This window comes from Catenulispora yoronensis, assembly GCF_039531695.1.
GTDB lineage: Bacteria > Actinomycetota > Actinomycetes > Streptomycetales > Catenulisporaceae > Catenulispora > Catenulispora yoronensis.
In genome coordinates this window covers 57672-114876 of the sequence record NZ_BAAAQN010000037.1, presented here as the reverse complement: position 1 = coordinate 114876, position 57205 = coordinate 57672, and the positions used below count along the sequence as shown (strand labels likewise).

Here is a 57205-nt window from a genome sequence, read left to right as displayed (position 1 = left end):
GGTCGCCGAGCGCGCCGGGTTCGGGACGGCGACCTCGATGCGGCAGCACCTGCGGACCTCGATCGGGGTCTCGCCGCAGGTGTATCGGAAGACCTTCCAGGGAGTGGGAGTCGGAGTGGGAACGGGAGTCGGAGTGGCGACGGGTACCGAAGTAGGGGCTGGAGCTGGAGCAGGAGCGGGAGCGACACGATGAGCGAGCCGGAGTTCGTCCCGGGGCTGGAGCTGTCGCGGCGGTTCTATCAGGAGGCTGTGCGGCCGATCGTCGAGGCGACGGCGCCGGGCGTCGAGCACTCGGCGGCGCGGCTGGGCGGCGGCTCGGAGGTGCTGGGCTTCGACACGGCGCGGTCCGCCGATCACGAGTGGGGGCCGCGGACGCAGCTGTTCCTGTCCCCCGGCGACCTGGCCGCGCACGGCGAGCGGATCTGGGCGGCGCTGGCGGATCAGCTCCCGAAGACGTTCCTGGGCTACCCGACCAACTTCGCGCCGACCGGCGCGGCCGACACGGTCGACGGGACCGACGGCCTCCGGTACATGCGGCTCACCGACGGCCCGGTGCACCACCGGGTCGAGATCGCCGACGTCGACGGCTGGCTGACCGGGCGGCTGGGCTTCACGCCGTCGGCGGGCGTCACCGTCGCGGACTGGCTGGCCACGCCGACGCAGCGGCTGGTGGAGGTCACCGCGGGCGCGGTGTTCCACGACGGGCTCGGGCAGCTGGAGGCCGACCGCGAGCGCCTGGCCTGGTATCCGCGGGACCTGTGGCGGTATGTGCTGGCCTGCCAGTGGCAGCGGATCTCGCAGGAGGAGGCGTTCGTCGGCCGCTGCGGGGAGGTCGGCGACGAGCTCGGGTCGGCGGTCGTGACGGCGCGGCTGGTCAGGGACCTGATGCGGCTGGTGCTGCTGATGGAGCGGCGGTATCCGCCCTACAGCAAGTGGCTCGGTTCGGCGTTCGGCGGGACGGTCGCGGCGGTGACGCTGTCCCCGTATCTGCTCGGGGCGCTGGCCGCCACGGACTGGAAGGGGCGGGAGGCGCAGCTGGTCCCGGCGTACGAGCACGTGGCGGCCATGCACAACGCGCTCGGGCTGGCCGAGCCGCAGGATCCGGCGACGCGTCCGTACTACGAGCGGCCGTTCCGGGTGATCGGGGCCGATCGGTTCGCCCGGGCGCTGTTCGAGAGCGTCTCCGATCCCGGGATCCGGGCGCTGCCGCCGACCGGTGCTGTCGATCAGTTCGCCGACAGCACCGACTTCCTCGGGCGGGCCGAGGTCACGCGCGGCGCCTATCTCTCGACGGTGTCGACCCGCTGAACCCGCTCGGCCGTCTCGATCCGCTCGGCCGTCTCGACCTGCTTGGCCGTCTCGACCTGCTTGGCCGTCTCGATCCGTTCCCCGGCCGCGGCCCCGCGGCCGTGCCAGGACTCCCAGAGCCCGGCGTAGGCGCCGTCGGCGGCCACCAGCTCCTCGTGGCTGCCGAGCTCGGCGATCACCCCGTCCTCGACGACGGCCACCCGGTCGGCGTCGTGGGCGGTGTGCAGGCGGTGGGCGATGGCGATCACGGTGCGGCCCTCCAGCACCGCCGCCAGCGAGCGTTCCAGGTGGCGGGCGGCGCGGGGGTCGATCAGCGAGGTCGCCTCGTCCAGCACCAGGGTGTGCGGGTCGGCCAGGACCAGGCGGGCCAGGGCCAGCTGCTGGGCCTGGGCCGGGGACAGGGTGCGGCCCTCGGCGCCGATCTCCGTGTGCAGCCCTTCGGGCAGGGCTTCGACCCAGGTCAGGGCGTCGACGGCGGCGAGCGCCGCGCCGACCTCGGCGTCGGAGGCCTCCGGGCGGGGCAGGACCACGTTGTCGCGGACGGTGCCGGCGAAGACGTGGTGCTCCTGGTTCACCAGGGCCACCTGGCCGCGCAGTTCGCCCAGCGGCAGCTCCACCAGCGGCACGCCGCCGACCGCAACCGAGCCCTCGGTGGGGCCGTGGATGCCGGCCAGCAGGCGGCCGAGGGTGGACTTGCCGGCGCCGGAGGGGCCGACCATCGCCAGGCGCTCGCCGGCGCGCACCGACAGGTCGACGCCGTGCAGGACCTCGCGGCCGGGGATGTAGGAGTAGCGGACGTCGGCGGCGACCAGGTCCTCGCCGCTGGGCCGGGCGCCGGAGGGCTCGCGGTCGGCCGGGACGCCGGCCACGCCGAGCAGCCGGGCCAGCGAGGCGCCGCCGACCTGGAGCTGGTCGGCCCAGGCCAGCATCTCGTCGATCGGGCCCATGATCTGCTGCATATAGATGGTGGCGGCGGTGACCTGGCCGAGGCTGAACCAGCCGTGGATGTAGCCCAGGCCGCCGAGCAGCAGCGTCAGCGCCACCGGCACGATGTAGCAGGACTCGGCGGTGGGCCAGAACACGCAGCGCAGGTAGAGCGTGTAGCGCTCGGCGGCGTATTGGCGGCGGATGTCCTCGTCGGTGCGGTCGACGCGGCGCTGCTGGAGGCCGAGGGCCTCGATGGTGCGCGCGCCGTCGACGGTCTCGGTGAGGCCGTCGGTCATGTCGGCGTAGCGGGCGCTCTCGGCGAGGTAGCCGGCCGGGGCGCGCTTGAGGTACCAGCGGAACACCACCCAGATCGGGGGCACGATCACCAGCAGCGGCAGCATCGCCCACGGGCTGACCAGGGCCAGCGCCACCAGGGTCAGGGCGGTGGTGACGAGCGCGACCAGGGTGGTCGGGACGCCGAAGCGCGCGGCCTGGCTCAGGGCGTCGACGTCGCGGGAGGACCGGGACAGCAGGTCGCCGCTGCCGGCCCGCTCGACCACCGACAGCGGCAGCTCCAGCACCCGGGCCACGAAGTTCTCGCGCAGCTCGGCCAGCACGCCCTCGCCGAACTTGCCGGCCGCCAGGTTGGCGTAGCGGGTCAGCACGGTCTGGAGCACCAGGAACAGCGCGATCAGGCCGACGACGACGTCGACGTGGCCGGCGGTGGTGCCGTGCTGGACGCCGTCGATCAGCGCGCCGAGCAGCCGGGGGCCGAACAGCCCGGCGACCGCGGCGAGCGCGAACAGGGCGACGGTCAGGCCGAGGTCGCGGCCGCGGTTGCGGGCGACGTGCGCGGCGTACCGGCGCACCTCGGGGTAGGCGGCGACGGGCAGCGCCTGCCGGGCGGGGTTCTCGGGGGGCGGGGCGGGTGCCGCGGCCATGTCAGTCCTCTTCCCTGGTCACGGTGGCCCGGTAGGCGGGCACGGTCGCCAGCAGTTCGCGGTGCCGGCCCTCGGCGACGGCGCGGCCGCCGACGAGGAACACCACGTTCTCGGCGCGGTCGAGCATCAGCGGGCTGGTGGTGAAGACCACGGTGGTGCGGCCGCTGCGGGCCCGGGCCAGCCGGTCGGCGATCCGGGCCTCGGTGTGGGCGTCGACCGCGCTGGTCGGCTCGACCAGGAGCAGCACCTCGGGGTCGGCGAGCAGGGCGCGGGCCAGGCGGAGGCGCTGCTGCTGGCCGCCGGAGAAGGAGCGTCCGCGCTCGGTGATGGCGGAGTCCAGCCCTTCGGGGAGGGCTTCGACGATGTCCTCGGCGGCGGCGGTGTGGAGGGCGGCGGTGGGAGAGAAGACCAGGGGGTCGGATATTGGTGTCGGTTGTCCGGATGGTGTTGGTTGCCCGGGCGGTATCGGTTGTCCGGGCGATCTCTGTGCTCCGATCGGGCAGTGGACGCCGTTCGCGGCGGGAGTCAATTCGTCAGCGAGCCGTCCGGCGAACAGGCGCGCGTCGTTGTCGGCGACCAGGATGCGTCGGCGGAGCCGGGACAGCGGCAAGGCGTCGACCGGAACGCCGTCGAGGGTGACGCCTTCGGCCTGGCGGTAGCGGCCGAGGCGGTCGGCGAGGTCGATGGCCTCGGCGGGGTCGGCGGAGGCGACGGCGGTGAAGGTGCCCGGGGCGAAGGCCACGCCGGTGCGGGTGTCGGCCAGGGCGCCCGTGCCGGCCGCCGGGCCGGTGCGCGATGCGTCGGCGGGCACGGACTCGGTCCCCTGCCGCAACGGGTTCCGCAACGCCAGCACCGTCACCACGCGGGTCGCCGCCACATGGGCCTTGAGGAACCGGCCCCAGGCCTCGGTGATGGTCCGCAGCGGGATCACCAGGAACGCGGCATAACCGTAGAAGGCCACCAGCTGGCCGGCGGTGATGTCCCCGGAGATGGCCAGCCGCGCCGCCAGCCACGTCACCCCGACCACGAACAGGCCGGGCAGCAGCACCTGGGCCGATTCCAGGAGCGACTCGACCCGGGCCACGCGGACCCCGGCCGCGCGCAGCTGCTGGGACTCGGCGCGGTAGCGCTGGGCGAACTCCGGCTCGCCGCCGATCCCGCGCAGCACGCGCAGCCCGGCCACGATGTCGTTGGCGCGGCCGGTCAGGCGGCCCTGGAGGGCCCGGACCTCGCTCTGGCGGCGGTGCATCGGCTTGAGCAGCGGTCCCACCAGGGCGGTGATCAGCGGCACGCCGATCAGCACGGTCAGGCCGATGCGCAGGTCCGCGGCCAGCAGCAGCACGGCCACCACCACGATCGAGACCAGGGCGCCGGTGAAGCGGGCCGAGACGTCCATCGTGCTGCCGATGTTGGAGGTGTCGGCGGTGCCGATCGCGATCACGTCGCCGGTGGCGATCCGGCTGGGCAGGGTGGCGCCGAGCTCGGTGGCCTGCCGCGCGGTCAGCTGCACGGTGCGGTAGCTGGCGGTGAGCCAGTTGGTGACCGCGCAGCGGTGGCGGAGCACCCCGGCCACGCCGGTCACGCAGCCCAGCGCCAGCACCGCGGCCGCCCAGCGCCACAGCTCGCCGGAGTTCTTGGCGGTGACGCCGGCGTCGATGGTCCGGCCGACCGCGGCCGGCATCAGGGCCTGGCTGACCATCCACACCACGCCCCAGAACGCGCCGAGGGTCATCGTCGTCCACTGCTTGCGGACCAGCCAGAACAGGAACCGGGTCGCCGAGCGGGTGTCGGGGGTGCCGGGGTCCGGCTCGGGGAGGTGGCGCATGATCGAACGGTAGACCGGCCCGGCGAGGGGCGGCCACCCGTTTTCTCCGGCTTCGTGACCTGCGCCGACCCCGTCGCCTGTTCGAGGCTTGACTCAGGTCCCCCGGTGCCGCTTGGATGAGCGCACCCCCCTTGCACCACCTGCACGCCCTACCCCATCGGTTCCCGGCCCAGGCCCAGCTCGACGAGCCTCGGACCGGGGTCGCGGAGGGGCTCACACCACGCAAGTACCCTGTCAGCTTCACTGCGAGGGGCCGTTTTGAGGATCACGCGCAGGCTCGGCGTTCTGGTCGCCGTCCCGCTCGCCGCGGTGTCGGGTTTCGGCGCCGTCGCGCTGACCGCGTCGGCCGGCGACACGATGCGGGGTGAGCATCTGTGGTCCCTGATGCACACCTCCAGCGCCGCCGGACGCCTGATCTGCCAGTTGCAGGACGAGCGCACGATGATGGCGCTGCTGCTCACCGGCCCGGACCCGACGCCCACCGCCGAGGTCGAGGCCCAGATCAGCCAGACCGACGCGGCGATCGCCGACTTCCGGGCGCAGGTCGCCGCGCTGTCGCAGACCCCGCAGATGACCCGGGACCTGCTGGCCCGGATCCAGGCCGAGCTCGACGGCCTGGCGCCGCTGCGCACCCAGCTGCGCTCGCAGGCCGCGCCGGCGCTGTCCTCGGTGGTGTTCCAGTACCGGATCGCCATCGCCGACCTGGCGCAGTTCCGGGACTCGGTGGCCAGCGTCGGGGCCGCCCCGCAGCAGATCGCCACCAAGATCCAGGCCGCGAACCTGCTCTACCAGGCCGCCGAGGCCACCGGGCAGGAGGAGTCCGACGTGCTGCGCTCGGCGGTCGGGATCCCGATGACGCCGGCCGCGGTGTCCTCCATCGCCCGGGACCGGCAGCTGTTCGCCGACGCCATGGAGTCCTTCGACACGCAGGCGCCGGCCGAGTGGCGGTCGCGTCCGGACGAGGCGATGACGAACCCGGCGCTGCTCACCGCGCAGCAGTACGAGGACCAGGTGGCGCGGCTGGCCCCGGGCGAGACCCTGCGGATCGACAAGGCCCAGTTCGCCCGGTCGATGAGCGTGCGCCGGGACGCGCTGGACGAGGTCCGCGAGCAGATGGACAGCACCACGCTGAACGCCATCGCCGCGCTGCGCGACCACTCCCGGCGCACCGCCGAGGCCGAGGCCGCGGCGATCGCCGGGACCGCGCTGCTGGTGATCATGATCAGCCTGCGGCTGGGCCGGCCGATGGTCCGGGGGCTGCGGCAGCTGCGCGACGCCGCGCACGCGGTGGCCTTCGAGCGGCTGCCGGCCGCGGTGGAGGAGCTGCGCGCCACCGAGTCGCTGACCGGGCGCAGCCCGGAGGAGTTCGCCGACCAGGCCGGGGACGCGCTGGCGCTGGCGCACCGGCGTCCGCTGCGGCGGGGTTCGGCGAAGGTCCGGCCCGAGGATCCCAAGGACGAGCTGGCGGCGGTGGCCAAGGCGTTCAACTCGGTGCACCGCGAGGCCATCCGCACCGCCGCCGAGCAGGTGCTGCTGCGGGCCGGTGTGGGCGCCACGTTCGTGGCGCTGGCGCGCCGCGGCGAGCGCCTGACCGGCGCGCTGACCTCCGAGCTGGACCGGGCCGAGCGCACCGAGCAGGACCCGGACCGGCTGGCGCGGCTGTTCGTGCTGGACCACCTGGCGGCGCGGATGACGCGGAACAACGAGAGCCTGCTGGTGCTCGGCGGCGAGGGGACGGCGCGGGTCCGGGACCGCGGGGTGCAGCTGCTGGACGTGCTGCGCGCCGCGCTGGGCCGGATCGAGCGGTACACGCGGGTGGACCTGGAGGACGTCGACACCACGATCGTGATCGCGCCGCAGGCCGTGGACCACCTGGTGCACCTGTGCGCGGAGCTGCTGGACAACGCCACGACCTTCTCCGCCCCCGGGAGCCGGGTGACGGTGGAGGCCCGGCGGATGACCGACCGGGTGATCGTCCAGATCGCCGACCGCGGGATCGGGATGACGCCGGCGCGGCGCGCGGAGCTGAACGCCCGGCTGGCCGCGCCGCGGCAGGTGGACAGCGAGACGGTGCGGGCGATGGGGCTGACCGTGGTGGCGCACCTGGCGGCCTGGTACGGCGTCGAGGTGGAGCTGCGGGCCCGGCCGGGTGGCGGGACGGTGGCGGAGGTGGGCCTGCCGCTGGCGATCGTGGCGGCCGGACCGGATTCCGAGGGCGACCCCGCTACGGTCGGCGGGGTGGACGCGGGTGGCACCGGCAGCGTCAAGGACGCCACTCCGCTGTCCGCGCTGGGGCGGACCGGCGCGGCGGACGGCGCCGGGCGGGAGCGGGATCCGGACTGGGAGGCGGGCTGGGACGCCGGCTGGGACGCGGGCGACTGGCCCGAGCTGCCGTTCGGCGAGGACAGCGGTGAGGTGCCGGTGCTGATACCGGCGCGGGCGGTGGAGGTGGTGCGGGCTGGGGAGGTCGGACCGGATGGTCGGGCCGCTGATTTGGACGGTGAGCCTGCCGCCGCGTACACCGAGCTGGCGACGAAGCTGGCGGGGTTCGGGCAGCGGCCGGTGAACGGTGTTGGCGGGATTGGTGCTGGTGCTGGTTCTGGTTCTGGTTCTGATTCCGCTGCGGCTTCTGATTCTTCTTCTGCTGCTGCTCCGGCTTCTGCTTCCGCTCCCGCTTCCGCTTCCGCTTCCGCTTCCGCTCACACTTCTGCTCCCGCTCCCGCTTCTGCTTCCAGTTCCGCTTCCAGTTCCGCTTCCAGTTCCACTTCCGGTTCTGCTGCCACTGCCGCTTCCGCTTCGGCCTCCGATCGGGCCACGACTCCGGCCGGCGGCTACACCGCTGAGCTGGCCGGCGAGCCCGATGCCGCCGATCGGCAGCTGCTCACCCACCGGCGTGCCGCGCCGGCCGTCGCCGCGGGCCTGGTTGCGGATAAGGCCACCAGCTCCGAGTCCACTTCTGCCGCCAGTTCCGGCTCTGCTTCCGCCACCAATTCCGACTCCGCGTCCATCGCCGGCCCGGCCGCCGGCCCGACCGCCGACTCCCCCGCTGATCCGGCCGACGCGCCGACGCCGGTCACGGTGAACGGGCTGCCGGTGCGGATCCCGCAGACCAAGCTTCCGAAGGAGGCCCGGCGCGGCGCCTCGGCGTCGCGCGAGGCCCGGTCCGAGTCCTCCAAGGCTCCCGCCGACCGCGACCCGGAGCGCGTCGCGGCCACCATGGCCGCCTACGCGCGCGGGCTGACCGGCGGCAGGGGCCCGAAACCGTAGCAGTATCGCAACACCCTCCCATTCCCTACCCCCAGGACACCGCCCCATGAGCGAACCCGTATCCGACCAGCAGGGCAGCCTCGACTGGCTGCTCAACGACTTCGCGCAGCGCGTTCCGGGGGTGGTGCACGCCCTGGCGGTCTCCGCCGACGGGATCGTCGTGGCCGCCTCCCCGGACCTGGCCGAGGACCAGGCCGACCAGCTGGCGGCGGTGGCCGCCGGGCTGGTCAGCCTGCTGGCCGGGGCCGCGCGGCTGCTGGAGTCGTCGCCGGTCCGCAGCAACCTGACCGAGCTGGGCGAGGGCTTCCTGTTCTCGATGGCGGTCAGCGACGGCGCCTCGCTGCTGGTCTACGCGCGGCGCGAGTGCGACATCGGCCAGGTGTCGTACTCCATGGCCGAGCTGATCAACCAGGTCGGCCCGACGCTGACACCGGTGGCGCGGTCCCGGATGCTGGCCGACGGCGTGGCCGGGGCGCGCTGATGGGGACGCCCACGGTGGCCGCGAAGATCGTGGTGGCGGGCGGTTTCGGCGTCGGGAAGACGACGCTGGTCGGGGCGGTCTCGGAGATCCAGCCGCTGACCACCGAGGCCGAGATGACGCAGGCCGGGCTGGGGCTGGACGACGTGCATCTGATCCCGGCCAAGCGCAGCACCACGGTGGCGATGGACTTCGGCCGGATCACCATCGCCGAGGACCTGATCCTGTACCTGTTCGGCACTCCGGGCCAGGAGCGGTTCTGGTTCTTCTGGGAGGAGCTCTCGCGCGGCGCGCTGGGCGCGGTGGTGCTGGCCGATGTGCGGCGGCTCGGCGACGCGTTCGCGGTCATCGATTTCTTCGAGGACCGGCGGATACCGCACGTGATCGCGGTGAACCAGTTCGACGGTGCGCAGGCTTATGGGCACGAGGAGCTGCGGCAGGCGCTCGCGCTGGAGGACGACACGCCGCTGATGATCTGCGACGCCCGGCGCCGGGACTCGGCCAAGGGGGTGCTGGTGACGCTGCTGGAGCACGCGATCACCCAGCAGCGGCTGCGCGGCGACGAGCCCGACGGCCAGGTGAACTGATGGCGGGGGGCCGCAGGCGCCGGGCCTTCGCCGCGCTGGCGCTGGCCGCGGCCTCCACCGCGGCGGCGGCGGGCTGCGGCGGCGGATGGAACTCCGGGTCCGGCTCGGAGGCCGGGGCGGGAGCGGGAGCGGGGGCGGCGGCGGGCACGGTGGAGTACGCGCCGGCCGGTGCCAAGCCGCTCGTGGTCGGGCTGCTGCTGAGCGCCTCCGGCCCCTACAGCTCGATCGCGGAGGACGTCAACGACGGCTTCCACCTCTACCTCACCCAGCACGGCGAACGGCTCGGCGGGCGGCCGGCGACGGTGGCCTCCGCCGACGAGGGCACCGCCGCGCGGGACGCCACGATCGGCGTGCAGCACCTGCTGCGCGACGGCGCGCAGGCGATCGTGGGGCCGATCAGCGGAACGAGCTTCGAGGCGGTGGCGCCGATCACCAACTCGGTGCATGTGCCGCTGGTCGGCGTGGTGGCGCGGCCGGACATGAGCGATATCCACTACGTGTGGAACGTCGCCTTCATGTCCACGGACCCCGGCACTGCGATCGCGCCATATATCTACTCGCATATAAAAGGCCCGGTATACGCGATCGGCGGCAACTACCCCGGCGGGTGGGAGCAGATCCGCGGGTTCACCGACTACTTCACCGCCCTCGGCGGGCAGCTGGCCAACGCCTCCGGCCGGGCGGAGTTCACCCAGTCGGAGGACACCACCGACTTCACCAGCTACCTGGCCGCGATCAAGGCCTCCGGGGCGAAGGCGGTGTACTGCTCCTTCACCGGGATGGAGGCGGTGCGGTTCGTGCAGCAGTACGCGATGTCGCCGGTGCGGAACGTGCCGCTGTTCGCCGCCGGGTTCGTCACCGACGGCTCGCTGCTCACCCTGGAGGGGCCGGCCGCCGCGAACATCACCTCGGTGCTGGACTACTCCCCCGATGTCGACACCGCCGAGAACCGCGCGTTCGTGTCCGCCTGGTCGGCCGGGCACGGTGGGCAGCAGCCCAGCGTCTACGCCCTGACTGGCTACGACGCGGCGGCGCTGCTCGACGAGGCGGCCGCGAAGGCCGGGCCCAACGCCGGGGCCGAGGCGATCAACGCCGCGATCGCGGCGCTGGGGCGGATCGACAGCCCGCGCGGAGCGTGGCAGTTCGCGACCGCGACGCATGCACCGATCCAGAAGTGGTATCTGCGACGGGTACAGACCGACGGCACGTCGCTGGCCAATGTGGAGCTCCAGGAGTTGGCGACGCTGCCGGACTGAGGTGCGGCGGAGGGAGACACCATGACGGGGGCTGCGGAAGCAGTGGGGGCGGGGCTGACGGGCGTCGCGCGGATCGCGGTGGTCGGCGGCAGCGTCGCAGGGTGCGCGGGAGCGCTGGCCGCCGCCGAGGCCCAACCGGATGCCGACGTCGTCGTGTTCGAACGCTCTGCGGGAATCCTGCGGGACCGGGGCGCGGGCATCGCGATCCACCGCCACCGGTACGCCGAACTGGCGGCGGCCGGCTTCCTGGACGCTTCCCTGCCGGGACTCCGCGCGGAGAGGCGGTTGTGGTTCGCTCGGGAGGGCGGGAGCCTCTCCGAGAATCGGGGCGAGAATCGGGGCGAGAACTGGGGCGACAATTGGGGCGAGAACTTGGCCGAGGACCTGGCTGGGAACTTGGCCGAGGACTTGGCTGAGGACCACGTCGAGGACCCGCCGATGGGCAAGCTGCTGGGTTCGCACCCGTTCCCGTTCACGAGCCACAGCTGGGGTCAGCTCTACCGCTACCTGCGGGGGCGGCTGCCCGAACGGGTCGACTACCGGCCGGACTCGCCGGTCCTCGCGGTGCGGCCCACCACCACCGGCGCCGACCTGGTGCTGGCCGACGGCGACACGGAGTCTTTCGACCTGGTGCTCGGCGCCGACGGCTACCGCTCAGTGGTCCGCGAGGCGATGTTCCCGGGCGTGGTGCCGCAGTACGCGGGTTACCTGTGCTGGCGCGGCTTGGGCGACATGACCCGCATCGCGGGACTGCCCGAGGAGGCGTTCTTCACCGTCGGACACGCCACCGGCCACCTGGTCGCCTACCCGATCCCGGCCGACAGCGGTGGTACTGCGCTCAACTGGGTTCTGTTCTCCACCGTGCCGCCGGAACTGGGGACCGGACTGGGGACGGGACTGGGGACGGGACTGACGACGGATGTGAGCGCCGCCGCCACCAGCGTGCCGCCGGGCGCGGCATCGGAGGTGCTGCTGGACTACCTGGAGACGGTGGTCAGCCGCCAGCTACCGCCGTTCTGGGCCGACGCGATCCGCACCACCGACCGCGAGGACGTGTTCATCCAGCCCATGTACGACCTCGAAGCCCCCGCCTTCGCCCAGGGGCGTCTGCTACTGCTCGGCGACGCCGGAGCGGTGAGCCGCCCACACGCTGGCGCGGGTGCGCTGAAGGCGGTTCAGGATGCTGCCGTGCTGGCTCAGCTTTGGCCGGAGGCTGCCGACGCGGAGGACTTGGCACGGCGCTACGACGCTGCGCGGCGGCCGGCTGGGCACTCGGTTGTGGCGCTGGCTCGTCGGATTGGGCAGGCGCAGGTGGTGGAGGTGCCGGATTGGGGGGCGTTTGAGGAGGCGGGGTTGTTGGGGTGGCTTGATGAGTTGATGCGGGGGTCTGATGGGACTGTTATGGGTGGGAGGCCTTTGTGAGGGGGCTGGTTTGTGAAGGGGCTGGCTTGTGAGGGGGCTGGTTGTGGGTGGGAAGAAGGAAGGTCAAGGGCTGAAGATCAAAGTCAAGAGCTGTGAAAAGCAAAAGGCAGGCGCCTCCAGCGGGGACCTCTGATCCCTCGGAGAACTGGCGCCAGCTCCATAGGTGGGCCCTGCTAGTCCCTGCGCTGGCGGTTGGTGAGGTGGGGGTTTGTTCCCCTCGCTCACGTCGGCAGCCCTACGGGTACAGCACCGCCGCACAGGTATCAAGTCCATGCCGCTGCGGTAAGAGTCCCAGTGCTGCGGTTGGGCTTGCATGAACTTGACACCTGGTCGGCGGTACTGTAGGCAAAGCCCTGCCGACGTGACCGAGGAGAACAAACCAAAAACCCAGGGAGAGAGCTGACAATCACTGGGTAGGGGGCTGAGCGCCTTGCTGACTACGGCCGCCGGGAAGGTTCAAAGCAAAAGCGGCGGACAGCTGAAGGCCTCCCGCGCCAGCACCCCAAAGACCTGCCGCGCCGGTACCCCAAAAGACCTGCTTCACCGGCGGCCGAAGGCTGGCTTCACCGGCGGCCGAAGTCTTGCTCCACCGGCGGCCGGATGGCTGAAGTGACCGCCCACCGCCCCCGGATCCTTCAGTCCTCTCCCTGGGTTTTGGTTTGTTCTCCTCGGTCACGTCGGCAGGGCTTTGCCTACAGTACCGCCGACCAGGTGTCAAGTTCATGCAAGCCCAACCGCATCGCTAGAACAATAAGGTTCCGGCATGGACTTGATACCTGGGCGGCGGTGCTGTACCCGTAGGGCTGCCGACGTGAGCGAGGGGAACAAACCCCCACCTCACCAACCGCCAGCGCAGGGACTAGCCGGGCCCACCTATGGAGCTGGCGCCAGTTCTCCGAGGGATCAGAGGTCCCCGCCGGAGGCGCCTGCCTTGCCCTAGCTTTTCGCTCTTTAGCTTTTAGCTTTAGCTCCCCCCTTCCTCCTTCCCCCTGACCGAATCACGCCAACCAGTCCCGCTCAGCATCCCCCGCCTTTCCGAGCCGACCTGGTCGCAGCATTCTGATGCCAGGCTCATCGGGCACATCAGTCTTCGGCCGGCGCGTGCCGCCGGCCGCTCGGGAGGGATCGTGATGCCAGCCATCGCCTTCGCGCGCGCCGACTCGGGCCGTCGGCCGCGCCGCTTGAGAATCTTGCTGACGTTGTTCGCGCTGGTCGTGGGCAGCATGTCGGCCTTCCTGCCGGCTCGGGCCGCGCATGCCGCGCTGCCCAATGTGTGGGGCTACGGGTACCTGGACCCGTCCGGGCCGTTGCCCGGGCCGTTGACCAACTCGATCACCAGTGTCTCCAGTGTGGGGACGGTGTCGGGGGGCGGGGGTACCTACCTGGTGACGTTCCCCGGGGTCGGGGCGTCGCAGGGGGTTGTGCACGTCACCGCGCTGGCCAAGACCGGGAATCCGGTGCCGCAGCCGCCGGCGTGGTGTGAGCCGGATGCCTACTTCCAGTCCGGGGCGGACGAGTTGGTGAAGGTGAGCTGTTGGGTGCTCACCGGCGGCGGTGCGGCGTTGTTCCCGACCGGGTTCTCCATCAACTGGTTGTCGGCCACCTACACCGGGCCGCCGACGCCGGATCTCGCGTATGCGCAGAGCGACGGGGCGTCGGGGCTGCTGGCGCAGTTCGACTCCTCGGGGGCGCCGTTGTCGGTCGCCCATCTCGGTATCGGGGTCTGGCAGATCAAGCTGCCGGGGGTCGGGCCGACGGGCACCGGGCTCGGGGGTGATCTGCAGGTCACCGGGCAGGTCACGGCCAGTGGGGCGCCGGCGCGGTGCAAGGTCGGCAAGTGGGTGAACGCTGGGGGTACGCAGCTGCCGACGGTGCTGTGCTTTGCCGGGGCGTCGGGTACGCCGGTGGACACCCGCTGGACCCTGACGTACCAGTACAAGCTGGATCTGCGGGGCCTGAGCCCGTACGGCTGGGGCTACTTCTGGCAGCAGGCCACGGCGCCGCCGCTGACCAACCTGGACAGTGCGACCGGGTGGGGCACGGTGACCAGCGGGGCGGTGGCTCCGGCCGGGATCGGCATCAAGATGCCGGTCATCGGCCCGACGGCCACGCCGTTCTCCGAGGCCAACGTCACGGCGTTCGGTCCCGGGCCGGGGTTCTGCCGGTTCGGCGAGCTCGGCGGCGGGCCGGCGTGGATCAATGCCGGCGGGACGTTGCTGATCCGGTCGGTGGACTGCTTCGACGGGACGGGGGCTCCGCTGCCGACGGACTTCTTCGCGACGTACACGTCGAAGTAGCCGAAGCGGCCGAAGGAACCAAAGCTGCTGAAGCAGCCGTGAACTGACCGAAACACCACCGAATCAACAGCCGAATCAAGCCATCGGGCAAGCCCGTGGGTTCCGGTCCCAAGGCCGGAATCTGCGGGCTCGCCCGTGTTCGGGGTCGAACTCAGGGTCGAACTCGGGGTCGAACTCAGGGGCAGTCGATAACCTGCCCGGCGTAGGACAGGTTCCCCCCGAAGGCGAACAGCAGCACCGGCGCCCCGGCCGGGATCTCCCGCCGTTCGACGAGCTTGGCCAGCGCTATCGGGATCGACGCCGCCGAGGTGTTGCCGGAGTCGACGACGTCCTTGGCCACCACCGCGTTGACCGCACCGAGCTTGGCCGCCAGCGGCTCGATGATCCGCAGGTTGGCCTGGTGGAACACCACCCCGGCCAGCTCCTCCGGCGTCACCCCGGCGCGTTCGCACACCTGCCGGGCCACCGCCGGCAGTGCCGTGGTGGTCCAGCGGAACACCGCCTGGCCCTGCTGGGAGAAGCGGTTCGGACTGCCCTCGATGACCACCGCGCGGCCCTGCTCGGGCACCGAGCCCCACAGTACGGGGCTGATCCCCGGCCGGTCGGCGGCGGTCACCACGGCCGCGCCGGCGCCGTCGCCGACCAGCACGGCGGTGGTGCGGTCGGTCCAGTCGGTGACCGAGCTCATGAAGTCGGCGCCGATCACCAGCGCGGTGGCCGCCTGGCCGCAGCGGATGGCCTGGTCGGCCAGCGCCAGGGCGTGGGTGAAGCCGGAGCACACGACGTTGACGTCGATGGTGGCCGGCGCCGCCATGCCGAGCCGGGCCGCCACCCGCGCGGCGGTGTTCGGGCTGGCCGCGCCGGCGGTGCTGGTGGCGACCAGCACCAGGTCCACCTCCACCGCCGCGATTCCGGCCCCGGCCAGCGCCTTGGCCGCGGCGGCCGCGGCGAACTCGTCGACGGTCTGCCCCGGCTCGGCGATCCGGCGGGTGCGGATTCCGACGCGGGAGGTGATCCATTCATCGCTGGTGTCGACCAGCCGACTCACGTCGGCGTTGGTCAGGACGCGGTCGGGCTGGCTGTGGCCCAGGGCCACGATCCGGGAACCGGGCACGCCGGCCCTCCTTGTCTGCTCGCGGGAGCTGCCTCCCGACGATTGCTCCCTTGCTCCTACGATCCTCGCGTGCTGACGTACGGCGCTGTCGTCACGGAAGCCCCAAAGCCGATCGTGTCGGATCTGGAGGGTTCCTCCATAGGCACCTGTCAGAGTGCTCCATCGACGTTGCGCGGCGGTAAACCGCCACTGGACGCCGGGTCGTGCGCAAGGGAGCCCGCCCGGAGCCCGCCCGATGCCTGCCCAGTGGTTGCCCAGTGGCTGCCCAGTGCCCGCCTACGCGTACGCAGGCGTCATCGCCGCGGCCATCCGCAGGTGCGTCTCCGCCTCCGCGGCCCGGCCCTGGCGCTTCAGCGTCTTGCCGAGCATCACCCGGGCGTAGGAGTCGTCCGGGCAGTCGGCGAGAATCGCCTCCAGCACGGCGCGAGCCCGGCCCAGCTGCGCCGAGCCGAAGTACGCCGACGCCGCCACCCGGCGGACGTTCGGGTCCTCGCCGTGCTCGGCCCGCATCGGCTCCAGCAGCACCAGCGCGCCCAGCGGGTCGCCGAGCCCGACCAGCGCCTCGGCCCAACGCAGCCGCCGCACCTCCTCGGGCAGCAGCCGCACGTCCGCGCACTCGGCGAGGAACTCGGCGATCGTGGCCGGCGACATGGCGAACTCCAGCTGCCGCTCCCCGACCGCGAGCGTCGGCGACACCCCGATCCCCCGCGCCTTGCCGATCAGCAGCAGCTCGCGCAGCCGGGACCGTCCGGCGTCGGAGGCCAGCAGCGCGCCGCCCTCGGGAAAGCCGCCACGCTCGGCGACGGCGGCCAGCTCGGCGGCGTCCCGGATGTCGTGCGAGGCGAACAGCTCCCGCGCGACCCGGTCCTGAAGCTCCGGCCCGCCGTGCTCCTCGGCCAGTACCAGCAGCCGAAGCGCCTCGCGCGGTGCCAGGGGATCGGCGGCGTCGGCGAGCAGCGGACGCCACACCGGCTCGGCCGGGGCGTCCGCCGTCGCCAGCGCGGCGCGCAGCCGCTCGGCGGCGACGTGGGTCCACGGGTTGGCGACATCGGCCCAGATCTCGATCTGCATGCCGGATGTAACACCCCGGAAACGGGGAAGATTCCCCGGCTCGGCGGGACGGCCACTTAAAGCTTCCCGGCTCGGTAGGGCGTGTGCTCAAAGCTTCGCCGGCTGCGTCGCCGAGAACCGCGCCTCCACCGCCGCGTAGACCGTCTGCCGCACCGGCTCCAGGTCCAGCGCCGGCGGCCCGTCGTACGCGGCTCCGCCCGGCGCGGACGCAGCCATCGCGTACACCGCCCGCCCCTGCGGATGCGCCGCGCTCCCGCCCGACATCCCGGTGTCGGCCAGCTCCAGCAGCTCCACCAGGGTCGAGCCGACCGCCTCGGCGTACTCGTGGCCGCGGCGCAGCGCCTCGCTCACGGCCTCGGTGCGGGCCCGCTGGTAGACCTCGGAGTCGCGGCGCAGGCTCCAATAGGGGCCGTCGACCGCGCGGCCCTCGCCGTCGGCGAGCTTGGTCACCATCTCGCCGAGGACCGCGAAGTCCTTCACGACGATCCGGACGCGGACCGAGCCCTGGTACGGCCCGACCTTGTCGGACTTGCGGCTGCGCCACTCCGGGTAGACGCCGAAGCGGCCGGTCTCCAGCTTCTCCAGCGCGTCCCCGTAGTCGGCCTTGACCTGGTCCAGGAGTTCCTTGTTACGGCGGGTCAGCTGCTCCAGGGCGGTGCGGTGGTCACGGTCGCGGGCGGTGACCGTGACCGCGAACTCGCACAGCTCCGGGTCGGCCTCCAGATTGGCCTCCCCGCGGACGCTGACGACGATGGGGGTACCGGCGGGCTTGTCCGCCTGCTGCGTCATACCCGCCAGTCTGCCGCAGCCGCGCCGACCGCGCCCCGCTTAGGAGCGAACCAGGCGGGCGATGGCCTCGTTGGCCTCCTTGACCTTGGCGTCCGCCTCCGGGCCGCCGCTGGCCAGGGCGTCGGCGACGCAGTGCGCCACGTGCTCCTCCAGCAGTCCCAGGGCCACCGACTGCAGAGCCTTCGTCACCGCGGAGATCTGGGTGAGGATGTCTATGCAGTACTTGTCTTCCTCCACCATCCGCTGCAAGCCGCGGACCTGGCCCTCGATCCGGCGCAGCCGCTTGTTGTAGTCGTCCTTGCGGTCGGTGTACCCGTGCATGGCCCGCTTCCCCATCCGTCGTCGTCGGCCTGAAACTGTACCCCCATGGGGTAACCGTCCCGCCCGCGTCCCTGTTCCCGGACTACCTACCCAGAGTAACGGGCTGAACAGCACGGACCCGTAAGATTAACGCCATGAGCCCCTCCGGATCCGGCACCGTCCACCCCATCACCGTCGTCGGCAACCCGGTGCTGCACCACCCGTGCGCCCCGGTCGAGAAGTTCGACGAGGACCTCGCGACCCTCATCGACGACATGTTCGCCTCGATGTACGCCGCCGAGGGCGTGGGCCTTGCCGCCAACCAGATCGGCGTGGCGCTGCGCGTCTTCGTCTACGACTGTCCCGATGACGACGACGTCCGGCACGTCGGCCACGTGGTCAACCCGACGCTCGCCGAGCTGCCCCCGGACCGCCGCCAGCTGGACGACTCCCCCGAGGGCTGCCTGTCCGTGCCCGGACCGCACCACGAGCTGGCCCGGCCCGACTACGCCGTGATCACCGGATTCGACGTCAAGGGCGAGCCCATCACGATCGAGGGCACCGGCTACTTCGCCCGCTGCCTCCAGCACGAGGCCGACCACCTGGACGGCCGCCTGTACATCGACCGGCTGAGCAAGCGGCAGCGCAAGAGCGTGCTGGCCGAGATGGAGCGCATGCAGGCCGAGAAGGCCGCGGAAGTGGGCGCGGCGAGCTGACGGGTCGGCGGGCTGGCCGGCTGACTCACCGGCCGACCGGCCGACCGGCTGGGCTGACCGGCTGACCAGCTGGCTCACCGGCTGACCGACTGACCGACCAGCCGCCTCACCGGCCGACCGGCTGACCGACCGGCCGACCAGCCGCCTCACCACCCGATCAGTTATGAACCGGCCCGCCAGTAGCCGATCCACTCGTCGTCGCCGGCGGATTCGGCACCGTCCCCGTCGTCGGCCCGGACGACGACTTGCTCCCCGACCCCGTGCTGCTCGGCTGGTTCGTCTTCCCGCCGCTGCTCGACTTCGACGAGGTGTCCGGCCCCCCGGTCGGCCGGCCGCCGGTCGCCGTCGGCTGGTAGGTCTGCGTCGAGCCGTCGGTCGGCTTCGGCGGGCTCGGCAGGCCGGTCTGGTTCTGGCTGGGCTGCCCCTGCGTCGTGCTCGGCCCGGTCGGCGTGCTGCCGGTCGGGCTCACCGGGTTCATCGGCTGCGGCTGGTTGTTCTGCGCCGAGAACGAGAACGACTGCGCCGGGGTCCCGGCCACCGCCTTGTTCATATAGGCCGACCACAGCGGCGCGGCCAGCGCCCCGCCGCCGACGGTCTTGCCGCCCAGGCCGTTGATCGCGGTCAGGGTGCCGTCGTCCTTCTCCCCCCACACCGCGACCGCCGTGGACAGCCCCGGGGTGTAGCCGACGAACCACGCCGAGCCCAGCTTCGTCCCGTCGCCGGGCAGGTCCGTGGTGCCGGTCTTGCCGGCCACGTCGCGGCCGTCGGACAGCGCCGCGCCGGCCCCCGAGCCGTCGACCACCACGCCCTGCAGCGCCCGCGTCACCTGGTCGGCGATATCGGGGGTGAACGCCTGCTTGGCCAGGCTCTGGTGCGAGTAGACGGCCTTCCCGCCCTGCTCGACGCTGGTCACGGTGTACGGATCCACCTGCTGCCCGTGCGCGGCGAACGTGGCGTAGGCGGCGGCCATCTGCTCCGGGTTCGTCGACACCACGCCCAGCGGCAGGGCCGGCACGTTCTGGTTCTTGACGTCGACCGGCACCCCGGCGGCCCGGGCGGCGTCGGCGACCTTGGTCATCCCGATCTTCTCGCCGAGCTCGACGAACGCGGTGTTGATCGACTGGTTCAGCGCGTACTGGACCGAGACCGGCCCGTAGCTCTGCCCGCCCTCGTTCGGGATCAGCGTGTTGCCGCCGGGCACCCGGTACGGCGAGTCGCCGTCGAAGGTGTCGCTCACCGACCCGCCGGCCTGCAGGTACGCCGCCAGCGCGAAGGTCTTGAACGACGACCCCGGCGACAGCGTCCCCTGCCAGGCGGCGTTGAACGCCTGCTTGGCGTAGTCGTCGCCGCCGTAGAGCACCCGCACCGCGCCGTCGCCGGGCACCACGGTCGCGACCGAGGCCTGCACGTACTTGTCGACGTCGCGCTTGGCCGGGTCCAGCTGGTCGGTGATCTGGTTCTTCACCGCCGCCGCGGCCGCGTCCTGCATCTTGGCGTCGAACGTGGTCTTGATCGTGTAGCCGCCGGTGACCAGCTGCTCCCGGCTCAGGCCGGTCTTGGTCTGCGCCTCGGCGATCGCCGCCTCGACCAGGTACGGGTACTGCGCGTCCTGGTCGCTGGAAGGCCGCGGCCACAGCGCCAGGGACGGGAACTGGAGCGCGTCGCGGTCGGACTTGCTCAGCTTGCCCATCGTGACCATGCCGTCCAGCACGTAGGCCCAGCGGCCCTTGAGCTTGGCCATGGCCTGCGGGTCCTTCTGCGCCGTCTCGAAGTACGAGGGCGCGTTCACCAGCGAGGCCAGCACCGCGCCCTCGGCGACCGACAGCTGGTCCACGTCCTTGCTGAACCAGGCCCGGGCCGCCATCTGCACGCCGGAGGCCCCACGGCCGAAGTAGACGGTGTTCAGGTACCCCTGGAAGATCTCGCCCTTGGACTGCTTGTCCGAGATCTTCATCGCGATGACGGCTTCCTTGATCTTGCGCGACAAGGACCGCTCGTCGGTCAGGTAGGCGTTCTTCACGTACTGCTGGGTGATCGTGGAGCCGCCCTGGGTGTCCCCGCCGCCGATGTCGTTGAGGACGGCGCGCGCCGTCCCCGTCAGCGAAATGGCGCTCTCGGACCAGTAGTTGCGGTCCTCGGCGGACAGAAACGCGTTCTGTACACCCTCGGGAACCTTCGACAGCGGCACGTCCTGCCGGATCTCCGGCCCGCGCCGCCCCAGCACCACACCGTTGCGGTCGACGACGGTCAGGTGCTGCTGGGTCACCGACTCATTGATCGGCGGGATCGAGATGGAGGCGTAGACCGCCCAGGCGCCGCCGGTCAGCAGCATGATGAAGGCGAGGAAGACCGCGCCGATCAGGCGGTAGGACGGAATCCAGCGCCGGACCCCGGTCTTGCCCCGTCGGGGGTAGTCGATGAAGCGCTTCCCACCCAGGGCCATCTACGTCGACTCCTTCTACCGGACCGTCCGGCCCCCGTGGCCGCCAGGTGGTGTGTTCAGTGTTGTGCAGTGCGGGTTCTGCTGTGCGGTGTTGCGTGGTTCTCGTGCTGTCTTTGTGTTGCGTGTGACGCATGTTTTGCATGGCAACGCGCCAGACCCGGTAAACGTGCCGTCTTCCGAGGACCATTTTTGCGCGTCGTCCATACATCAGACCATCGGCACCTTAAGGAATCCGGAGGAATGGGGCGTGAATCCGCTCCCATCGCTCTTAGTGACACGCCGCGCACACGTCGAGTAGTTGCGAACTCTTCGCAACTGCAAAATAATCGCGTCTGGGACGGCACGGGGATCCGCCCCGCCACCGCACACCGAATCACCGCACCACCGCACCACCGCACCACCGCACCACCGCACCACCGCACCACGGCACACCGAACCACCGCACACCGAACCGAGGGGGGCGCGCAGCGCCATGACAGCCACCACCGCGAGCGCGGCGAGCGCCGCCGGCACCTCCCGCCTGGCCCGCCTGCGCGGCAGCCTGACCCCGCGCGAATGGGGCCGCGTCGGCGGCATGTTCGGCTTCATCACCCTGCTGCACGTCGTCGGCTGGGGCCTGCTGCTGGCGGTCGTGGTCCCGGAACACTACAAGCTGGGCGCCGGGATGTTCGGCGTGGGCACCGGCGTGACCGCCTACACCCTCGGCATGCGGCACGCGTTCGACGCCGACCACATCGCGGCCATCGACAACACCACGCGCAAGCTGATGGCGGACGGCAAGCGGCCGCTGTCGGTCGGGTTCTGGTTCTCGCTGGGCCACTCCACGATCGTGTTCACGCTGACACTGCTGCTGTCGCTGGGGCTGAAGGCCGTCGGCGTGCAGCTCTCCGACGACAACTCGACGCTGCACAGCGTCGGCGGCGTCATCGGCACGACGGTGTCGGGGACCTTCCTGTACCTGATCGCGATCTTCAACCTGGTGATCCTGGTCGGGATCGTCAAGGTGTTCCGGCAAATGCGCCAGGGCGTCTACAGCGAGGCGGAACTGGAGGAGCACCTGGCCAAGCGCGGCTTCATGAACCGGTTCCTGGGCAAGGCCATGGAGTCGGTGAAGGCGCCGTGGCAGATCTACCCGATCGGCGTGCTGTTCGGGCTCGGCTTCGACACGGTGACCGAGATCAGCCTGCTGGTGCTGGCCGGGACGTCGGTGGCGGCGGGGCTGCCCTGGTACGCGATCATGTGCCTGCCGATCCTGTTCGCGGCCGGGATGTCGCTGCTGGACACCATCGACGGGTCGTTCATGAACTTCGCCTACGGCTGGGCGTTCTCCAAGCCGGTGCGCAAGGTCTTCTACAACATCACCATCACCGGGCTGTCGGTGGCGGTGGCGCTGATCATCGGCACCGTGGAGCTGCTCGGGATCCTGTCGGACAAGCTGGGCTGGAGCGGCGGGTTCTGGGACTGGGTCGGCGGCATCGACCTGAACACGATCGGGTTCGCGATCGTCGGGGTGTTCGTCGGGGTGTGGCTGCTGGCGATCGCGGTGTGGAAGTTCGGGCGGATCGAGGAGAAGTGGACGGCGGGGCTGGCCGGGGTGGGGGGCGGGCTCGCGGCGGGCGGGGTCACGGCGGGCGGACTCACGGCGGGCGGCGAACTCCCGGTGGCCCAGGAAGTTACCGACCAGTAGGATCGGGGCATGACCGCTGAGACCACCGCCGCCGAGGCCGAGCCGTTCGACATCGGCGCGTTCCTGACCGCCGCCGTGCCCATGGTGGGCACGCTGGGCCTGGAGTACGTGGAGACGACGACCGAGCGCGCCGTCCTGAAGTTCCGCGACCAGCCCGAGTACCGCAACCACGTCGGCGGCCCGCACGCCGGCGCCATGTTCACCCTGGCCGAGTCGGCCTCCGGCGCGGTCGTGGTGGCGGCCTTCGGCCACCTGGCCGCCGTGGCCACGCCGCTGCCGACGACCGCCACCATCGACTTCAAGAAGGTGGCGCGCGGCGACATCACGGCCACCGCCACCCTGGGGCGCCCGATCCCGGAGATCATCGCCGAGCTCGAAGGCGGCACGCGGCCGGAGTTCCCGGTCCACGTGCGGATCCAGCGGGACAACGACGACGCCGTCACCGGGGAGATGACGATCGTCTGGACGCTGCGGCCCAACAGCTGAGCCGGACGCACCTCTGCCTCTGTAAAGGGGACAAGCCAACCGCCCGCCGCGTGACCCAGCCACGCGACGGGCGGTTTCCCTATTCTCACCCTGGGCCGCGCCGAGGCGGGCCGGTCACCGGTTGACCGGAACGAGCCGGAGCCAAACCCTGTCAGCCGGAAATCGCCGGCCGGACGACTGTGCTGGGGGTCGGAAAGCTCTGGGGGTCAGAGAGCCTGGGCGAGAAAGTGCTGGGGGTCGGAAAGCACTGGGGCCAGAGAGTGCTGGGTCAGAAAGTGCTGGGGGTTGGAAAGTGCTGGCGGTTGGAAAGTGCTGGGGGTCGGAGAGTGCTGGGCCAGAAAGTGCCGGCGGCAGAAAGCGCTGGCGGGCAGAGGGCGCCGGCGCGTCACGCGACCGACAGCACCGATCCCTGCGCCACCGCGCACAGTGTCCGCGCGCCGTCCTCGCTGACCGCGATCAGGTCGCAGCGGCAGACCGCCTGGCGCCGTCCCGCGTACGTGACGCTTGCCTCGGCCTCCAGCGTGGCGCCCGAGGCGGGGCGCAGGTAGCTGATCGTCACCCCGCTGGTGAGCACCTCCGGTCCGAGCTTCGTGCCGGCCGCGAAGGTGATCGCGTTGTCGGCGGCGTAGGCGAGGACCCCGCCGTGCAGGAAGCCGTTCTGCTGCTTCAGGTCGTCCCGGATGTCCAGGGCCAGGAGCGCGCGGCCCGGTTCGAAGGCCATGATGCGGGCGCCCACCAGCATGCTGAACGGCTGGGCGGCGAGGACCTTCCGCGCCGCCGCGAGGTCGAGGGTGATCATGGGCCCTCATTCTCCCGGTCGGATCGGCGCGAACAAAGGGGACCCCTCCCCGCGCCGCTCCTGCTAGCTCTCCCCCGCCTTCAGCTTCCGCCACCCGCCGGCGCGGTTGTTCGCGATGATCTGCGCGAACATCGCCCCCAACGGCTCGGCCGGCAGCTCCTCCCCTTCGTGGACGGCGACGGTGCGCGCCGTCTTGTTGTCGTGGCCGGCGGTGATGATGCCTTCGGGGTCGGGCACGATGGCACCGTCGTACAAGAACACGTTGACGTGGTCCTTGGTCCCCATCAGGGCACAGATGTTGCCCTTGAGCACGAAGTACGGCCGCACCGTCCGCTTGATGGTCTCCTCGACCTCCGGGTCGGCGGCGTGGACCAGGTCCCGGACCTGCCGGCACACCGCCCGCTGCCAGGCCGGCAGGGTGTTGATGTAGTCGTCGACGCGAGGATCCTTGGAGTACGACATAGCCCCATCATCACCCCCGACCCCGGCCTGACGTGGGCATCGACAGGCCGGGCGGTATGGTTTCCCGGATATCCGGGGCCTCTGAGCCCTGATACCGTCGCTCGCCGTGGGGGATGACGACACCGGCATCGAAATGGCCGGCATGCTGGTGGGCGCCGTCTTGATGGCGATCTCACTGCCTTTGGCGTTCATCAGTTTTCACTACGCGCCGCCGGGCGGCTCGGGCGTCGTGGACGGGCACAAGATCCAGGCGTTCACCGAGACCATCAGCACCTGGCGGTTCGCCCACGTCGCGACCTGGTCGCACATCCTGCCGTTCTTCCTGTTCGTCTTCATCCGCCTGGCGGCCATGCTCGCGGAGGCGGACGCCGCACGCATCGGCGGCGGCGTCCTGCACGCGATCCTCCACATCACGTTCCTCGTCGGCTGCGTGCTGTTCATCGGCCTGGCCGTCCAGTTCGGCCACACCACGATGCCGTCGAACGGACAACAGGGACTCCTCCCCGCACTCCACGGGTCGCCGTACAAGGTCAGCACCGGCGAAGTGCAGTCCACCCCGTACCTCACATCGTCCCTGGGACTGGGATGGTGGCTGATGACGGCGGGAATCCTCATCGGCGCCCTGAGCATGTGGCGGACGCTGCTGGTGTCGCTGGGCGCCCTGATCGCCGCGCTGATCGTCTTCGGCATCGTCGACCTGATCTTCCACACCGGGATCGACTCGGGGATCCTCAGGTGGATCGATCGGTTGTAGGGCGTGGGACGCCGGGCGCCGGCGCTCAGCGCTTGCGTTCACCGATTCAAAATCTGAGGCTGAGCGGCGCGGCGCTGAGGTCGTGGGCGTTGCGGAAGACCTCGACGTGTCCGCCTCGAAGGTGGACCCATTCTCGTGGCCGGAGCTGGGTCACTGGCTCGCCCGCCCGGCGGACTTCGACGCAATCATCTGGTGGCGGCTGGACATGTCGTCGGCCGTGTCTGAGCTGATCGTGATGGTCTTCGCGTTCGCCCGCGTGTCGCTCGCGCCCAAACCCAAACCGGTCGGGGGCCTCAGCCGCATTGCTGTTCCGCGTGCCGCCGTTGGGACCGGGCGGCCGTCGCGATCGCCTCCGGCCACGTTTGGATTACCCGGGGAGCAGTCCACGCACCACCACAAGGCGGCTGTCCGCTCGGGGTGAGTTCACCTGTGCCGCGTAGCCTGCCGCCGTATCGAGCGCCTGCCGCGCTTGGTCGAGTTCTCCCGCTCGTGCGTATGCCTCCGCGAGCCACGACCAGTAGAGGGACGACTCCCGGTGAGCATCCTCCGGGTAGCGAGACAGGACGTCCAAGAGCAGCGGTTCGGCGTCAGACGGGCGGCCGAGTTCCACCAAGACCCGCGCTCGCATAGTCGAAATCTCGTCACGGCTCATCCAGTACACCCACTCAGGATCTTCATCCCCCGGGGAGCGGCACTCGAAGACGTCATCCACCTGGTCGAGCGTCCGCATGGCGGTCCCCACCTCCCGCGCCCTCGCAGCCGACCACGCCACACGCTCAAGGAGGAGGGTCTGAACCGTAGGGGTTGCCCCGTCTGCGCCCTTGACCGCGGTGCGAGCCAACAAGAGCGCGTCGCGCACGTCGGCGGGCTTCCCGACGTTGGCCATCTGGTACGCGAGGGAGGATAGAAGATTGGCCCCTAGCGGCCGATCCCCGGCACGCGTGGCCGCGCCGACGCCCGACAAGTAATGCTTCTCCGCCTGGCGGTAGCTCCCCGCGTCTGAGGCCACCCAGCCGGCGAGCTGCGCCAGCTCTCCCACGGAGATGAGTAGTCGGCGGCCGACAGCGTCCGAGTAGGCCGAATCTCGGACGATCTGTTCGGTGTCCAGTAGCTCCTCCTCGACGACGGGGGCGAGGTCTTCGCCGCCCAAGCGGTCGTCCAGGTGCCGGAGTTCGATGACGCGTCCCTCGACCTCGCCCGCGAGCGACGCGCCCACGTTCCGGCCGGAGCGGCTTTCCACAACCTGAGGTGAGTCCGTGACGAGCCACTCGTGTGCGACCCGCAGCGGGTCGGGGAGCGGGTCCATCAAGGTTTCCGTGGGCACGCCCAGCGCTTCCGCATAGGCGGCGACGACGGCGGGCGATGCGGCCCGCTTGCCCGTCTCGACGTTGCTCAAGTGCTGCTTCGAGAAGTGTGCCCGGGGTGCCATGGCGTCCAAAGACACCCCGGCGGCCAGGCGAGCCGCGCGGAGCGCTTCCCCGATCGTCATCTCCATCTGAATACCCTTGAATACCCCTAAGTCGTATCAACGCAGGTGGGACCGGCTTCATCCTGTCATGTATGAGCACTGATCAAGGCACGGGGCTTCGACGTCCGGTGGTGGACCTCGCCGAGGAGCCCCCGTACGGGGCACCCATGGCGACCTTCCTCCTCGACGATGCGCCGAACCTCGGCATGCTCATAACCGGTGACTACCTGGCGGTGATGGGACACCCGCGCGCATATCGCACGGCCTGCACGCCCCCTCAAGACCCCGCCGCCGGACGCCGGAATTCCCGCCAGGGCTCCGGCGGCGGGTGACCGACTCAATCCAACGATCAGGAGGGATCAAGCATGACTGCGATCATCGAACAGGTGTCGGCCGAGATCGGTCAGGGCCTCTTCAGCAAAGGCCTGGCGCTCAAGCTGGTGAAGCGGGTTCACAAGGACTGGCGTCTCCTGGTGCCGCTGACTGACGAACTCGCCGAACAGATCGTGGATCAGACCGCTGTGTTCCTCGCGGCGATCGCCCACGCGGACGGCCCCCTCACCCCGTCCACGCTCGTCGATCAGGGGTGGCACGCCTTCGTGATCCACACCCGCGACTACCGCGAATACTGCATGGCGAAGTACGGGAGCTTCATCGACCACAACCCGACCGACAACCACAGGGCGGCCGAACCCGTGGAGCTCCTGGGCCGTACGACGACCGCGATCGAGGCCGCCGGGTACCACGTCATCCCGGAGCTGTGGAAGCTCCACGCGAGCTGTGACACCGACAGCACCGGGTGCCACTGCCAGGGCTGCGGGGCGGACTGCGACGGCGACGACTTCCATGGGTGAGAGCAACCGGCGTGCCGAGAATCTGGCGGACGTCCTCGCCGCGCACACGGGGCTGCCCCCGACGTGGCGCGACGCGTTCGCCCAGACTCCCCGGGAACTGTTCGTCCCGACACACGCCCACTTCTCGAACAACGTCACGGAAGCGTGGGAGATCGACCGCGACACCGATCCGGAAGCCTGGCTGTCCTCCGTCTATCGGCCGGACGTCGGCGTGGTCACGCAGATGGACGGCAACACTCCCACGTCGTCCTCGTCGATGCCGATGGCAATGGCTGAAACGCTGGGAGCCGTGCGGATCTTCGCCGGACAGAAGGTGTGCGAGATCGGGGCCGGGACGGGCTACAACGCCGCCGTGATCGCTCAGCGCGTCGGCGATCTGAACATGACCACGATCGAGGTAGACCCGGACATTGTCCGGAAGGCGGAGGCGAACCTCGCCAAGGCCGGGCACGACGGCGTGACCGTGATTCACGGGGACGGGCTGAACCTGAACGGCTTAGGTCGCTTTGATCGACTCGTGGCTACGTGCTCCGTGTCGTCCCTGCCCGCTTCGTGGATCGAGGCGTGCCCGCGCGGTCAGATCTTCGCGCCGTGGTTCAACGCGTACGACTCGTCCGCCTCCGCCGTGCTCGACGTGGAAGACGGCGTCGCGATCGGTCGGTTCGTTCCGAACCTGAAGTACATGCCCGCGCGAGCTATGGCCTTCAGCGACAAGCAACCGGGACGCCCGACCGATCCGAAGCTCTCAAGCACGTGGCTTCGGTGCCCTCAGGTCACCGATCGGCGGAAGCTCGGAGCGGCCTTCGCCATCGGCGCGCAGCTACCCGACGTGTTCAAGCTGGGCACGACCGATCGGAGTCTCGGGACCACCACCGTGACTCTCTGGGACGGACAAGGCTCGTGGGCGCGCACCTCTACCCCCGCGTCCATGGAGGTCGCGCAGTACCCCGTCGAGCAGGCCGGACCCCGCGACCTGTGGGACGAGGTCGAACAGGCTTATCGGCGGTGGCGGTCGTGGGGTCGCCCCTCGACCGACCGGTTCGGCCTGACGAGCGACGGCGAGACATTCACGATCTGGCTCGACAACGCAGACCAGCCGATCAGCGATCTGCCCTGACCGGCTGAGCAAGACTCCCGTCCCGGGCTGTGCCTCCCGGGACGGAGTGGGCCGAGTGCCAGGCCTTCAAGGTCTGATCGGCAGCTCGCGAAGGCCCTCACCCGACGGGATGGGGGCCTTGCGCCATCTGACCTGCGGCCGAACGCTATCACCGATTCAAAATCAGGTTCACGTCCCCGAACTCGTGCCACAAGTACCGGTTCGCCAGCGCCGCGTCGTAGCTCGCGCGGATCAGGGCCGGGCCGGTGATCGCGGTCAGCATCAGCAGGTGGGAGGCCTCGGGTTCGTGGAAGCCGGTGATCAGGCCGTCGACGGCGCGGACGCCGCGGTCCGGGGTGATGATCAGGTCGGTCCAGCCTTGGCTGGCGTGGACTGTTCCCTCCTCGTCGGCTGCTGATTCCAGGGCTCGTACGGCGGTCGTGCCGACGGCGATCACTCGGCCGCCGCGGGAGCGGACGAGGTTCACCAGGTCCGCCGTGGCTTCCGGGACCGAGTACCACTCGGCGTAGGGCTTCTCGTGGGCCTCGGGGGAGGCGACGCCGGTGTGGAGGGTGATCGGGGCGATGTGGACGCCCTTGGCGACCAGGCGGGCGACCAGGTCGGCGGAGAAGGGGCGGGCGGCGCTGGGCATTTCGGCGCTGCCGGGGATCGCGGCGAAGACGGTCTGGTAGGCCGCGATCGGCCAGTCGCGGTCGACGTAGTCGTAGCGGATCGCGCGGCCGTGGCGGGTCAGGTAGTCGGCGACCGACGCCCCCAGGTCGAGGCGGGCCACCCACAGGCGGTGGGTGTAGGGGCGGAGCAGGGTCACCGTCGCGCCGCCGGTCACGCGCAGGCGCAGGCCCGGGCGGCCCGGGGACGGCGGGTCCTCGGAGCCGGCGGTCAGGGCGAACGGCTTGGTCGCGCCGTCGGAGGTCGGGCGGCGCAGCTCGACGATCCAGGCGTCGGGGGCGTCCGGGGTGCCGGTGGACACGTGCAGCACCAGGCGCGCGCCGGTGTCGAGGTCCTCGGCGTCCAGCGCCGCCGGCAGCGTGCCGGAGTTGTTGACCACCAGCAGGTCCCCGGGTTCCAGGACCTCCGGCAGGTCGGCGAAGATGTAGTGGCCGACCTCGGGGTCGTCGTCCCCCTGGCCGCGGGCCACCAGCAGGCGGACCTCGTCGCGGTTCAGGCCGCGGGACTCGGCGGGCCGGCCGGCCAGCAGGTCCGGGGCGACGCGGAAGCCCTCCCCCAGCGGGTTGCCGGGCTGCGCCGGGGTACGGGCTCCGGCCGCCGCGGCGCGGGCCTGGTGGATCGTGGCAGTCAGGGTCGCCGTCATCTCAAGCCACCTCCGCGTCCGCCACGGCCGCCTTCGGCAGCAGGTCCGAGGCCTGGTAACGGCCGGACGGCCGCCGCTCGTCGATCAGCCGCAGGAAGCCCGGCACCACGGTCTCCGGCAGCGGCAGGTCGCTGATGTCCTCGCCGGGGAACGCGTCCTGGTGCATCTGGGTGCGCAGATCGCCGGGGTCCACCGCCCACACCCGGACCTTCGGCTCCTCCAGCCCGAGGATCGCCGAGGCGTGGTCCAGCGCGGCCTTGGAGGCGCCGTAGCCGCCCCAGCCGGCGTACGGCTCCACCGCCGCGTCGCTGGAGATGTTCACGATCTCGCCGCCGTGCTGCCGCAGCTGCGGCAGCAGCAGCTGGGCCAGGGCCAGCGGGGCCAGCACGTTCACCGCGAAGGTGGTCCGCAGGTCCGGGACCGGGAAGTCGGCCAGGGCCGGCAGCGGCGAGCCGCCGAGCGCGGAGGCGTTGTTGACCAGCAGGCTGGCGCCGCCGAGGTTGGCCGCCGCCTCGGCGAGGTCGGCGCGGTGGTCGTCGTCGGTGACGTCGCCGGCGATGGCGATGACGGTGGTCAGCTTGGACAGCTCGTAGTCGGCGGCGGCCAGCTTCTGCGCGGTCCGGGCGTCGATGACCAGGGACCAGCCGCGCTCGGCCAGGCTGCGGGCCAGCGCCAGTCCGAGGCCCTGGGAGGCGCCGGTGATCACGGCCACCGGGTTGCCGCTCCAGGTGCCGGAGACCGGGGCTGAGACTGTGTCGGAGACCGAGTCGGAGACTGTGTCGGAAATCGGGCCGGAGACCGCGGCGGCGGTCGGGCCGGTTCCCGCGCCGGCGTCCGGAGTCACGGAACCCGGGCGGCCGGCGTCGTTCGTTGTGGTGCCTGCGTCGCTCATGTCCTTCAGCCTGCTCCGCCCGGCGGCGCCCGGGATCGGGCCCGGGACCGGACTCCTTCCGGTCCAATGGTCCTAGGACCATCGGCCTAGGCCCGCCCGGTCCCGGGTCCGATGGGGCCGGACGATCTTTGGGGATACCCTGCGGACATGAGCCCGCAGAACCCGCTGGACACCATGCGCCGCCTGTCGGCCGCGGTGCTCGCGGTCAGCCGCCACCTGGCCACCGACGAGGTGCTCCAGACCATCGTGGCCACCGCCCGGGAGCTGATCGGCGCCGAGTACGCGGCCCTGGGCATCCCGGACGGCGCCGGCAGCTTCGCGCAGTTCCTGGTCGACGGCGTCAGCGAGGAGCAGTGGGCCCGGATCGGGCCGCTGCCCCGGCAGCACGGCATGCTCGCGGTGATGCTCCAGGACCCGGCGCCGCAGCGGCTGCCCGACATCCGGCGCGATCCGCGCTTCGGCTGGTGGCCCAAGGCGCATCCGGAGCTCAGCGCCTTCCTGGGGCTGCAGATCCGGGACGACGACGAGATCCTCGGCGCCATCTTCCTGGCCAACAAGCCCGGTGGCTTCACCGCCGACGACGAGGAGCTGCTCGGCGTGCTGGCCGGGCACGCCGCCATCGCGCTGCGGCACGCCCGGCTCTACGAGCGCGAGCGCGAGCTGGCCATCATCCGGGAGCGCAACCGCCTGGCCCGCGAGCTGCACGACGCCGTCGCCCAGAAGCTGTTCGCGCTGCGGCTGACCTCGCAGGCCGCCGCCGACCTGCTCGACCGCGACCCGGAGCGGGCCCGCGCCGAGCTGGACCAGGTCGCGGCGCTGGCCCGGGAGGCCGCCGAGGAGCTGCGCTCGGTGGTGGTCGAGCTGCGGCCCGCCGAGCTGGACGAGGACGGCCTGGCGGTGACCCTGCGCAAGCACGTGGAGGTGCTGGACCGGGTGAACCAGAGCGCCGGCGGCCCCCGGGTCCGGTTCCAGGGCGCCGACGTCAGGGCCCTGTCCCCGGCCGCCGAGGAGGTGCTGCTGCGGGTGGCGCAGGAGGCGCTGCACAACGCGCTGCGGCACGCCGGGGCCTCGACCATCAGCGTGCGCCTGGCCGAGCACTGCCCGGCCGGCACCGGGGCCTGCGGCGGCGCGCTGCTGGAGGTCGCCGACGACGGCGCCGGCTTCGACCCGGCCGCGGTCCGCCGGGCCGGCCGCAGCCTGGGCCTGGTGTCGATGCGGGACCGCGCCAAATCGGTGCGCGGCCGCCTGGCCGTCACCTCGGCGCCCGGGCAGGGCACGACGATCCGGCTGGAGGTGGACCGTGGCCGCGCGGCCTGAGGTCATCAGGGTGCTGATCGCCGACGACCACCGCATGGTCCGCCAGGGCCTGCGCACCTTCCTGGAGCTCCAGGACGGCATCGAGGTGGTCGGCGAGGCCGCCGACGGGGCCGAGTGCGCCGAGCGGGCCGCCGAGCTGGTCCCGGACGTGATCCTGCTGGACCTGGTGATGCCCGGCGTGGACGGCGTCGGCGCGATGGAGCTGCTGCGGGAGGCCGGGTCGCCGTCCCGGGTGCTGGTGGTGACCAGCTTCACCGACCGCCGCATGATCGTCCCGGCGATCCGGGCCGGGGCCCGGGGCTACGTCTACAAGGACGTCGACCCGGCCGCGCTGGCCACCGCGGTCCGCTCGGTCCACGCCGGCCACGTGCTGCTGGAGCCGGAGGTCGCCGCCGCGCTGCTGGACTCCGGCTCCGCGTCCGCCGACCCCGGCCCGCAGGTCGCGCCGCTGACCGCACGGGAGCGGGAGGTCCTGGTGCTGATCGCGCAGGGACGTGCGAACCGCGAGATCGCCCGGGCGCTGGTGCTGGCGGAGAAGACCGTGAAGACGCACGTGTCCAACATCCTGATGAAGCTCGGGGTCGCGGACCGGACGCAGGCGGCGTTGTGGGCCGTGCGGCACGGGATCGCGCCGGAGGACGAGGGCGGCGGACCCCCGCGGCGCCAATAGCCGGTTCCGCGGGCTGCACTCGCTCGGCTGACCGCCGACCCCTCGCAGTCCTCGCCGCTACCGCGCCAGCAGCTGCGGAATCGCAGTACGCAGATAGAGCCGGGCACCGGGCTTGTAGTAGTGGACACCGTCCCAGCGGTAGGCACGGCTGGTGGAGATGGCCGCGTCCTGGCAGAACTCCGAGGGCGGATACAGCACGCGGATCTGGCCCGCCGAAGCCTTGGCGTAGGCGGACAGCAGGGTGTTGACATGGGCGACACGGCTGTCGTCGCCCCGCTCCGGCCACAGGCCGCCGCCGGACCCGGCGGTGCGGACCGGGCGGTAGCAGGGCAGCAGGGCCAGGTCCAGGCGCGGCAGGCCGGTGGCCTTCAGGGCTTTGGCGGCGTCGGCGAGGCGGCCGGTGAAGTAGGCGTCCCAGGCCGGGGTGCCGAACGCCAGCGCGGTGCCGTCGACCTGCTCGTCGAACAGGTCCCAGGCGCCGATCATCAGCACGGCGTCGTCGGCGTGGTCGCGCTGGACCCGGGCGGCCCACTTCGCGGCCGGGTGGCCGCACTCCGCGTCCAGGTCGCGGCGGCTGCCGGAGCTGCTGGTGATCCGGCCGCCGAGCAGGCCGCAGCCTTCGGTGGTGGCGTCCAGCAGGGTCAGGTAGGCGGCGGTGTCGGGCGGACTGTTCAGGGCGAGGGTCATGCCCTGGGAGTCGCCGATGAGGGCCACGCGCGGCGGGTGCTGCGGGGGCGGCGGCAGGGCCGTGGGGTAGGCGGGGACGACGTCGGGGATCGCGGCATGCGGCTCGGGCTGGGTCCGGGGCTTCGCGCCGGCGCCGTTGGCGGGAGACGTGCCGATGGCGCGCGGCGCGGCGCCCCCGGCGAGCGCCGCGGCCGGGCCGGTGTCGACGGCGACGGCGCGCGCGTCGGCGGGGTGGGCCGCGGCGGTGGTCAGCAGCGTGTCGGTGAGCATGACCGAGGCCAGGACGACGGCCAGCACGGTGGCGGCGGTGGCCAGCGGGATGCCGGGGCGGCGGTCGCCGAACGCGGTCCGGGCGCGGGCCAGGGCCCGGCCGAGCGCGCCCTGGCGGATCGGGGTCTCGATGAAGCGGTAGGTGAGGTCGGCGAGCAGGACCGACAGACCGATCCGCAGCAGGAACGCGGTCGCCGGGGACCAGGAGAGGTCGGTGCCGGGCCGGGTGACGTCGAAGATCGGCCAGTGCCAGAGGTAGAGCGCGTAGGAGCGTTCGCCGAGCCAGACGAAGGGCTTGGTGGCGAGCAGGGCGGCGACGGCGGTACCGGCTGCCAGGGTTCTGATGAGCACGGCGGCGGCCAGGGACAGGGCGAGCAGGCCGGCCGGGTAGAGGGCGGACCCGGTGGGCGAGACCGCCGTGAACGACCACAGGATGGCCGCGAAGGTGAGGAAGGACGCTGATTCGAGGGCGATGCGGCGGGCTTTGTCGAAGGGTGCGGCTTCGGCGGCTCCGGTCGCCCCGGTAGTTCCAGCGGTTCCAGCGGTTCTGGCGGCTCCAGCGGTTCTGGCGGCTCCAGCCGTTCCGGCGGTCTCGGCGCGGCCCGCGCGGGCGACCTGGAGCAGCGCGGCGATCACACCGATGAGCAACTCGAACGCGCGCGTGTCGGTGCCGTAGTAGATACGGGACGGGTCGCGCCACGGCGAATAGAGCAGCGCGGTGAGGCCGATCGAGCAGGCCGAGAGCAGCGTGGCCCAGCCGACGGCACGCCACAGGGCCCTGACCCGCTCGGCGTGCACTGCCTGGCCAGTGCGGCCGAGGGCGACGAGCAGGAACACCGGCCACACGACGTAGAACTGCTCCTCCACGGCCAGCGACCACAGGTGCAGCAGCAGGCTCGGGCGGCCGGTGCCGCCGAAGTACGACTGGCCCTTGGCGACGAACCACCAGTTGGTGACGTAGGCCAGGGAGGCTGTGGCGTCGTCGCGGAAGGCCGCCGCCTCGCCGGGCAGGGCGAGCACGACGAAGGCGCAGGTTCCCGCGATGACGGTGAACAGCGCGGGCAGCAGCCGGCGTGCGCGGCGGAAGTAGAAGCGGCGCAGGGCGATGGCGCCCGCGGCGAGGTACTCGCGGGCCAGCAGGCCGGTAATCAGGTAGCCGGACAGGACGAAGAACACGTCGACGCCCAGGAACCCGCCCCGGGCCCCCGCCACGCCCGCGTGGTAGAGCAGGACGACGGCCACCGCGACCGCGCGCAGGCCGTCGAGCGCGCGGATGCGGCCCGGATCGGCGGGCCGGCGCGGGCTCGCGGCGCCGCCGTGGAACGGCCGCGCGCCCGGGCCGAAGACCGGCAACGTCGCGAACCGATGACGCGGAAGCTCCCGCGAGCCTTCGTCAGGTTCCATGCGCTCCGCCAACCCGAGGTAGTGCACCGATGCGGCGGCCGCCGGCCGCGCGCACCGCCCCGACCCGGGGCGCACCACCTTGTGTACCAATTGCCCCGATACGTCAACCCGCTCCGGCGGGGGAAGGATCCTGAATCACCCGTCCGGCCCAGGCTTGTCCTCCAGCGCCGACAGCCCGGCGGGCGGTACGCGCCGGCGCAGGGACACCAGAGGTTTCGCGCCGGTAACCAAGCGCTGTCATGGCGCTATTGAATAAGGACCCTTATATTGACGGGTTCGCCACCCCTCATTATCGAATGGAATAGCGAATCTAAATGCGCACTCAAGCCTCGCGAAACCCATCCGTCGAAATCCGACTTTGGCCACCGGGGCAGGTCGGGCGCAGGGTCGGCATTTCGTCGGATGGGGTGGTCGGACAAGTGGAGAACAAGGGTGAATTCGTAGAAGTATTTCGTTGCCCGACGTTTTCCGGCCGGTTCCGGCGGGCTAGGCTGAACGACGCTGAGCGGGGGCGGGAATGGGACCGGCCAGGCGGTCCGGCGCATCGGGGGGTGCGTCCCGCCGAGGCCGCGAGCTGGGGGCGAACTTGATCGACATCGTGCTCGCACAACGAGCTGTGCTGTGGCGCGAAGGGCTGGCTGCCTTGCTGGCCCGGGAGGCCGACTTCAAGGTGGTGGTGCGGCCGACGAGGCTGGAGGACGTGTGGCCCGCGGTGCGGCGACGGCGGCCGGACGTGATCCTGCTGGACGCCGAACTGCCCGGGGTGCCGGCGGTGGACGCGGTCTGCTCCCAGCTGTGCCAGCGGCGCCCCGATGTCAAAGTACTCATACTGGTGGAGCGCTGGGCCGCCACCCTGGCGACGCTGACCCGGCTGGCGCCGCAGACCGGCTTCCTCACCGTCGACGCCTCGCCGGCCCAGCTGGTGGACGGCCTGCGCCGGATCGTCGACGGCAAGCCGGTGCTGGACCTGGAGCTGGCGGTCGCCGCGCTCTCGGCCGGCGACAACCCGCTGACCGACCGGGAGCGCGAGGTGCTGCTGAAGTCGGTGGACGGCGCCCCGACCAAGGCCATCGCCGCCGAACTGTTCCTAAGTACCGGAACGGTCCGCAACTACCTGTCGCGCGCCATGGCCAAGACCGGCGCCCGCAGCCGGATCGAGGCGGTGCGGATCGCCCGGGACGAGGGCTGGATCTGAGGGGTGGGCTGGGATGTCGGAGCCAGAACCGGGATCGGGGCTCGGCGCGCCGGCGCTGCCCGACCAGTGGGCCAGCAGCTCGCGGTAGAGCACGGAGCGCTCGGCCAGTTCGTCGGGCCGGCCGGTGTCGGCCCGCACCCCGTCCAGGACCAAGACGCGGTCGGCGCGAAGCGCGGAGCTGAGGCGGTGCGCGATGACGATCAGCGCGCCGTCGCGCTCGGCGAAGGCCCGCTCGGCGCGGCGCTCGGCGGCCGGATCGAGGTGGCAGGTGGCCTCGTCCAGGACGGCGAGCGGCGCCGGGGACAGGTGCGCGCGGGCCAGGGCGAGGAGTTGGCGCTCCCCGGCGGAGAGTTCGCTCGGGACGACGGACGCGTCCAGGCCCCCGAGCCGCGCGACGAGGCCGGCGGCGCCGACGGCGGCGGCCGAGGCGGTGATGTCCGCGTCGGGGGCGCCGGGCCGGAGGTAGGACAGGTTGTCGCGGACCGTCGCGGCGAAGACGTACGCCTCCTGCGGAATCAGGACCCGGAGCTCGGCGAGCCGGTCGGCGTCGATGTCGGCGGCGTCGGCACCGCCGAGGCGGACGACACCGGCGTCGGGGCGTCGCAGGCCGCAGATCAGGGCCGCGAGCGTCGACTTGCCGATGCCGCTGGGGCCGACGACCGCGAGGTGGTCGCCGAACGCGACGGTGAGGCTGAGGTCGCTCAGGACCGGTTCGGAGGCCGGGCCGTAGGCGAAGGTGACGGCGTCGAGGGTGAGGCCGGCGCGGGCGAAGTCCGGGACCACGGGACCGGGCTCGGGGCGGTCGGCCTGGGCCGCGGTGTCGGCCTCGGTGTCGGTGTCGGTGTCGGCGGTCGCAGCCGCCTCGGATCGAATCGGCGCACTGGCATCCAGCAGCCGGGCCAGGGTGATCGAGAACCGCAGGCCGCTGTCACCGAGGCCCGACATCACACCGCGCAGCGCGGGCTGAAGCCCGGACACGACGAACGTCAGGCCGCCGACCAGAGCTCCGGCGGTGAGGCCGTGGCGGAACAGGGTCGGGCCGACCGCGAGCAGCAGCAGGGCGGGAAGCCAGCCGCCGACAGCGAAGCAGAGCGGCCGGAGCGCGGCGGCGCGGGCGAGCGAGCGTTCGGCCCGGGCCTGGGCGTCGACCGGCTCGGCGACCAAATCGGCGGCGAACTGCTCGGCGCCGGAGGCGGTGATGTCGCGCACGGCGGCCAGCACCGGGCCGACCGTCGCGGACACCCGCTCCTCGCCGACGACGCAAGCTCGCTGACGCCCGGCCGCGACGCGCAGTACCGCGAGGAAGACCGCGAACCCGAGCAGGAACGGCGGCAGCACGACGACCGCGATCAGCGGATCGAGCGCGAGCGCGCCGACGGCGGTGCCGATCGCCGCGACGCCGAAGCCGCGGATCGCGACGATGATGCCCGCGAACGAATCGCGGACCGTCTCCACCTGCCGGGTCAGCCGGACCGCCGTGCCGCCGTCGCGCTCGCCGAGCACGCCGCGGTCCAGGGCCGAGCCCACGACCCGCCGGACCAGCACGTCGCGCAGCGGCTCGACGAAGTCGCCGAGCAGCGCGAACACCCGGCGGGATCCGAACGCCGCGACGGTGGCCGCGACCAGGAGCGCGCCGATCCAAGCCAGGCCGACGCCGGTGCGGTGGCGCAGGAAGCCGTCGTCCAGGGCTCGCGCCACCGCGACGCCGGACAGCGCCGAGGAGGGCACCTCCAGCAAGGACCACAAGACCATCGCCACCACCGAGCGACGGCGCACCGTGCCGAACGCGAACCGGAGCTCGCGGCGGGGATCTCGAAGACTCCCCTTCGGACCGTTCGCGCGCTTCGGACCCTCCGCACCCTCGGCGCCCTCCGAGCCCTTCGAACCCCTCGGACCGTTCGAGCCCTTCGGACCGTTCGAGCCCTTCGAGCCCTTCGGGCCCTCCGCACCCCCGGCTCGCGACCGCGGCCAAGCTCCCCGGCTCATGCCGCGAACACCTCCCGGTACTCGGCGTCCTCCCACAAGAGCTCGTGCTCTCCCACACCCCGCACCCGTCCCGCGTCGAGCCACACCACCGCGTCGGCGCGCGCCGCGGTCGCGGCCCGATGCGTCACGATCAGGCGGGTCCGGCCCGCGTCGCTGCCGAGCAGCGCCTCGCTGATCAGCGCCTCCGTGGCGGTGTCCAGGCTGGAGGTCGCGTCGTCCAGCACCAGGAGGCGGTGCGCGGGCCAGGCGCGGGCCAGGCCGAGCCGCTGGGCCTCTCCCCCGGACATCGGGGCGTCGGCGAGCGGTGTGTCATAGCCCTGAGGCAGTCGGCGGACGAAGTCGTCGGCGCGGGCGGCGCGGGCCGAGGCCTCGATCCGCTCGCGGGGCCGGCCCAGGCCGACGGCGTCGCCGACCGTGGTGCCGACCAGGTCCGGGCGCTCGAAGGCGCAGCCCACGGCGGCGCGCAGGTCGTCGTGGCCGAGCTCGGGCAGCGGCACGCCGTCCAGGCGCACCTCTCCCTGCTCGGGGTCGCGCAGCCGGGCGGCCAGCGCCGCGAGCGCCGACTTGCCCGCGCCCGACGGCCCGACCACGGCGACCACGCCGCCGCCGGGGAGCGTCAGGTTCACGTCGCGCAGCACGCCGCTGGACACCGCTCGCAGCTCCAGGCGGCCCTCGCCCGGCGGCAGCACCCGATGGCCGTAGTCGGCCGCCGCGAAGTCGAGCAGCTCGCCGGCACGCGCCGCTCCGGCGCGGGAGCGGGCGACGGCCGCGAACACCGAGGTGAGGCCGCCCAGGCCGGTGCCGATGGAGGCGTAGCGGCCGGCGGCGAACAGCTCGCCCGGGGTCAGGCGGCCCCGGGCCAGTTCCAGGCCGCCGACGGCCAGGACCGCGGCCAGGGTCGCCGGTCCGAGCACGGCGCCGAGGAAGGTCGAGCGGGCCAGGACCCGCCAGGTGGCGCGGCCGGCGGCGGCCAGCTCGGGCAGGTCGGCCAGGACCCGTTCGCGTTCGGCGGCGGCGGTGCCGGCGGCGGCGATGGTCCGGATGCCGCCGAGGGACTCGATCAGCCGTCCGACGATGCGGCCCTGCGCGGCCAGGTAGGAGCGCAGCACGCGGGAGGTGTCGCGGGTGAAGGTGCGCAGGACGAAGGCCACGCCGGCGGTCCCGGCCAGGAAGGCCACGGCGAGCCAGGGGTCGATGACCGCCAACAGCACCAGGCTGCCGACCGGGGGGACGACCGCGGCCAGCGCGGTGACCAGGCCCGGGCCGGCGCGGCTGGCGTCGGCGGAGTTGGCGCAGACGCGGCCGAGCAGGTCGCCGGGAGTGAACGCGCCCGCCGCCGAGGGGCCGGCGTCCAGGACCCGGCGGGTCATCCGCAGCCGCAGCCAGGCGGTGGTGCGGGCGGTGGTCGCGGCGGTGATGTAGGCGGCGGTCATGTCGCAGAGCACGCCGATGCCCATCAGGGCGGCGGCGGCCAGCAATCGGGGCGCGACGGCTCGGCCGCCGGCCGCCGCGTCGATGGCGGCGCCGAGGACGTCCGGCACGGACAGGGCGATCGCGGACGAGCCGAGCGCGGCCAGTCCCAGCAGCGGCAGCCGGTGGCCGCCGTGGCGGACAGCGCTGGTGTAGGCGCTCATGCGGAAAGGCCGGGCGCGGCCGGGCGAAGTGCGGGCAGTCCGAGCTCGGCCGGTTCGTACACAGCCGGTTCGAGCACAGCCGGTTCGTACACAGCCGGTTTGAGCACCGCTTCGAGCACAGCCGGTTTGAGCACAGCCGCGCGAATCGCGGACCATCCGAGCAGGTGAAGCGGATGGCCGCCATTCTGGACGGCGCTCGTGTGCGCGCTCATCTGGACGCGGCCTCCGTCGGAGAGTCTCATAGGAGTAGAAAGTTCGTTCATGGCGGCGGCCCCGGGCGAATGTCAGTCGTCCGGGCCCGCCGCGATGTTTGGGGTCCGGCGGATCACACCGGCCCTACAGCCCTTGCGGGCTCGGGATTACAGCAGGTCGCAGAGCAGGCTGATGCCGCTGTGGCCGTTGCAGCCGGTGACGCTCAGCTCGGAGCCGTCGCCGCCGTGGCCGCCGCCACCCTCGCAGTCGGGGCGCTCGAGGCCCTGCAGATCGAGCAGAGTCATCTCAGTGATCTCAGTCATTCTCGTGCCTTCCTCTTTCCGGTACCCGCGCCGGACGGCGCGGGAGTCTTGGGGACGAGCAGCGGTGCGTGCACCGGCTCGTCGTGCAGTGCCGCGCCGAGCGCGAGCAGGACCCCGGCGGTCCCGGTGGCCAGGTCCATCGACAGCCGCATCAGGCCGCCGCCGGGGAAGGCCGTCCCGCTGCCGTAGGGCAGCGTGTGCCAGGTCAGCCTCCGCACCTGCGCCGCCACCAGCGGGTCGCGGTGCCGTTCGGGGGTGCGGCCGGCCAGGTAGAGCACGATCCCGGCGCGGCCGGAGAACAACCCCGGCAGGGCGTACAGGGGCGAGCGGGCGGCCACGGCGATGGCGTCGGCGGCCTCGCGGAACAGGAGGTCCGAGTCGGCCTCCGGACCGGACCGGGCCGCCAGGTAGGCGTCCAGGGCCACGCCGATCCCGAGGCTGCCGACGTCCAGGTACGGCAGCGTGCGCCAGCCTTCGTCGACGTGCATCGCGCCCTTGTCGCGCACCACGCACCGCCGCAGGTCCCGGCGCAGCGCCTCGGCTGCGGAGTCCAGGAACCGGGTGTCGCCGGTGTCGTCGAAGGCGCGCAGGAGCAGCAGCGCCTGGCCGGAGTGGCCGCGCAGCAGGCCGGCATGGAAGCCGTCGCGTCCGGACACGGCCGGAGCGGTGTCCGGGGCGGCCAGCCGCTCGGCCACGATCTCGGCGGCCTGGAGCCCGCAGGTGCGCAGTCCGGTGTCGCCGGTCCGCTCCGCGAAGTGCAGCAGGTTCAGGCCGATACCGGACAGGCCGCCGGACAGATCGGACGGATACTCCTGCCACCGGTCCTGGAGACAGGCTTCGACGACGTCCAAGGCTTCGGCGCGATGTCCGAGGTGTTCCAGGGCGAAGGCGGCACCATGCAGGCCCTCCCACAGGCCGGGCCGGGCGCCCGCGCCGGGGTCCTTGGCGTGCCGCAGCAGCCATTCCTCGTACTGCGGGAAGCGTCCGGCGCCGGTGACGTCCAGCGCGTAGAGCACTCCGGCAGCGCCGTAGGCCAGGCCGAGGCCGCCGACGGCGAACTGGCGGATGTCGCCGGGGAACAGCCGGTCGTCGCGGTCCGGCGTCGCACTGGCCTCGATCGCGCGCACCAGATCGGCGCGCAGATCCGGCCAGATCCGGGGCTCCGGCTCGATCCTGGCCGGCGCGTTGGCCGCGATCGGCCGGGAGGGGTCCGCCTCGGCGCCGGTGATGACGGCGACCGCCTCGGCCAGGTACTCCGGCGGCACCGGGAAGTGCTCGCCGATGACCTCGGCGAAGTCGCGGGCCTTGGGCCGGTGCAGCCACAGCAGGTTCGCCAGCGGCAGGAACACGGCCAGGCGCAGACAGGCCAGGGCGTAGTGGTCGCGGTCGGCGCCGGTCACGGTGCGCGGCGGAGTGAAGCCGGGGTTGCCCAGACCGGGACGGACCTGCTCGCCGATGTCGCAGGACACTTCGAAGTCCAGGACGGCGATGGTGTCGTCGGCGCGCACGAGCAGATTCGACATGTGCAGGTCGCCGTAGACGATGCCGCGCTCGTGGATCGCGTCGACAGTCTGCTTCGCCTGACGGTGGATGCTCAACGCCCAATCGGCGTAGCGCTGGTAGTCCTCGGGTGTGGCGGCGTGGTCGGTCAGCGGGTGCCGGCCCGCCATCGCCTTGCTGAGCGGGACGCCGTCGGCGATGAAGTCCATGACGAGGAACCGGTGCTCCCCCACCCAGATCAGGTCTCGGGGCCGGGGGATGCCGGGTATGCCTTCCAGGCGGCACAGCATCGCGTGTTCGTGCTCGACGCGGCGCACGGCGTCGTTGCCGCGGGCGTCGATCCCGGCATGCGGCCGGCCCTCCTTCAGCACCACCTCCTCCCCGGTCCGGGTGTCGCGGCCCACATAGATGCCGCCGCCGTTGGAGAAGTGCAGGACCCGCTCGACCTTGTAGGGCATGTCGGTGAGCTTCACCGCGTTGCGGGCGGCCAGCTGCGGGGCCAGGAAGGCCGGCAGCTCCACCCACGGCGGGACCCGGAACACCGGTTCGCGGCGGTCCGGCACCAGCGTACCGTCGGGCTTGGCGAGCGCCGGCACCACCGCGCCGTCCTCGGCGACGGTGTACCGGCCGGCGAAGGCGCCGTAGCGCACATGCAACGGACCGGCGTTCCAGCGCAGATCGCTGAGGATGTAGGGGTTCGGCCGGCCGTCGAGCAGCTCGCCGAGTTCGGTGAGGACGCGCTCGCAGGCCGCGTCGTCGGCCGGGTAGATGGTGACGAACTTGCCCGAGTAGCCGCGGGGCGCGTACTTCGACACCCGGGCCAGCAGCGCGGCCGACGAGCGCAGGAACTTGAACGGTATGCCGCGCGGGACGCAGTACTCGAAGACGATGTCCAGGATCTCGACGGCGCTCTCCAGGGCGGCCGAGGCGTGGATCTTCCAGCCCTGCGCCGGCATCCCGTTGGGGACCGGCTCCACGACCGTCCAGTCGTCCTGGCCGTACCGCCGCCAGCCGTCGGGCAGCGCCCGCTCTCCCGCCGCGAATCCGGGCGCCGCGGGACCGACGCCCCGGACGGCATCGTAAAAATGCCGGTCCAGTTGCGTGTACGCCTCGTAGCGGTCGTCCATTCTGGGCGGTTCCTTTCCGAACGTCGGGGGGACGTAGACCACTGTGGCCACCGGACAGATCGACCGGAAGTGTGGCGAGTCATGACTCTGCTATGCGGATCGCACCGGGACGACATGACGTTTTCGATGACCTCCGCCACCGTTTCTCCTGTGGGATGCCGGGTATGTGTGGCGGTTTCACTCCGGTACTGTGGCGCGATGGCTTTCTGGAAGCGCGGTTCGGACGCGCAGGATTCCGCAGTCGCGCAGGTCCGCGCCACAGCGGAGGAGATATCGACGCTGCGGGCGGCGCGGTTCGCCGGCACGACGGAGTACTCCGACCGCGGCCCCGGAACCAACCACGGCGTCAGGAGCTTCCTGACGGACACGGCGCACCAGTTCCTGACCGTGGACGGCCGCACGACCGAGGCGATCCACCTGGACCGCATCGTGTACCTGCGGCTCGACGAGCCGACAGCAGCCGCGGTGGGCAAGGCGTGGGTGGCCCGGAAGGCGGCGGCGGCGCAGTGGGAGCTGCTGGTGGGGCTGGAGACCGTCTGCGCGGTGGCGGCGACCGCCGACAGCGCCACCGACCTGGGCCCGACGCCCACGGACGAGGGGACGCTGACCCGGCTCCGGACGGCATTCCTGCCGGACCGGTCCGGCCGTGAGCCGCAGATCAAGCGGCTGGCCCAACTGGTCAAGGTGTTCCAGGCCGACGCCGTGACGCTCGACCTGTTCTTCGACGACGCGGCGCGGCTACGCCGCTATCGCATCTGCTGGCAGGAGGCCAAGCTCTCCGATCCGGACGTCGGTGACTACCGGATGACCATGGCCCGCGAGTACTACGACTTCGCCGTGGACCCCGAGATCAAGCTGCCCCCGGCAAGGGATGTGCTGATGCAGGGACACCTGGACGCGGATCTGCGGGCGGTTCCTGTCATCTCTGTAGGGGCTAAAGAGTGAACGGCCCGCTGGGTCGCTCGGCGGTGAGCGGCGGGCCGGTCCTCAAGTGTCGCGGCGGCTGATCAGGCGTCGCGGCGGCTGATCGCTACTTCTTGCCGGTCTTGCCGCTTTTCACGGGCTTGGCGGCCTTGGCGGTCTTGGCGGGCTTGGCATTCTTGGCCGCCTTGCCGGGCTTCGCGTCCTTCGCCGACTTCTGCGCCGAGGACTTCGCCGGGCCGGTCTTGGCGGCGGGCTTCGTCGCCTTGGCCGCCTTCTTCTCCGGTGTCTTCTTCTCGGGCGCCTTCTTGTCGGTCGCCTCGGCCTTGTCAGCAGGGGCCTCGGCCTTGCTCGCCGGAGCCTCGGTCTTCTCCGCGGCGGCCTCGGTCTTCTTCGGCTTGGCGTTCTTCTTCACAGTGTTCTTCTTTGCCGGAGCCGGAGCCGGAGCCGGAGTCGCAGCCGCAGCCGCAGCCGCAGCCGCAGCCGGGGCCTCGGCACTCTCGGCGCTCTCGACACTCGCGGCGCTCCCAGCGCCATCGAGGCTCTCGGCGACCTGCGTCCGGAACGTCTGGCCGGGCTGGAAGCGCGGGGAGACCCCGGCCTGGATCTGGATCGCCGCGCCGGTGCGCGGGTTGCGGCCGACGCGCGCGGCGCGGTGGACGCCGTCGAAGGTGCCGAACCCGACGACCTGGACGCGGTCGCCGGCGGCCACGCGCCGCATGATCACGTCGAAGACCGCGTCGACATGGGCGCGGGCGTCGGACTCGGTGCCTTGCAGGTGCGCGGCCACCTCGGCAGCCAGTTCGGCTTTGTTCATTGAGCGTTCCCCTCCGGTTGTTTGGAATTCCACCTGTGATGCGGCACCGTAGCACCCCAAAGTGTCCAAACCCGTTGAGCGCGGCGGGAAAAGCGCTGTGGACCCGGCTGCCGGACGAGCGAGCCGCGGGGCCTAAGGCCCCGCGGTCCGCCGGTTTCGGGGATGTCAGCTGTCGTAGAGCAGGTCGAATTCCTCCCACTGGCCGATCGAGAGGCGGTTGGCGATGAGCGGCGAGGCCCCGGCGTTGTCGGCGCTGACGATGTCACCGTTGGCGTGGGCGTGCAGGCTCGTGCTGCCGTCGGCGTTGTAGACGACGTCGAACTCCTCCCACTGGCCGATGGCCGTGCGGTTCGCGATCAGCGGCGAAGCCCCGGTGTTGTCGGCGGAGACGATGTCGTTGTTGGCGTGCGCGCGCAGGCTCACGCTGCCGTCGGCGTTATTGATCAGGTCGAACTGCTCCCACGGCCCGATCGCCGTGCGGTTCGCGATCAGGGGCGAAGCGCCCGCGTTGTCGGCGGTCACGTAGTCGGAGTTGGCGTGGGCCCGCAGGCTGACCGGCGAAGGACCGCTCGCGGTGATCAGATCGAACTCCTCCCACGGGCCGATCGCCGTGCGGTTGGCGATCAGCGGCGAGGCGCCGGCGTTGTCAGCGGTGACGATGTCGCCGTTGGCATGTGCGCGGAGGCTGACGCTGCCGTCGGCGTTGTGGACGAGGTCGAACTCCTCCCACGGCCCGATCGCTGTACGGTTCGCGATCAGCGGCGAAGCACCGGCGTTGTCGGCGGTGACCACCTTCGCATTGGCGTGGGCCCGCAGGCTCACACTGCCGTCCGGGTTGGCGACCAGGTCGAACTGCTCCGACGGCCCGATCGTGGTCCGGTTGGCGATCAGCGGCGAGGCTCCGCCGCTGTCCGACGTCACGTAGTCGCCGTTGGCGTGCGCCTTCAGGCTGACCACCGACACCGTCGACGTCGGCGCGAAGCCCCACACGCCGTTAGGGGTGCCCAGTCCGGTGGGGCCGTCGTAGCCGACCACGCCGGTGCACAGGTACGCCGGGGAACAGCTGCCGTTGGAGCCGCTGGTCACGTCGAACAGCGAATAGCTGTGCTGATACGGGTACTTCGCGGGGCGGTCGCCGCCGGCCGGGACGCCGGCCAGGGCGTAGACGGAGGCGATGATCGGCGCGGCAGCCGAGGTGCCGCCATAGACCTGCCAGCCCGAGGCGCCGTAGGTGTCGTAGACGGCGACGCCGGTGGCCGGGTCCGCGACCGCGGCGACGTCGGCGACCGTGCGGCGCGCGCAGCCGGTGTCGGTCTGCCAGGACGGCTTCGGGTCGTACGCCGAGCAGCCCGAGCCGCTGCCCGACCACACCGTCTCCGACCAGCCGCGGGCGTTGGTGGCCGTCCGCAGCGAGGTGCCACCGACCGCGGTGACGTACTGGGAGGCGGCCGGATACTCCACGCCGTAGCTGCTGTCCCCCGAGGAGACGGTGATGGCGACGCCGGGATGGTTGAAGTAGGCCTTGTCGTAGCTCAGATCGCTGCCGGACTCGCCGCCGCCCCAGCTGTTCGAGACGAACTTCGCCCCGAGCGCCACCGCCTCGTTCTCGGCCGCCCCGAGGTCGCCCATGCTGGCGGAGTTGGCCTCCACCAGCAGGATGTGGGCGCCGGGCGCGATGGCCGAGACCATGTCCAGGTCCAGCGAGATCTCCCCGGCCCAGCCGGAGTTGCCCGGCGGATAGCTGGTGCCGCCGCTCTGGTTGACCTTGCGGAAGCAGCCGTTGGCGGTGGTGCAGGCGGGCAGGCCGTACTGAGTACGGTAGGCGGCCAGGTCGCTCTCGGCGTTCGGGTCGTCGTAGGCGTCGACGATGGCGATCGTCTCGGTCGCGGCGCCGTTGGCGGTCAGCTTGTAGGCGGAGCGCAGGTCGCCGGGGCCGTAGCCGGCGGGGGTGGCGGCGGGGCCGAGCGCGTCGGCGCGGACGCCGGCCACGTCGGTGCGCACCAGCGCCAGGCAGGCCATCTGGCCCGCGGCGGCCGGGGTCGAGCACAGGCGTTTGGTCGCGGCCTGGTGCGAGTCGGCGCCGGTCTGGTGCGAGCCGGCCTGGTACGAGCCGGTGGCCGCGCTCCGCGCCGACGCGCTCTGAGCGGTGAGGCCGCCGAAGGCGGTGCCGATGAGCGCCGCCGCCGCGAGCGCTGTCAGGGTTCTCCATCGGCGACGCGGCGTGCGGCTGTTCGTCGTTCCCACGCGAGCTCCTCTGCGTATTCCTTGAATCAGGGTTCGAATACGTCGACGCGGAGCTGAAGCTAGTAAGAGGACTCACGGGGCGCAATAGGTAAAAGGCACTACAAATACGGACTGTAGAGGGCGGACAGGAAACGGTTGGCCATCAGTTCGCGGCCCGCCACCGGAAGGGCGTCGAGCAGCCGGTTGACGCCGGCCATCCGTCCCGCCGACTCCCCGCCGAGCTCGATGCCGGCCAGCGGCAGCAGCGCGGCGAACCCGGCGTCGTCCAGGGTGTCGAAGTCGAGCTCGGCGACCAGGGCCACCAGGTCCGCCGGAGGGGTGCCCGGGCCCAGGGGGCGGACCGCGTCGGCGGCGGCCCGCAGGATCGCGAGCAGCTCCTCGATCCCGGCCTCGCTGACGCCGGTGAGGGTGATGTGCAGGCTGGCCGGCAGGCCGAGGACGCTGAGCTGGGGCTGGAGGAAGAAGCCGCGGGCGCGCGACTCGTCGGCCAGGGCCCACAGGTCCAGCGGGGCGGCCGGATCGGCGCCGATCGCCACCAGGGCGGCCTCGGGCGTGCCCAGGACCCTGAGCCCTTCGATGTCCGCGATCCCCTCGACCAGGCGCCGGGTCGCGGCCAGCACCGAGCGACCGAGGGCGCGGTAGCCCTCGGCGCCGAGGGCCTGCATCGTCGCCCATGCCCCGGCCAGCGGACCGGCGCCCTTGCTGCTCTGCACCGTGGTGTTGACGACCGGGTAGCCGGGCCAGGACGCGCACACGTAGTAGGCGTGGCGGCGCATGTCCTCGTCGCGGAACAGCAATACCGAGGCGCCCTTGGGGGCGTAGCCGTACTTGTGCAGGTCGGCGGACAGCGACGTGACGCCGGGCACCGACAGGTCGAACGGCGGAACGGCGGCGCCGGCCTCGGCCAGCCACGGCAGCAGGCAGCCGCCGACGCAGGCGTCGACGTGGCACGGGATGCCGCGCGCGGCCGCGTCGGCGGCGATGCGCTCGACCGGGTCGACGACGCCGTGCGCGTAGGACGGCGCGGAGGCGACGACCAGGACCGTGTCATCGGTGCACGCGGCCGCCATCGCCACCGGGTCGGCCTTGAACGTGGCCGGGTCCACCGGCACGGTCACGACCCGCACCCGCAGGTAGGCGCCGGCCTTGTGGAACGCGGCGTGCGCGGTGATCGGGACGACGATCTGCGGGTCGCGCACCTCCGGCCGGGCGTCGCGCGCCGCCTTCACCGCCAGGATGATCGACTCGGTGCCGCCGCTGGTGAAGATGCCGGGGGTGGCGTCGGAGCCGCCGAGCCGGGCGGCCATGCCGCCGACGACCTGCCGCTCCAGGGCGACGACGCTGGGGAAGGCGGTCGGGTCCAGGCCGTTGACCTCGAGCATCGCCAGGTAGGCGGCGTGGCCGGCCTCGCGGACGCCGGGACGGCCGCTGTCGTACACGTAGGCCGAGACGCGCTCGCCGCGGGTCGGCAGGTCGGCCGAGGTCAGGACGGTGAGTTCGGCCAGCAGGTCGGCGGCCGGGCGGCCGACGGCGGGCAGGCCGGGGTGCGGCAGGGCGGTGGTGGTGGTGGGAGCGGCGGCGGCCGGCGCGGAGGTGGGGCTTGCGTCGATGGGCGCGGTGTCGGGAGTTGTGGTGTCGGCGGTGGTGGTGTCGGGAGTGGTGGTGTCGGGAGTGGTGGTGTCGGCGGCGGCGGGCGGACCGGGGTGCGTCGCGCTCATCGGGCGTGCTCCGTTTCTGGCTCTGGTTCTTGGTCCGGGTCGGCGGGCGGCGGGGAGATCGGCAGCGGCACTCGGCGGCGGCCGTAGGCGCGCAGCGCGGGCAGGGAGGCGAGCATCAGCACCGCGGGAACGACGCTGAACCCGATCAGCACCCCGGCCCGCGCGCCCGCGGTCTGCGCCACCGGGTGGTCGTGGGTCGAGGAGACGAAGCCGGCCAGCGCGAGCGCGATCGAGAACAGTCCCGGCCCGGCGGCCAGACCGGCGGTCTCCCCGGCGGTCCACAGCCCGGTGAACGCGCCGGACTGGAGCCGCCCGGTTCTTTCGGCGTCGGCGTGGACCGTGTCGGGCAGCAGCGACAGCGGCAGGACTTGCAGCGCGGCGTAGCAGATGCCGAGGACGCCGCACAGCGCCAGCGTCACCGCCACGTGCGCCGCCCCGGTGCCGGCGGCGGGCCACAGCGCCGCGGCGGCGAGGGCGAACACGCCGGTCGCCACGCCCAGGCAGCGCAGGCGGCCCCAGCGAGCGGCCGCGCGGCCCCACACCGGGACCGCGAACGCGCTGGGCGCGACCAGGCAGACGAACAGGACGGAGGTCAGACCGCGGCTGCCGAGGCGGTAGGTGGCCACGTAGGGCGCGGCGGCCAGCATGATCGCCACCGCGGCGGCCTGGAGGACGAAGGCGGCGAGCAGCGCGAAGAAGGCGCGGTTGCCGCGCGCCGTCCGGAACGCCGCGGCCAGCCCCAGCGGTTCCGAGCCGGGCCGGGCCGGGACGCGGCGGCTGCCGAGCGCCGGCACCAGCAGGGCGACGGCCAGGACCGCGCCGACCGTGACGCCCATGATCCCGTAGCCGGCCCGGCCGTCGCCGCCGAGCGACACCACCGCCGGGGCCAGGCCGCCGGCCACGAGGATCCCCAGCGTCAGGCAGACGATGCGCCAGACCATGATCCGCGTGCGGACCTCCGGCCGGTCGGACATCTCGGCGGGCAGGGCGACGTAGGGGACCTGGAACAGCGCGAACGCGCTGGTGGCCAGCACGAAGGTGAGGACGACCCACAGCACGGCGCCGCCACCGGTGGCCGGCGCGAGGAACATGAGGGCGAACGCGGGCGGCAGCGCGACCGTCCCGGCGATCAGCAGGCGGGTCCGGCGGCCGGTGCGCACCGCGTCACGGTCGCTGGCCGCGCCGACGAGCGGGTTGAAGAAGACGTCCCAGGCCTTGGGCAGCGTGACCACCAGGCCGGCGACGCCTGCCGCCACGCCCAGGGTGTCGGTCATGAAGTAGAGAAGGAGAAGACCGGGGACGGTCGAGTAGATGCCGGTGCCTATGGAGCCGACGGCGTAGGTGACCAGGTCGCGGCGAGTGAGCGGGGCGGCGGCGGTCACGCTATGCCCGCCGGGACGTCGGGCTGCTGAGGCTGGGCGCGCTGCTCGGACGGCTCGGTTTGCCCGGGTTGTCCGGACGGCTCAGGCAGCCCGAGCTGCTTGAGCACCAGCCGCCGCAGATGCGCGCGGAACCTCGGCACCTGGTCGCGGATCGCCGAGCGGCAGAAGCCGTGGGTGGTCCACAGAACCGTGTAGACGGCGAGTTCCGCCTCGTCGGCCGAGTTCCCCGGCAGGATCTCGACGATCGTGTCCCGGACGCTCTCGATCAGCGGCCGGGCGTACCGGTCCTCCAGGTCGGCGAACTCGGCGGCGTCGGCCAGCCAGCGCCGCATCCACAGCGCCGGGACGTGCGGCTGCTCCAGGCAGAAGTCGAGGTAGCGGTCGGTGAAGGCGGCGACGGCCCCGGCCGGGTCCGCTCCGGCGTCGCGCAGGAAGGCGGCGAGGGCGCCCTCCACGACCGCGCGCTCGGCCTCGTGCGCGAGCCGCATCACCTCGCGGTAGAGGTCGGCCTTGCCGCCGACGTGGTAGTTGACCGTGGCCATGTTGAGGCCGGAGGCGGCGGCGATCTGCCGCGTCGTGGTCCCGTCGTAGCCGTGTTCGGCAAAGAGCGCGGTCGCGGCCGCGAGGATGCGGTCCCGGCTCTCGATAGGGGGCTGAGGTGCGGGCATGGACGGAGAGTACGCGCGGGACCGGCTCTCCATCAAGCGATTGAAGGAGACGTTCTCGGGCGGACTCCGGCCTCCGGTTTGTCGTATCGCCCTCCGGCTCGCTACCCTTACTGTCTGAAATTTGCTGGCTTTCGTGGTGGGGTGGTGGCTGTGGCTGTCCGGGGTACCGTGGTCTCTTTTGACCGCATCAAGGGATATGGCTTCGTCGCGGCAGAGACCGGTGGCGAGGACGTGTTCCTTCATGTCAACGACCTTCTGGATGATAAAAACCTGCTCGGTCCGGGCAGCATCGTCGACTTCGAGATCGAAGACGGCGATCGCGGCCCGAAGGCGTCGCAGGTCTCGGTGGTGAAGTCGTCGCAGCGCTCGGACCTCGGTTCGAGCCGTCAGCGGACGGTGGACGCCGACAACGACGACATGTGCGACGTGCTCTCGGTCGCCGAGTTCGAGAAGGAGATCACCGAGATCCTTCTGCACGCGGACCCGACGCTGAACGCGGCGCAGATCCTCGCCGTGCGCAATCGGGTGAAGCAGGCCGCGCAGAACCACGGCTGGGTCGACCGGTAGCTCCGGTCGCCCGGTCCGCGGATCGGCGGTTCATCGCGCCACGCCCCAGCAGTAGTGCTGGGGCGTGGCGCGATGTGCTTTGTCCGGCCGGATCACCCGCCGGGATCACCCGCTGGGATCAGGTCCCGAGGACCTCGGCGAACTCCAGCCAGCTCTCCGCGTACTGGCGGGCCAGGCTTCCCACGATGTTCCGGGCGTGGGAGGGCACGACAGCGGTCAGCTGCTCCCACTCGACCGTCGCGTTCTGTTGCAGCAGCCGCAACAGCAGCCGGCCCTCCTCCTTCAGGCGCAGCGAGGGATCCCGCAGCAGCCGTTCGAGGACGGTCACCGGATCGGGCTTCACGGCCGGGCCGACGCCGGGGCGGCCGCGGACCGGGTCGCCGTCCCGGCGCAGGGTCTCGGCCGGGGCCGGCGTCCGCGCGGGCGGCACGGAAGCCGTCGCGAGGCGGACCGCCGGCACCGACGCCTTCTGCCGCGGAGCCGTCGAAGCCGGCGGGCGGCCGGCCAGGACGCGCTTGCGCACGTCGCTGACGGTCGTCGGCGACAGGCCGGTCAGCCTGGCGACGTCGCGCAACGACGCCTCGGGCATCTGGGCGATCAGCTCCGCCGCGCGCCAGCGGCTCTCGACGCTGCTGAGCGGGCGGACCCTACCGTCGGCGCCGACCCGGGCGGCGGGCTGGGCCACCGGGCCGACCAGGTCCCGCCGGATGCCGGCCACGGCCTTGGCGCCCAGGCCCGAGGCCCGGGCGATGGCCCGGTCCGACATCTGCGGGAACATGGTGATGATGCGGCCGGCGGCGGCCTGCCGGTCCTGCCGGGACAGCGGCAGGCCGTGGGCGGTGTTGGCCTGCACCGCCCGCAGGAAGGCCTCGTCCTGGTCGCCGTCGAAGAACTCGGCCTGGATGGTCGAGCGGCCGCTGAGGATCGCGGCCAGGACGCGGTGCATCCCGTCGATCACCCGCATGTCCGAGCGGCGGACCAGGATCGGCGGCAGCGGCTCGGCCGTCTCGGCGAGCCGGGCCACATGCTCCTGGTCCGGGCCGTCGGAGCGGATGTCGACGCATTGTCCGAGCGCCGCGATGGCGATCTCCACGGAGCGTCGCCCGCCGAGGGCGGCGGCGGGCAAGGGCATCCGGGTGGATCGGGCGACGGTCGGTTCGGTCTTCGGCATTCGTACGAGCGCGGTTTCCGGGGCCGCCACTTGCGCGGCTCCCATGTGTTGGCCCAACACGAGCACCCCCATGCGATGGTTCCTCACTGAGTCCGGCCAGCGACTCCGCGAGCGGTCGAGCATCCCCCCTTACGCCCCGCGCAGTCCGTCGGCGCACCAACAGGCGCACGTCGGCGGCCGCCGTGAATACAGCCGTCGACGAGTAATACTCGAGCAACGAACCCAATATCACCGGGTCGGCGAATCGCCGTCAAGTTAGATATCAGACATCTTATATTCGTCGCCCAATCGATACCGAACGGGCGCCGCGGGCCGACCGGTCAGACCCGGTGCGGACCGCGGTGGCGGCCGTCGGGAGCCGGGGCCGCAGCGCCAGGCCAACGGCCCTTCGACTGGAAATACTCCTCCGCGATCGGGGACTCGCTGAACTCCAGAAGTCCGCCGACTTTCCGCTCCAGGATCGCGCGCACCTCGCCGGGAGTGGCGAAGAAGAACTCGCGGCGCTCGTTGACGCAGTTCACGCGGCGGTGTGCGAAGGCTTTGTGGAGCTCGTTCTCCAGCGCGATCGCGTCCTCGGAGAAGAACAGGGCGTGGACGTCGTAGCGGAACGGGACCGAGGCGTCGCCGAGCTCGCGGACCCGCTCCATCGGCTCCAGGCGCCTGGTCATGCCGATCTTCACGACGTGCGGACCGAAGGCGCCGATGTTGGAGATGACGTAGACGTAGCCGGCGCGGATGTTCGCGATGCGGTAGTCGTTGGTCGCGATCGCCCGCTCGATGTCCGCGAGGCGGCCGGCCAGTTCGGCGGCCGCGTGCTCGTCGCCCTTGGCCCGCAACGACTCCAGGACCGTCGTGTAGTGGCCGCGTTCCTTCTCCAGACGCTCCCGCTCCGCCGCGAGTTCGGCCTCGGCGCGGCGCTGCTCGCGGAGCGTTTCGCGTTCCTCGCGCGCCTTCTCGCGCTCCTCCTGGACCTTCACCTGGAAGTCGGCGGTCAGCTCCAGTTCGGTGACGCGCAGGGCGTGGTAGTCGGGGTTGATCCGCATCTCCATGATGACGCCGAGCTTCTCGATCGCGGTCACGGCGGATTCGAGGCGCCTCTTGGCGGTGTGGACGTTGCCGGAGCGGAGGGAGCGGACGCAGTTGTCGGCCTCGGCGTTGTAGGCGCGGAGCATGAGCTTGGAGAGGTCGGTGACGAGCCGGCGGCCCTTGGCCAGCGATCCGCCGAAGGTGAACAGCTCGGCGGCGAGGATCGCTTTGCCGGACTTGATCGCGGCGTCGATCTGGTTCTCCAGGTCGCGCAGGCGGTCCTTGTAGGCCGCGGCGTTCTCCAGGGGGTGGTGGTAGCGGTAGATGCCGACGTCCTGGAGGACGCGCTGGTCGGAGAGTTCGAGGACTTCTTCCGGGGCGGCTTCGGGGGCACTGCTCCGGGCCGTGGCGAGGGCGGCTTCGAGCGATGCGATGCGGGCGAGGAGGGTTTCGGTGGGCGGTGCGGGTGCGGGTGCGGGAGCTGTTGTGGGCGCCAGTATCGGTGCTGGTGCTGGTGCCGGTGCCGGTACCGATGTGGGTGCGGGCGCGGGTGGTGGTGTGGGTGCGGGCGCGGGTGGTGGTGCTGGTGTGGGTGCTGGCTTCGTCTCGGCGTCCGGATCGGGCCCGGGGTCGCCGGCTTCCTGCACGAACAGCTGCCAGCCCTGGGGCGGCGTGGGCCAGGAGGGGTCCGGCACCCAGCCGGGCGGCGGGGTCCAGCCCTCGGGCGGCGTCGGCCATCCCGGCGGCGGGTTGAACCGCATCGGTCACACGCTCCGGGCCGCGCGGACGTCGCGGGAGGCGTCGGCGGGCGTGAGGTCAGCCGGGGATCTCGACAGCGTGGCGCCGAGATGTTCGAGCGTGGCCTTCGGGACGACGTTGGACAGGTCCAGCTTGGTGAAGGCCTCGCGGTCGGCGGCGACCACCGCCAGGGGGACCATGACCGGGAGGCCGGTCGCGGCGGCGAGGGTGTCGACGCCGACGGTCAGGGCTATGGAGTGGATCTTTCCGGCCCGGTCGGCTTCGAAGACCTCGTGCAGCGTCCGGAGGGCGACCTGCCACACGGCGTTGGCGTAGCGCTCCTTCTGCTCCCGGGCGGACAGGGCGACGGTGGTGATCTCGTCGCGGGCCTTGACGTAGCGGTGCTCCTTGACCGTCGGCATCGTGCCCGGCGCCGGCACGGTCGCGGTCAGCGCCAGCTCGCGGCCCTGGAGCGTGAAGGTGTGGTCGTGCTCGACGGCGAAGGCCTCGGGATAGACGGAGTTGGCGAGCACGATGCCGACGTACTCGTCGATGGCCGACTCCACGTCGAAAGCCAGGCCGTTGATCAGCTTGTCGAGCTCGGCGTTGCGCGCCGCGGCCTGCGCCTCCCGCGCCTCGCACTCGGACCGGTACGCCGCCTCCGCCTCGGCGAGCTTGCGCAACCGACTCTTCTCGGCCCCGTCGCGGTAGACCAGGCCACGCTGATAGATCTCGCGCGCTTCCCGATCGGCGTGGGCCCAGTGCGCGTCCGCCGCGTCGAACGCCGCCCGCGCCTCGGCGACGACCTTCTCGTGCCGCTTCTTCCCCCCGAAGGCGGCCCCCAGCCCGGCCGGCGGCACCGGCTCCCGCCACACCGGCGGATCCCACCGCTGCGGCAGCGGCACCTCGGGCGTCTCCACCGCCAGCGCCCCGGGCTCGAACGCGGGATGCTCGACCTTGGTGACCTTCAACGCGGCCAGGTCGACGTGGTCGTCGACCCCGAGGGTCGAGACCAGCAGACCGTCGAGGTCCGCATACTGCGCGGCGAGGTCGGCGTTGAGCTCCGCGACCTCGGCAAGCCGCGCGTCGGAGTGCAGCCGCGCGGCCTCCTTCTCCGCAGCCTTCTGCTCGGCCGCCGAAGCCCGCGCGGCGGTCGCCTGCGCCCGCTCGTAAGCACGCCACGCCCGCTCGGACTGCCGCTGCGCCGCCACATGCGCCCGCTGCGCCGCGGCCTCCTGCTGTCGACGCCGCTTCTCAGCCTGTTGCGACTGATACTGCAATTCAGCGAAGAATCCGCGGCGCTTTGCCACCACAACCCCCACACGGTCTTTCCGGATCCCGGGACCGCGTCAGCTTACTTGCACGTCGTGGCCTTGTTGCCATTTACGGACACCATGAAAACCCCACCCCATGCCACTAATTTCCGCACACCCCGCGAACACAAAGGAAAACCTCAATCAATAACCACCGATGATGCGGAACCGAGAAAAGGATCAAAAAGCAAGATCTTCCCAAGCGATCCGCAGTTCGAACGGCTCGGGGAACTCGATACCGGCACGGCCGGGCTCCCAGTCACCCACGGCGACGTAGACGGCGGACCGCAACGGCTTCACCGCCAACCCGGCAGCACCCGCCGCTTGGGAGTGTCGGATCCGGAGAGCACTTCGCCAACCAGGACCACATCGGCCGCGGTCGTGTCGGCACCCCGGGGCAGACGCCTGCGAATCAGGAAGTCGGGGGTCAAGAAGCTGGATTTGTCGGCGGCGAAGAAGACATCGGTCCTTACCTCAACCTGCCAGGTCGGCGACTTGCCCAGCCGGTCGTCCACCACAACTCGCCGGGCGGATCGCTCCAATTCATGAACTCGGGGGCATGAGGACCCGACATGCCGCCTCCGCTCCGTAATAGCCGCTGCCCCAACGTACCGGAATCGCTCCGCTCCCGAGCCGGCCTCGTGTCGTCGGCCTCACCCAGTTGACATCGCAGCCAGTTAGTTCGACACTCTAACCATGAGTGAGTCGAACCAACTGGTCGGGATGCCCGCGGAGCGCGTGGTCGATGCCGTGCAGGTGCTGGTGCGGCTGCGGCGGACGTTGGAGCGGGTGGAGACGGGCTTGAGCCTGCCGCAGTACCAGCTGCTGGCGATGGTGCGCAGTGGGGGTGAGCGGTCGGCGCGGTTGGCGGACAAGCTCGCGGTGCGGAAGCCGACGTTGACGGCGGCCGCTGATGCGTTGGTGGGGGCCGGGTTCCTGGAGCGGGAGGCCGATCCCGGGGATCGGCGGGTGGTGCGGGTGCGGATCACCGAGGCGGGGCTGGTCGCGCTGCGGACCGCTGAGAAGCAGTTGGCGGTGGCCGTGGCGCCGCTGCTGGCGGACGCCGCGGACCATCTGGAGGGAGGGGCGGACGCGTTGCTGGAGTGCTTCGACGCGTTGGGCGGGGCGCTGAATCGGCGTTTCGCCGAGCATCGGGCGCGGCATCTGGCTGCGGAGGAGCAGCGGGGCGAGTAAGGGTACGACGACAAGGGGTGGATGTGACGAACGGTGAGCGCTACGGGGCGCCCGAGAACAAGTCCGATGCCGTGAGCAGGCATGACGCGGGTACGGCCGCCGTCGGCGCGACGGGTGAGGATCCGCGCGCCCAAGACTCGCGCGCTCAAAATTCGCGCGCCCAGAACCGGCGCGCTCCGAAAAAGACCTCGGCGGAGGCGAGCGCTCCCGGCGCCGCCGCCCCGCCCTCCTGGCTCCGCCGCCTCATCGCCATCACCTGGGGCTACCGCCGCAGCGTCGTCATCGCCTTCGGCGGCTCGCTCGTCGCGATGGCGGCGAACGCCGCGATGCCGCTGATCCAGCGCCACATCATCGACGACGTCATCATCACCCGCCGCTCCTCGCTCGCGCCGTGGATCGCGGTGGCGCTGGCCATCGCCGTGGCCAACTTCTTCGGCACGCGGATGCGGCGCTACGTCGGCGGCAAGCTGTCGCTGGACGTCCAGTTCGATCTGCGCAACCGCATCTTCGGCGCCCTGGCCCGCCTCGACGGCGCCCGGCAGGACGAGCTCGCCACCGGGCAGCTGATC

48 protein-coding genes and 1 pseudogene (2 of these 49 only partly in view) are annotated in these 57205 nt (G+C 71.9%); 22 read left to right on the top strand and 27 right to left on the bottom strand.

Annotated elements, in window-relative coordinates:
- Together ABD481_RS27220 and ABD481_RS27215 are read left to right on the top strand one after the other, a co-directional pair.
- On the top strand, positions 1-193 hold the end of the coding sequence (locus ABD481_RS27220) for a GlxA family transcriptional regulator (protein ID WP_344668609.1). It extends 986 nt beyond the left edge of the window; only the last 193 of its 1179 coding nucleotides appear in the window; the start codon falls outside the window, past its left edge; it ends in the stop codon at positions 191-193.
- Complete coding sequence (locus ABD481_RS27215) at positions 190-1308, top strand: DUF4037 domain-containing protein (RefSeq protein ID WP_344668608.1); 1119 nt, start codon at positions 190-192, stop codon at positions 1306-1308. Before ABD481_RS27220 ends, ABD481_RS27215 begins: the two co-directional genes overlap by 4 nt.
- On the opposite strand, the gene ABD481_RS27210 is transcribed toward ABD481_RS27215, so the two are convergent.
- Both ABD481_RS27210 and ABD481_RS27205 read right to left on the bottom strand, forming a co-directional pair.
- A complete protein-coding gene (locus ABD481_RS27210; protein ID WP_344668607.1) occupies positions 1281-3176 on the bottom strand; it encodes an ABC transporter ATP-binding protein in 1896 nt (631 codons plus the stop codon). The genes ABD481_RS27215 and ABD481_RS27210 overlap by 28 nt on opposite strands.
- A 1-nt stretch (position 3177) precedes the next feature.
- Positions 3178-5001, bottom strand: coding sequence for an ABC transporter transmembrane domain-containing protein (locus ABD481_RS27205; RefSeq protein ID WP_344668606.1), 1824 nt, complete (start codon positions 4999-5001; stop codon positions 3178-3180).
- A 258-nt stretch (positions 5002-5259) separates the two neighbouring features.
- Between ABD481_RS27205 and ABD481_RS27200 the strand changes: the two genes are divergently transcribed.
- The 6 genes from ABD481_RS27200 (at position 5260) to ABD481_RS27175 (ending at position 14308) form a co-directional block, all read left to right on the top strand.
- Positions 5260-8268, top strand: a complete 3009-nt coding sequence (locus ABD481_RS27200; protein WP_344668605.1) for a sensor histidine kinase — start codon at positions 5260-5262, stop codon at positions 8266-8268.
- A 46-nt stretch (positions 8269-8314) separates the two neighbouring features.
- Positions 8315-8749 (top strand): roadblock/LC7 domain-containing protein, encoded by a 435-nt coding sequence (locus tag ABD481_RS27195; protein ID WP_344668604.1) that lies wholly within the window; start codon positions 8315-8317, stop codon positions 8747-8749.
- Entirely contained in the window at positions 8749-9333 is a 585-nt protein-coding gene (locus tag ABD481_RS27190) for a GTP-binding protein (protein WP_344668603.1), read from the top strand. Before ABD481_RS27195 ends, ABD481_RS27190 begins: the two co-directional genes overlap by 1 nt.
- Positions 9333-10589: an ABC transporter substrate-binding protein gene (locus ABD481_RS27185; protein ID WP_344668602.1), complete on the top strand. Its 1257-nt coding sequence runs from the start codon at positions 9333-9335 to the stop codon at positions 10587-10589. The genes ABD481_RS27190 and ABD481_RS27185 overlap by 1 nt, the downstream gene beginning before the upstream one ends.
- 21 nt (positions 10590-10610) lie before the next feature.
- Positions 10611-12011, top strand: coding sequence for an FAD-dependent monooxygenase (locus ABD481_RS27180; protein ID WP_344668601.1), 1401 nt, complete (start codon positions 10611-10613; stop codon positions 12009-12011).
- A 1130-nt stretch (positions 12012-13141) separates the two neighbouring features.
- The gene (locus ABD481_RS27175; RefSeq protein ID WP_344668600.1) at positions 13142-14308 is read left to right on the top strand and encodes a hypothetical protein; all 1167 of its coding nucleotides are present in this window, start codon (positions 13142-13144) and stop codon (positions 14306-14308) included.
- A 175-nt stretch (positions 14309-14483) separates the two neighbouring features.
- Here the strand turns inward: ABD481_RS27175 and ABD481_RS27170 are convergent, their stop codons facing one another.
- The 4 genes from ABD481_RS27170 to ABD481_RS27155 all read right to left on the bottom strand — a co-directional run bounded on the left by ABD481_RS27170 (position 14484) and on the right by ABD481_RS27155 (position 17603).
- Positions 14484-15422, bottom strand: a complete 939-nt coding sequence (locus ABD481_RS27170) for a beta-ketoacyl-ACP synthase 3 (RefSeq protein ID WP_344668599.1) — start codon at positions 15420-15422, stop codon at positions 14484-14486.
- 276 nt (positions 15423-15698) lie between these two features.
- Complete coding sequence (locus ABD481_RS27165; protein WP_344668598.1) at positions 15699-16493, bottom strand: tetratricopeptide repeat protein; 795 nt, start codon at positions 16491-16493, stop codon at positions 15699-15701.
- Positions 16494-16580: 87 nt separating this feature from the next.
- Positions 16581-17282: an SIMPL domain-containing protein gene (locus ABD481_RS27160; protein ID WP_344668597.1), complete on the bottom strand. Its 702-nt coding sequence runs from the start codon at positions 17280-17282 to the stop codon at positions 16581-16583.
- A gap of 39 nt (positions 17283-17321) precedes the next feature.
- Positions 17322-17603, bottom strand: coding sequence for a metal-sensitive transcriptional regulator (locus tag ABD481_RS27155; protein ID WP_344668596.1), 282 nt, complete (start codon positions 17601-17603; stop codon positions 17322-17324).
- Between the two features lie 134 nt (positions 17604-17737).
- On the opposite strand from ABD481_RS27155, the gene def reads away from it, so the two are divergent.
- Positions 17738-18298 (top strand): peptide deformylase, encoded by a 561-nt coding sequence (gene def / locus ABD481_RS27150; RefSeq protein WP_344668595.1) that lies wholly within the window; start codon positions 17738-17740, stop codon positions 18296-18298.
- A gap of 157 nt (positions 18299-18455) precedes the next feature.
- Here def and ABD481_RS27145 read toward each other — a convergent pair whose 3' ends face one another.
- Complete coding sequence (locus ABD481_RS27145; RefSeq protein ID WP_344668594.1) at positions 18456-20741, bottom strand: transglycosylase domain-containing protein; 2286 nt, start codon at positions 20739-20741, stop codon at positions 18456-18458.
- A gap of 472 nt (positions 20742-21213) precedes the next feature.
- Here ABD481_RS27145 and nicT point away from each other — a divergent pair, with 472 nt between their 5' ends.
- Together nicT and ABD481_RS27135 are read left to right on the top strand one after the other, a co-directional pair.
- Positions 21214-22428, top strand: a complete 1215-nt coding sequence (gene nicT, locus ABD481_RS27140) for a Nickel transporter NicT (RefSeq protein ID WP_344668593.1) — start codon at positions 21214-21216, stop codon at positions 22426-22428.
- Between the two features lie 9 nt (positions 22429-22437).
- Positions 22438-22914, top strand: a complete 477-nt coding sequence (locus ABD481_RS27135) for a DUF4442 domain-containing protein (protein ID WP_344668592.1) — start codon at positions 22438-22440, stop codon at positions 22912-22914.
- 385 nt (positions 22915-23299) lie between these two features.
- Here ABD481_RS27135 and ABD481_RS27130 read toward each other — a convergent pair whose 3' ends face one another.
- Together ABD481_RS27130 and ABD481_RS27125 are read right to left on the bottom strand one after the other, a co-directional pair.
- Positions 23300-23713 carry a PaaI family thioesterase gene (locus ABD481_RS27130; RefSeq protein WP_344668591.1) on the bottom strand — a complete coding sequence of 138 codons (414 nt, stop codon included), beginning with the start codon at positions 23711-23713 and terminating at the stop codon, positions 23300-23302.
- A 63-nt stretch (positions 23714-23776) separates the two neighbouring features.
- Complete coding sequence (locus ABD481_RS27125) at positions 23777-24175, bottom strand: DUF1801 domain-containing protein (protein WP_344668590.1); 399 nt, start codon at positions 24173-24175, stop codon at positions 23777-23779.
- A 106-nt stretch (positions 24176-24281) separates the two neighbouring features.
- On the opposite strand from ABD481_RS27125, the gene ABD481_RS27120 reads away from it, so the two are divergent.
- Positions 24282-24929, top strand: coding sequence for a hypothetical protein (locus ABD481_RS27120; RefSeq protein WP_344668589.1), 648 nt, complete (start codon positions 24282-24284; stop codon positions 24927-24929).
- Positions 24930-25296: 367 nt separating this feature from the next.
- On the opposite strand, the gene ABD481_RS27115 is transcribed toward ABD481_RS27120, so the two are convergent.
- Positions 25297-26424, bottom strand: coding sequence for an NsdA family TPR-like regulatory protein (locus ABD481_RS27115; RefSeq protein WP_344668588.1), 1128 nt, complete (start codon positions 26422-26424; stop codon positions 25297-25299).
- 65 nt (positions 26425-26489) lie between these two features.
- On the opposite strand from ABD481_RS27115, the gene ABD481_RS27110 reads away from it, so the two are divergent.
- From ABD481_RS27110 to ABD481_RS27100, 3 genes are read left to right on the top strand one after another with little or no spacing between them, the layout of a single operon-like run.
- The gene (locus ABD481_RS27110; protein WP_344668587.1) at positions 26490-26729 is read left to right on the top strand and encodes a hypothetical protein; all 240 of its coding nucleotides are present in this window, start codon (positions 26490-26492) and stop codon (positions 26727-26729) included.
- 33 nt (positions 26730-26762) lie between these two features.
- Positions 26763-27251 (top strand): glycine-rich domain-containing protein, encoded by a 489-nt coding sequence (locus tag ABD481_RS27105; RefSeq protein WP_344668586.1) that lies wholly within the window; start codon positions 26763-26765, stop codon positions 27249-27251.
- On the top strand, positions 27244-28368 hold the full coding sequence (locus ABD481_RS27100; protein ID WP_344668585.1) for a methyltransferase domain-containing protein: 1125 nt from the start codon (positions 27244-27246) through the stop codon (positions 28366-28368). Before ABD481_RS27105 ends, ABD481_RS27100 begins: the two co-directional genes overlap by 8 nt.
- 148 nt (positions 28369-28516) lie before the next feature.
- On the opposite strand, the gene ABD481_RS27095 is transcribed toward ABD481_RS27100, so the two are convergent.
- A complete protein-coding gene (locus tag ABD481_RS27095) occupies positions 28517-29680 on the bottom strand; it encodes an S-adenosylmethionine:tRNA ribosyltransferase-isomerase (RefSeq protein WP_344668584.1) in 1164 nt (387 codons plus the stop codon).
- A gap of 1 nt (position 29681) precedes the next feature.
- Positions 29682-30386: an SDR family NAD(P)-dependent oxidoreductase gene (locus ABD481_RS27090; RefSeq protein ID WP_344668616.1), complete on the bottom strand. Its 705-nt coding sequence runs from the start codon at positions 30384-30386 to the stop codon at positions 29682-29684.
- Between the two features lie 333 nt (positions 30387-30719).
- Between ABD481_RS27090 and ABD481_RS27085 the strand changes: the two genes are divergently transcribed.
- On the top strand, positions 30720-31889 hold the full coding sequence (locus tag ABD481_RS27085; RefSeq protein ID WP_344668583.1) for a GAF domain-containing sensor histidine kinase: 1170 nt from the start codon (positions 30720-30722) through the stop codon (positions 31887-31889).
- Positions 31873-32559: a response regulator gene (locus tag ABD481_RS27080; protein WP_344668582.1), complete on the top strand. Its 687-nt coding sequence runs from the start codon at positions 31873-31875 to the stop codon at positions 32557-32559. Before ABD481_RS27085 ends, ABD481_RS27080 begins: the two co-directional genes overlap by 17 nt.
- Before the next feature lie 57 nt (positions 32560-32616).
- Here ABD481_RS27080 and ABD481_RS27075 read toward each other — a convergent pair whose 3' ends face one another.
- Entirely contained in the window at positions 32617-34920 is a 2304-nt protein-coding gene (locus tag ABD481_RS27075; RefSeq protein ID WP_344668581.1) for an acyltransferase family protein, read from the bottom strand.
- Positions 34921-35506: 586 nt separating this feature from the next.
- Here ABD481_RS27075 and ABD481_RS27070 point away from each other — a divergent pair.
- The gene (locus ABD481_RS27070; protein ID WP_344668580.1) at positions 35507-36115 is read left to right on the top strand and encodes a response regulator transcription factor; all 609 of its coding nucleotides are present in this window, start codon (positions 35507-35509) and stop codon (positions 36113-36115) included.
- Here the strand turns inward: ABD481_RS27070 and ABD481_RS27065 are convergent.
- The 5 genes from ABD481_RS27065 to lanKC all read right to left on the bottom strand — a co-directional run bounded on the left by ABD481_RS27065 (position 36008) and on the right by lanKC (position 42877).
- Complete coding sequence (locus ABD481_RS27065) at positions 36008-38101, bottom strand: ATP-binding cassette domain-containing protein (RefSeq protein ID WP_344668579.1); 2094 nt, start codon at positions 38099-38101, stop codon at positions 36008-36010. The genes ABD481_RS27070 and ABD481_RS27065 overlap by 108 nt on opposite strands.
- Positions 38098-39735 carry an ATP-binding cassette domain-containing protein gene (locus ABD481_RS27060; protein ID WP_344668578.1) on the bottom strand — a complete coding sequence of 546 codons (1638 nt, stop codon included), beginning with the start codon at positions 39733-39735 and terminating at the stop codon, positions 38098-38100. The genes ABD481_RS27065 and ABD481_RS27060 overlap by 4 nt, the downstream gene beginning before the upstream one ends.
- Positions 39732-39947, bottom strand: a complete 216-nt coding sequence (locus tag ABD481_RS27055; protein WP_344668577.1) for a hypothetical protein — start codon at positions 39945-39947, stop codon at positions 39732-39734. The genes ABD481_RS27060 and ABD481_RS27055 overlap by 4 nt, the downstream gene beginning before the upstream one ends.
- A 147-nt stretch (positions 39948-40094) precedes the next feature.
- Positions 40095-40250 (bottom strand): SapB/AmfS family lanthipeptide, encoded by a 156-nt coding sequence (locus tag ABD481_RS27050; RefSeq protein WP_344668576.1) that lies wholly within the window; start codon positions 40248-40250, stop codon positions 40095-40097.
- Positions 40247-42877 (bottom strand): class III lanthionine synthetase LanKC, encoded by a 2631-nt coding sequence (gene lanKC, locus ABD481_RS27045; protein ID WP_344668575.1) that lies wholly within the window; start codon positions 42875-42877, stop codon positions 40247-40249. Before lanKC ends, ABD481_RS27050 begins: the two co-directional genes overlap by 4 nt.
- 198 nt (positions 42878-43075) lie before the next feature.
- On the opposite strand from lanKC, the gene ABD481_RS27040 reads away from it, so the two are divergent.
- Entirely contained in the window at positions 43076-43822 is a 747-nt protein-coding gene (locus ABD481_RS27040) for a hypothetical protein (RefSeq protein ID WP_344668574.1), read from the top strand.
- An 85-nt stretch (positions 43823-43907) separates the two neighbouring features.
- Here the strand turns inward: ABD481_RS27040 and ABD481_RS27035 are convergent, their stop codons facing one another.
- The 5 genes from ABD481_RS27035 to ABD481_RS27015 all read right to left on the bottom strand — a co-directional run bounded on the left by ABD481_RS27035 (position 43908) and on the right by ABD481_RS27015 (position 50627).
- Positions 43908-44615, bottom strand: a complete 708-nt coding sequence (locus ABD481_RS27035) for an HU family DNA-binding protein (protein ID WP_344668573.1) — start codon at positions 44613-44615, stop codon at positions 43908-43910.
- Positions 44616-44780: 165 nt separating this feature from the next.
- Positions 44781-46859 carry a hypothetical protein gene (locus tag ABD481_RS27030; RefSeq protein WP_344668572.1) on the bottom strand — a complete coding sequence of 693 codons (2079 nt, stop codon included), beginning with the start codon at positions 46857-46859 and terminating at the stop codon, positions 44781-44783.
- A gap of 98 nt (positions 46860-46957) precedes the next feature.
- Positions 46958-48577, bottom strand: a complete 1620-nt coding sequence (locus ABD481_RS27025; RefSeq protein WP_344668571.1) for a pyridoxal phosphate-dependent decarboxylase family protein — start codon at positions 48575-48577, stop codon at positions 46958-46960.
- Positions 48574-49959: an MFS transporter gene (locus ABD481_RS27020; protein WP_344668570.1), complete on the bottom strand. Its 1386-nt coding sequence runs from the start codon at positions 49957-49959 to the stop codon at positions 48574-48576. The genes ABD481_RS27025 and ABD481_RS27020 overlap by 4 nt, the downstream gene beginning before the upstream one ends.
- Positions 49956-50627, bottom strand: coding sequence for a TetR/AcrR family transcriptional regulator (locus tag ABD481_RS27015; RefSeq protein ID WP_344668569.1), 672 nt, complete (start codon positions 50625-50627; stop codon positions 49956-49958). Before ABD481_RS27015 ends, ABD481_RS27020 begins: the two co-directional genes overlap by 4 nt.
- Before the next feature lie 144 nt (positions 50628-50771).
- Between ABD481_RS27015 and ABD481_RS27010 the strand changes: the two genes are divergently transcribed.
- Entirely contained in the window at positions 50772-51194 is a 423-nt protein-coding gene (locus ABD481_RS27010; protein ID WP_344668568.1) for a cold shock domain-containing protein, read from the top strand.
- Between the two features lie 118 nt (positions 51195-51312).
- On the opposite strand, the gene ABD481_RS27005 is transcribed toward ABD481_RS27010, so the two are convergent.
- The 4 genes from ABD481_RS27005 to ABD481_RS26990 all read right to left on the bottom strand — a co-directional run bounded on the left by ABD481_RS27005 (position 51313) and on the right by ABD481_RS26990 (position 55957).
- Positions 51313-52365 (bottom strand): ParB/RepB/Spo0J family partition protein, encoded by a 1053-nt coding sequence (locus tag ABD481_RS27005; protein ID WP_344668567.1) that lies wholly within the window; start codon positions 52363-52365, stop codon positions 51313-51315.
- 320 nt (positions 52366-52685) lie between these two features.
- The gene (locus ABD481_RS27000; protein ID WP_344668566.1) at positions 52686-54152 is read right to left on the bottom strand and encodes an SNIPE associated domain-containing protein; all 1467 of its coding nucleotides are present in this window, start codon (positions 54150-54152) and stop codon (positions 52686-52688) included.
- Positions 54153-54155: 3 nt separating this feature from the next.
- Positions 54156-55439: a hypothetical protein gene (locus ABD481_RS26995; RefSeq protein ID WP_344668565.1), complete on the bottom strand. Its 1284-nt coding sequence runs from the start codon at positions 55437-55439 to the stop codon at positions 54156-54158.
- Positions 55440-55738: 299 nt separating this feature from the next.
- On the bottom strand, positions 55739-55957 hold the full coding sequence (locus ABD481_RS26990) for a hypothetical protein (RefSeq protein ID WP_344668564.1): 219 nt from the start codon (positions 55955-55957) through the stop codon (positions 55739-55741).
- 181 nt (positions 55958-56138) lie between these two features.
- Between ABD481_RS26990 and ABD481_RS26985 the strand changes: the two genes are divergently transcribed.
- Positions 56139-56636 (top strand): MarR family winged helix-turn-helix transcriptional regulator, encoded by a 498-nt coding sequence (locus ABD481_RS26985; protein WP_344668563.1) that lies wholly within the window; start codon positions 56139-56141, stop codon positions 56634-56636.
- Positions 56637-56944: 308 nt separating this feature from the next.
- Positions 56945-57205: pseudogene (locus ABD481_RS26980) on the top strand (ABC transporter ATP-binding protein); its annotated part runs 3201 nt beyond the window's last position; the annotation flags it as partial.

Coding starts and splice junctions, on each gene's coding strand:
- ABD481_RS27215 (WP_344668608.1), top strand. CDS start 190: ATGAGCGAGCCGGAGTTCGTCCCGGGGCTGGAGCTGTCGCGGCGGTTC.
- ABD481_RS27210 (WP_344668607.1), bottom strand. CDS start 3,176: ATGGCCGCGGCACCCGCCCCGCCCCCCGAGAACCCCGCCCGGCAGGCG.
- ABD481_RS27205 (WP_344668606.1), bottom strand. CDS start 5,001: ATGCGCCACCTCCCCGAGCCGGACCCCGGCACCCCCGACACCCGCTCG.
- ABD481_RS27195 (WP_344668604.1), top strand. CDS start 8,315: ATGAGCGAACCCGTATCCGACCAGCAGGGCAGCCTCGACTGGCTGCTC.
- ABD481_RS27190 (WP_344668603.1), top strand. CDS start 8,749: ATGGGGACGCCCACGGTGGCCGCGAAGATCGTGGTGGCGGGCGGTTTC.
- ABD481_RS27185 (WP_344668602.1), top strand. CDS start 9,333: ATGGCGGGGGGCCGCAGGCGCCGGGCCTTCGCCGCGCTGGCGCTGGCC.
- ABD481_RS27180 (WP_344668601.1), top strand. CDS start 10,611: ATGACGGGGGCTGCGGAAGCAGTGGGGGCGGGGCTGACGGGCGTCGCG.
- ABD481_RS27175 (WP_344668600.1), top strand. CDS start 13,142: ATGCCAGCCATCGCCTTCGCGCGCGCCGACTCGGGCCGTCGGCCGCGC.
- ABD481_RS27165 (WP_344668598.1), bottom strand. CDS start 16,493: ATGCAGATCGAGATCTGGGCCGATGTCGCCAACCCGTGGACCCACGTC.
- ABD481_RS27160 (WP_344668597.1), bottom strand. CDS start 17,282: ATGACGCAGCAGGCGGACAAGCCCGCCGGTACCCCCATCGTCGTCAGC.
- ABD481_RS27155 (WP_344668596.1), bottom strand. CDS start 17,603: ATGCACGGGTACACCGACCGCAAGGACGACTACAACAAGCGGCTGCGC.
- def (WP_344668595.1), top strand. CDS start 17,738: ATGAGCCCCTCCGGATCCGGCACCGTCCACCCCATCACCGTCGTCGGC.
- ABD481_RS27145 (WP_344668594.1), bottom strand. CDS start 20,741: ATGGCCCTGGGTGGGAAGCGCTTCATCGACTACCCCCGACGGGGCAAG.
- nicT (WP_344668593.1), top strand. CDS start 21,214: ATGACAGCCACCACCGCGAGCGCGGCGAGCGCCGCCGGCACCTCCCGC.
- ABD481_RS27135 (WP_344668592.1), top strand. CDS start 22,438: ATGACCGCTGAGACCACCGCCGCCGAGGCCGAGCCGTTCGACATCGGC.
- ABD481_RS27130 (WP_344668591.1), bottom strand. CDS start 23,713: ATGATCACCCTCGACCTCGCGGCGGCGCGGAAGGTCCTCGCCGCCCAG.
- ABD481_RS27125 (WP_344668590.1), bottom strand. CDS start 24,175: ATGTCGTACTCCAAGGATCCTCGCGTCGACGACTACATCAACACCCTG.
- ABD481_RS27115 (WP_344668588.1), bottom strand. CDS start 26,424: ATGGAGATGACGATCGGGGAAGCGCTCCGCGCGGCTCGCCTGGCCGCC.
- ABD481_RS27110 (WP_344668587.1), top strand. CDS start 26,490: ATGAGCACTGATCAAGGCACGGGGCTTCGACGTCCGGTGGTGGACCTC.
- ABD481_RS27105 (WP_344668586.1), top strand. CDS start 26,763: ATGACTGCGATCATCGAACAGGTGTCGGCCGAGATCGGTCAGGGCCTC.
- ABD481_RS27100 (WP_344668585.1), top strand. CDS start 27,244: ATGGGTGAGAGCAACCGGCGTGCCGAGAATCTGGCGGACGTCCTCGCC.
- ABD481_RS27095 (WP_344668584.1), bottom strand. CDS start 29,680: ATGACGGCGACCCTGACTGCCACGATCCACCAGGCCCGCGCCGCGGCG.
- ABD481_RS27085 (WP_344668583.1), top strand. CDS start 30,720: ATGAGCCCGCAGAACCCGCTGGACACCATGCGCCGCCTGTCGGCCGCG.
- ABD481_RS27075 (WP_344668581.1), bottom strand. CDS start 34,920: ATGGAACCTGACGAAGGCTCGCGGGAGCTTCCGCGTCATCGGTTCGCG.
- ABD481_RS27065 (WP_344668579.1), bottom strand. CDS start 38,101: ATGAGCCGGGGAGCTTGGCCGCGGTCGCGAGCCGGGGGTGCGGAGGGC.
- ABD481_RS27060 (WP_344668578.1), bottom strand. CDS start 39,735: ATGAGCGCCTACACCAGCGCTGTCCGCCACGGCGGCCACCGGCTGCCG.
- ABD481_RS27055 (WP_344668577.1), bottom strand. CDS start 39,947: ATGAGCGCGCACACGAGCGCCGTCCAGAATGGCGGCCATCCGCTTCAC.
- ABD481_RS27050 (WP_344668576.1), bottom strand. CDS start 40,250: ATGACTGAGATCACTGAGATGACTCTGCTCGATCTGCAGGGCCTCGAG.
- lanKC (WP_344668575.1), bottom strand. CDS start 42,877: ATGGACGACCGCTACGAGGCGTACACGCAACTGGACCGGCATTTTTAC.
- ABD481_RS27040 (WP_344668574.1), top strand. CDS start 43,076: ATGGCTTTCTGGAAGCGCGGTTCGGACGCGCAGGATTCCGCAGTCGCG.
- ABD481_RS27035 (WP_344668573.1), bottom strand. CDS start 44,615: ATGAACAAAGCCGAACTGGCTGCCGAGGTGGCCGCGCACCTGCAAGGC.
- ABD481_RS27025 (WP_344668571.1), bottom strand. CDS start 48,577: ATGAGCGCGACGCACCCCGGTCCGCCCGCCGCCGCCGACACCACCACT.
- ABD481_RS27015 (WP_344668569.1), bottom strand. CDS start 50,627: ATGCCCGCACCTCAGCCCCCTATCGAGAGCCGGGACCGCATCCTCGCG.
- ABD481_RS27005 (WP_344668567.1), bottom strand. CDS start 52,365: ATGCCGAAGACCGAACCGACCGTCGCCCGATCCACCCGGATGCCCTTG.
- ABD481_RS27000 (WP_344668566.1), bottom strand. CDS start 54,152: ATGCGGTTCAACCCGCCGCCGGGATGGCCGACGCCGCCCGAGGGCTGG.
- ABD481_RS26985 (WP_344668563.1), top strand. CDS start 56,139: ATGAGTGAGTCGAACCAACTGGTCGGGATGCCCGCGGAGCGCGTGGTC.